This is a genomic window from Microbacterium sp. Bi128 (genome assembly GCF_918698205.1).
Genome location: NZ_CAKKMM010000002.1, coordinates 1 through 50,192, shown reverse-complemented (window position 1 = coordinate 50,192; position 50,192 = coordinate 1). Strand labels below are relative to the sequence as shown.

The 50,192-nt window shown below is 70.3% G+C and carries 46 protein-coding genes; 23 read left to right on the top strand and 23 right to left on the bottom strand.

The genetic code is table 11. The annotated features are described in order from the left end of the window. Nucleotides 1–3: 3 nt before the first annotated feature. The 7 genes from LQV45_RS00560 to LQV45_RS00530 form a co-directional block, all read right to left on the bottom strand. A complete protein-coding gene (locus tag LQV45_RS00560; protein ID WP_230005255.1) occupies nucleotides 4–783 on the bottom strand; it encodes an alpha/beta hydrolase in 780 nt (259 codons plus the stop codon). A 1-nt stretch (nucleotide 784) separates the two neighbouring features. Further along, nucleotides 785–1,936: a mannitol-1-phosphate 5-dehydrogenase gene (locus tag LQV45_RS00555; RefSeq protein ID WP_230005254.1), complete on the bottom strand. Its 1,152-nt coding sequence runs from the start codon at nucleotides 1,934–1,936 to the stop codon at nucleotides 785–787. Then, complete coding sequence (locus tag LQV45_RS00550; RefSeq protein WP_230005253.1) at nucleotides 1,933–2,370, bottom strand: PTS sugar transporter subunit IIA; 438 nt, start codon at nucleotides 2,368–2,370, stop codon at nucleotides 1,933–1,935. Before LQV45_RS00550 ends, LQV45_RS00555 begins: the two co-directional genes overlap by 4 nt. A 103-nt stretch (nucleotides 2,371–2,473) precedes the next feature. After that, nucleotides 2,474–4,132: a PTS mannitol transporter subunit IICB gene (locus LQV45_RS00545; protein ID WP_230005252.1), complete on the bottom strand. Its 1,659-nt coding sequence runs from the start codon at nucleotides 4,130–4,132 to the stop codon at nucleotides 2,474–2,476. 53 nt (nucleotides 4,133–4,185) lie between these two features. Then, nucleotides 4,186–5,868, bottom strand: coding sequence for a phosphoenolpyruvate--protein phosphotransferase (gene ptsP, locus LQV45_RS00540; RefSeq protein WP_230005251.1), 1,683 nt, complete (start codon nucleotides 5,866–5,868; stop codon nucleotides 4,186–4,188). Nucleotides 5,869–5,883: 15 nt separating this feature from the next. Beyond that, the gene (locus tag LQV45_RS00535) at nucleotides 5,884–6,159 is read right to left on the bottom strand and encodes an HPr family phosphocarrier protein (RefSeq protein ID WP_138175154.1); all 276 of its coding nucleotides are present in this window, start codon (nucleotides 6,157–6,159) and stop codon (nucleotides 5,884–5,886) included. Nucleotides 6,160–6,182: 23 nt separating this feature from the next. Continuing rightward, nucleotides 6,183–6,509: a PTS sugar transporter subunit IIB gene (locus LQV45_RS00530; RefSeq protein ID WP_138175153.1), complete on the bottom strand. Its 327-nt coding sequence runs from the start codon at nucleotides 6,507–6,509 to the stop codon at nucleotides 6,183–6,185. A 165-nt stretch (nucleotides 6,510–6,674) separates the two neighbouring features. Here LQV45_RS00530 and LQV45_RS00525 point away from each other — a divergent pair, with 165 nt between their 5' ends. Further along, a complete protein-coding gene (locus LQV45_RS00525; RefSeq protein ID WP_230005250.1) occupies nucleotides 6,675–8,603 on the top strand; it encodes a transcription antiterminator in 1,929 nt (642 codons plus the stop codon). A 231-nt stretch (nucleotides 8,604–8,834) separates the two neighbouring features. Here LQV45_RS00525 and LQV45_RS00520 read toward each other — a convergent pair whose 3' ends face one another. The 3 genes from LQV45_RS00520 to LQV45_RS00510 all read right to left on the bottom strand — a co-directional run bounded on the left by LQV45_RS00520 (nucleotide 8,835) and on the right by LQV45_RS00510 (nucleotide 12,331). Beyond that, nucleotides 8,835–9,680, bottom strand: a complete 846-nt coding sequence (locus LQV45_RS00520; RefSeq protein WP_230005249.1) for a hypothetical protein — start codon at nucleotides 9,678–9,680, stop codon at nucleotides 8,835–8,837. Between the two features lie 150 nt (nucleotides 9,681–9,830). Beyond that, nucleotides 9,831–11,501, bottom strand: a complete 1,671-nt coding sequence (locus tag LQV45_RS00515) for a phospho-sugar mutase (RefSeq protein ID WP_230005248.1) — start codon at nucleotides 11,499–11,501, stop codon at nucleotides 9,831–9,833. Beyond that, nucleotides 11,498–12,331, bottom strand: a complete 834-nt coding sequence (locus LQV45_RS00510) for a purine-nucleoside phosphorylase (protein ID WP_230005247.1) — start codon at nucleotides 12,329–12,331, stop codon at nucleotides 11,498–11,500. The genes LQV45_RS00515 and LQV45_RS00510 overlap by 4 nt, the downstream gene beginning before the upstream one ends. 67 nt (nucleotides 12,332–12,398) lie before the next feature. On the opposite strand from LQV45_RS00510, the gene LQV45_RS00505 reads away from it, so the two are divergent. Beyond that, on the top strand, nucleotides 12,399–13,859 hold the full coding sequence (locus LQV45_RS00505; RefSeq protein ID WP_230005246.1) for an NAD(P)H-quinone dehydrogenase: 1,461 nt from the start codon (nucleotides 12,399–12,401) through the stop codon (nucleotides 13,857–13,859). Between the two features lie 144 nt (nucleotides 13,860–14,003). On the opposite strand, the gene LQV45_RS00500 is transcribed toward LQV45_RS00505, so the two are convergent. Both LQV45_RS00500 and LQV45_RS00495 read right to left on the bottom strand, forming a co-directional pair. Continuing rightward, the gene (locus LQV45_RS00500; protein WP_230005245.1) at nucleotides 14,004–15,770 is read right to left on the bottom strand and encodes a biotin carboxylase N-terminal domain-containing protein; all 1,767 of its coding nucleotides are present in this window, start codon (nucleotides 15,768–15,770) and stop codon (nucleotides 14,004–14,006) included. A gap of 77 nt (nucleotides 15,771–15,847) precedes the next feature. After that, nucleotides 15,848–16,495: a nucleoside triphosphate pyrophosphatase gene (locus tag LQV45_RS00495; RefSeq protein WP_230005244.1), complete on the bottom strand. Its 648-nt coding sequence runs from the start codon at nucleotides 16,493–16,495 to the stop codon at nucleotides 15,848–15,850. A gap of 56 nt (nucleotides 16,496–16,551) precedes the next feature. Here LQV45_RS00495 and LQV45_RS00490 point away from each other — a divergent pair, with 56 nt between their 5' ends. The 4 genes from LQV45_RS00490 (at nucleotide 16,552) to LQV45_RS00475 (ending at nucleotide 20,809) form a co-directional block, all read left to right on the top strand. Then, nucleotides 16,552–17,799: a class I SAM-dependent RNA methyltransferase gene (locus tag LQV45_RS00490; protein WP_230005243.1), complete on the top strand. Its 1,248-nt coding sequence runs from the start codon at nucleotides 16,552–16,554 to the stop codon at nucleotides 17,797–17,799. A 61-nt stretch (nucleotides 17,800–17,860) separates the two neighbouring features. Beyond that, nucleotides 17,861–18,526, top strand: a complete 666-nt coding sequence (locus tag LQV45_RS00485; RefSeq protein ID WP_230005242.1) for a response regulator transcription factor — start codon at nucleotides 17,861–17,863, stop codon at nucleotides 18,524–18,526. Next, nucleotides 18,519–19,775 carry a sensor histidine kinase gene (locus LQV45_RS00480; RefSeq protein ID WP_230005241.1) on the top strand — a complete coding sequence of 419 codons (1,257 nt, stop codon included), beginning with the start codon at nucleotides 18,519–18,521 and terminating at the stop codon, nucleotides 19,773–19,775. The genes LQV45_RS00485 and LQV45_RS00480 overlap by 8 nt, the downstream gene beginning before the upstream one ends. Further along, nucleotides 19,772–20,809 (top strand): hypothetical protein, encoded by a 1,038-nt coding sequence (locus LQV45_RS00475; protein ID WP_230005240.1) that lies wholly within the window; start codon nucleotides 19,772–19,774, stop codon nucleotides 20,807–20,809. The genes LQV45_RS00480 and LQV45_RS00475 overlap by 4 nt, the downstream gene beginning before the upstream one ends. A 229-nt stretch (nucleotides 20,810–21,038) precedes the next feature. Here the strand turns inward: LQV45_RS00475 and LQV45_RS00470 are convergent, their stop codons facing one another. Next, the gene (locus tag LQV45_RS00470) at nucleotides 21,039–21,272 is read right to left on the bottom strand and encodes an acyl-CoA carboxylase epsilon subunit (protein WP_230005239.1); all 234 of its coding nucleotides are present in this window, start codon (nucleotides 21,270–21,272) and stop codon (nucleotides 21,039–21,041) included. Beyond that, entirely contained in the window at nucleotides 21,269–22,891 is a 1,623-nt protein-coding gene (locus LQV45_RS00465) for an acyl-CoA carboxylase subunit beta (protein WP_138175621.1), read from the bottom strand. The genes LQV45_RS00470 and LQV45_RS00465 overlap by 4 nt, the downstream gene beginning before the upstream one ends. A 123-nt stretch (nucleotides 22,892–23,014) precedes the next feature. Between LQV45_RS00465 and LQV45_RS00460 the strand changes: the two genes are divergently transcribed. The 17 genes from LQV45_RS00460 to LQV45_RS00380 all read left to right on the top strand — a co-directional run bounded on the left by LQV45_RS00460 (nucleotide 23,015) and on the right by LQV45_RS00380 (nucleotide 40,546). Continuing rightward, nucleotides 23,015–23,797: a biotin--[acetyl-CoA-carboxylase] ligase gene (locus LQV45_RS00460; protein WP_230005238.1), complete on the top strand. Its 783-nt coding sequence runs from the start codon at nucleotides 23,015–23,017 to the stop codon at nucleotides 23,795–23,797. A gap of 59 nt (nucleotides 23,798–23,856) precedes the next feature. Beyond that, nucleotides 23,857–24,411 carry a PH domain-containing protein gene (locus tag LQV45_RS00455; protein ID WP_230005237.1) on the top strand — a complete coding sequence of 185 codons (555 nt, stop codon included), beginning with the start codon at nucleotides 23,857–23,859 and terminating at the stop codon, nucleotides 24,409–24,411. Nucleotides 24,412–24,476: 65 nt separating this feature from the next. Beyond that, nucleotides 24,477–25,610 carry a 5-(carboxyamino)imidazole ribonucleotide synthase gene (locus LQV45_RS00450; protein ID WP_230005236.1) on the top strand — a complete coding sequence of 378 codons (1,134 nt, stop codon included), beginning with the start codon at nucleotides 24,477–24,479 and terminating at the stop codon, nucleotides 25,608–25,610. A gap of 94 nt (nucleotides 25,611–25,704) precedes the next feature. Continuing rightward, entirely contained in the window at nucleotides 25,705–26,172 is a 468-nt protein-coding gene (gene purE, locus LQV45_RS00445; protein WP_230005257.1) for a 5-(carboxyamino)imidazole ribonucleotide mutase, read from the top strand. Beyond that, nucleotides 26,169–27,635: an LCP family protein gene (locus LQV45_RS00440; protein ID WP_230005235.1), complete on the top strand. Its 1,467-nt coding sequence runs from the start codon at nucleotides 26,169–26,171 to the stop codon at nucleotides 27,633–27,635. The genes purE and LQV45_RS00440 overlap by 4 nt, the downstream gene beginning before the upstream one ends. Further along, nucleotides 27,632–28,735 (top strand): glycosyltransferase, encoded by a 1,104-nt coding sequence (locus LQV45_RS00435; protein ID WP_230005234.1) that lies wholly within the window; start codon nucleotides 27,632–27,634, stop codon nucleotides 28,733–28,735. Before LQV45_RS00440 ends, LQV45_RS00435 begins: the two co-directional genes overlap by 4 nt. 80 nt (nucleotides 28,736–28,815) lie before the next feature. Further along, nucleotides 28,816–29,652 (top strand): ABC transporter permease, encoded by an 837-nt coding sequence (locus LQV45_RS00430; RefSeq protein WP_230005233.1) that lies wholly within the window; start codon nucleotides 28,816–28,818, stop codon nucleotides 29,650–29,652. Next, nucleotides 29,649–30,389 carry an ABC transporter ATP-binding protein gene (locus LQV45_RS00425; protein WP_230005232.1) on the top strand — a complete coding sequence of 247 codons (741 nt, stop codon included), beginning with the start codon at nucleotides 29,649–29,651 and terminating at the stop codon, nucleotides 30,387–30,389. Before LQV45_RS00430 ends, LQV45_RS00425 begins: the two co-directional genes overlap by 4 nt. 27 nt (nucleotides 30,390–30,416) lie before the next feature. Further along, the gene (locus LQV45_RS00420; RefSeq protein WP_230005231.1) at nucleotides 30,417–31,667 is read left to right on the top strand and encodes an acyltransferase; all 1,251 of its coding nucleotides are present in this window, start codon (nucleotides 30,417–30,419) and stop codon (nucleotides 31,665–31,667) included. After that, nucleotides 31,660–32,550: a glycosyltransferase gene (locus LQV45_RS00415; protein ID WP_230005230.1), complete on the top strand. Its 891-nt coding sequence runs from the start codon at nucleotides 31,660–31,662 to the stop codon at nucleotides 32,548–32,550. Before LQV45_RS00420 ends, LQV45_RS00415 begins: the two co-directional genes overlap by 8 nt. Continuing rightward, nucleotides 32,531–33,667, top strand: a complete 1,137-nt coding sequence (locus LQV45_RS00410; protein WP_230005229.1) for a glycosyltransferase family A protein — start codon at nucleotides 32,531–32,533, stop codon at nucleotides 33,665–33,667. Before LQV45_RS00415 ends, LQV45_RS00410 begins: the two co-directional genes overlap by 20 nt. Further along, complete coding sequence (locus tag LQV45_RS00405; RefSeq protein WP_230005228.1) at nucleotides 33,664–34,305, top strand: acetyltransferase; 642 nt, start codon at nucleotides 33,664–33,666, stop codon at nucleotides 34,303–34,305. The genes LQV45_RS00410 and LQV45_RS00405 overlap by 4 nt, the downstream gene beginning before the upstream one ends. A gap of 1 nt (nucleotide 34,306) precedes the next feature. After that, the gene (locus LQV45_RS00400) at nucleotides 34,307–35,440 is read left to right on the top strand and encodes a DegT/DnrJ/EryC1/StrS aminotransferase family protein (protein WP_230005227.1); all 1,134 of its coding nucleotides are present in this window, start codon (nucleotides 34,307–34,309) and stop codon (nucleotides 35,438–35,440) included. After that, on the top strand, nucleotides 35,440–36,390 hold the full coding sequence (locus tag LQV45_RS00395; RefSeq protein WP_230005226.1) for a glycosyltransferase family 2 protein: 951 nt from the start codon (nucleotides 35,440–35,442) through the stop codon (nucleotides 36,388–36,390). Before LQV45_RS00400 ends, LQV45_RS00395 begins: the two co-directional genes overlap by 1 nt. Nucleotides 36,391–36,501: 111 nt before the next feature. Next, nucleotides 36,502–38,610, top strand: a complete 2,109-nt coding sequence (locus LQV45_RS00390; protein ID WP_230005225.1) for a hypothetical protein — start codon at nucleotides 36,502–36,504, stop codon at nucleotides 38,608–38,610. A 60-nt stretch (nucleotides 38,611–38,670) separates the two neighbouring features. Then, nucleotides 38,671–39,606: a glycosyltransferase family A protein gene (locus tag LQV45_RS00385; protein WP_230005224.1), complete on the top strand. Its 936-nt coding sequence runs from the start codon at nucleotides 38,671–38,673 to the stop codon at nucleotides 39,604–39,606. Nucleotides 39,607–39,670: 64 nt separating this feature from the next. Further along, entirely contained in the window at nucleotides 39,671–40,546 is an 876-nt protein-coding gene (locus LQV45_RS00380; RefSeq protein WP_230005223.1) for an NAD(P)-dependent oxidoreductase, read from the top strand. 6 nt (nucleotides 40,547–40,552) lie between these two features. On the opposite strand, the gene LQV45_RS00375 is transcribed toward LQV45_RS00380, so the two are convergent. From LQV45_RS00375 to LQV45_RS00335, 9 genes are all read right to left on the bottom strand, one after another. Further along, the gene (locus LQV45_RS00375; RefSeq protein WP_230005222.1) at nucleotides 40,553–41,050 is read right to left on the bottom strand and encodes a hypothetical protein; all 498 of its coding nucleotides are present in this window, start codon (nucleotides 41,048–41,050) and stop codon (nucleotides 40,553–40,555) included. A gap of 86 nt (nucleotides 41,051–41,136) precedes the next feature. Beyond that, the gene (locus tag LQV45_RS00370) at nucleotides 41,137–42,279 is read right to left on the bottom strand and encodes a dTDP-4-dehydrorhamnose 3,5-epimerase family protein (RefSeq protein WP_374208115.1); all 1,143 of its coding nucleotides are present in this window, start codon (nucleotides 42,277–42,279) and stop codon (nucleotides 41,137–41,139) included. Then, nucleotides 42,276–43,271, bottom strand: a complete 996-nt coding sequence (gene rfbB / locus LQV45_RS00365) for a dTDP-glucose 4,6-dehydratase (protein WP_230005221.1) — start codon at nucleotides 43,269–43,271, stop codon at nucleotides 42,276–42,278. Before rfbB ends, LQV45_RS00370 begins: the two co-directional genes overlap by 4 nt. Further along, the gene (gene rfbA / locus LQV45_RS00360) at nucleotides 43,268–44,140 is read right to left on the bottom strand and encodes a glucose-1-phosphate thymidylyltransferase RfbA (RefSeq protein ID WP_230005220.1); all 873 of its coding nucleotides are present in this window, start codon (nucleotides 44,138–44,140) and stop codon (nucleotides 43,268–43,270) included. Before rfbA ends, rfbB begins: the two co-directional genes overlap by 4 nt. 44 nt (nucleotides 44,141–44,184) lie before the next feature. After that, nucleotides 44,185–46,419: a glycosyltransferase gene (locus tag LQV45_RS00355; RefSeq protein ID WP_230005219.1), complete on the bottom strand. Its 2,235-nt coding sequence runs from the start codon at nucleotides 46,417–46,419 to the stop codon at nucleotides 44,185–44,187. Nucleotides 46,420–46,456: 37 nt separating this feature from the next. Continuing rightward, the gene (locus LQV45_RS00350; RefSeq protein WP_230005218.1) at nucleotides 46,457–47,587 is read right to left on the bottom strand and encodes an NAD(P)-dependent oxidoreductase; all 1,131 of its coding nucleotides are present in this window, start codon (nucleotides 47,585–47,587) and stop codon (nucleotides 46,457–46,459) included. A gap of 229 nt (nucleotides 47,588–47,816) precedes the next feature. After that, nucleotides 47,817–48,761 carry a UDP-glucuronic acid decarboxylase family protein gene (locus tag LQV45_RS00345; protein ID WP_230005217.1) on the bottom strand — a complete coding sequence of 315 codons (945 nt, stop codon included), beginning with the start codon at nucleotides 48,759–48,761 and terminating at the stop codon, nucleotides 47,817–47,819. Between the two features lie 42 nt (nucleotides 48,762–48,803). After that, nucleotides 48,804–49,514 (bottom strand): hypothetical protein, encoded by a 711-nt coding sequence (locus tag LQV45_RS00340; RefSeq protein ID WP_230005216.1) that lies wholly within the window; start codon nucleotides 49,512–49,514, stop codon nucleotides 48,804–48,806. A gap of 180 nt (nucleotides 49,515–49,694) precedes the next feature. Then, the coding region (locus LQV45_RS00335) for a glycosyltransferase (protein WP_230005215.1) at nucleotides 49,695–50,192 on the bottom strand (498 nt) is incomplete at its 5' end.

The window sequence follows — 50,192 nt, the reverse complement described above, 5'->3', positions numbered from 1 at the left end:
GGATTACGGCCGCGGCAGGAACGCGCCGAGCTGCTCGGCGATGATGCGGTCGACCTCGGCGGGGTCGGCGGTCGGGGTGCCGTCGCCGGCCTGCGGGCCGTAGGCGCCGAACGACGCGTGCGAGGCCCCGGGGATCTCGACGAACGCCGTGTCGGCGGGCAGCAGCGTCGCGGCGTCGGCGATCTTCTGCGGGGTCGAGAGGCCGTCCGCCGACCCCGACAGGCTCAGCACCGGGAGTCCGGATGCCGACAGGTCGGTGGCGCAGTACGAGGCGAAGAGCACCAGGGCGTCGGCGTCGCCGGCGAGCTGGCACGCCCGCACGCCGCCGAGCGAGTGCCCGCCCACCGCCCACGCGTCGACGTCGGGAGCGAGATCGGTGAAGGTCGACAGCGGTCGCGGATCGAAGAAGGCCAGGTTCAGCCAGGGGCGAGTGATCACGACCGTGACTCCGTCGTCGACCACCGTGTCGGCGAACGTCGCGACGTAGCCGAGGGCGTCGACCTTTGCGCCCGGGATGAACACGAGGCCCCGCCCGGTGTCGCCGGCGGTGGGGGAGAGCACGATGCCCGCCCCGTCCTCGGCGATCGTCAGCCCGGGGTTGGCGCGTGCCTCGGCCAGCGGATCGGCTTCGGCACCCATCACGCCCACCTGCGTGTAGATCAGGATGCCGGCCACCAGCAGCAGCGCGAGGGCGCCGAGGCCCCCGAGGATCCAGCGCAGGAGACGGAAACGCCGACGGGGCGCACGGGGCGCCCCGTCGGCGGACGGAGTGGTGTCGGTCACCTCAGGAGCGTAACGCCGCCTGTCGTGCCGCGACGATCTCGACGATGCGGGCGGACAGCGGGTGCTCGGGCGCGAGTCCGGTGACCTCGGCGGTGAACGCGTCGGCATCCCGTTCGCGGAGGAGCCGCTGCAGATCCACGGCCTGCGCGTCCTCGGCATCCTCGAACTCCAGGGCGGCGGCCATCGCGGACACGAGCGCGTCCACGGGCAGCCCCCGTTCGATCGCCTCGGCCGCGGGGCCGACGAACCGCTCATGCCGCGAGAGCTTGCGCAACGGCTGGCGGCCGACGCGCCACACGGTGTCCGGCAGCGCGGGGTTGCGGAAGCGTCGCAGGATCGTGGCGCGGTACTGGCCCTGCACCTCGGCGTCGAGCTCGTGCTTCTGCACGAGAAGGGCGCTGGTCTCCTCGAGCGCCGCCTCGACGTTCGCGGCGATCTCCGGGTCGGATAGCGCGTCCGAGATGCGCTCGATCCCGGCGCGGGCGCCGAAGTACGCCGTCGCCGCGTGACCGGTGTTGACGGTGAAGAGCTTGCGCTCGATGTACGGCGTGAGATCGTCGACGAAGTGCGCGCCGGGAATGTGCGGCGGGTCGTCGCCGAACGGTCCGCGCTCGATCGCCCACTCGTAGAACGGCTCGACCGTGACGTCGACACCGCCGACGGCCTGCGCCGGAACGATGCGGTCGACCGCGGTGTTGGCGAACACCGCGCGGGCGTCCAGTGCGTCCCAGGACTCTGCGGCGATGTCGACCACGTGCTCCCGCAACTGGTCGGTGGCGCCGATGGCGTTCTCGCACGCCATGATCTGCAGCGGCGGGAGCGAGGGGTCGCGGAGGGCGAGACCGGCGACGATGTGCGGGGCGACGAACTTCAGGATCGTGGGGCCGACGGCGGTAGTCACCACGTCGGCGGTCGCGATCTCATCGACGAGGGCCTCGGCATCCGTCGAGCTGTCGATGGCGCGGAAGCCGGTCACCGTCTTGTCGGTACCGCCGTCGCCGACCTCGTGGACGGTGTACTCGGATGCCGCGTTGATCGCCGCGACGAGGGCCGCGGAGACGTCGGAGAAGACCAGCTCGTAGCCGCCCTCGTGCAGCAGCAGACCGACGAAGCCGCGACCGATGTTGCCCGCGCCGAAGTGGACGGCCTTCATGCGTTGACGGAACCCGCGAGGGCCTCGAACAGCTCCTCAGCGGAGGAGACGGCCTTCAGGCGCGCGACATCGTCCTCGTCGGAGAAGAGGATGGCGATCTGCGACAGGATCTCGAGGTGCTCGTCGCCCTTCCCGGCGATGCCGATGACGAAGCTCACCGGCTCCCCGCCCCAGTCGACGCCGCCGTCGTAGCGGACCACGGAGAGACCCGAGGTCAGGATCGCCTGCTTGGTCTCGTTGGTGCCGTGGGGGATCGCGAGCTCGTTGCCCATGTAGGTGGACACGGTTTCCTCGCGCTGCTGCATGGCGGCGAAGTACTCACCGGTGACGGATCCGGCGGCTTCGAGCAGGTCGGCCGCCTCCTTCATCGCCTCCTCGCGGGTGGCGCTGCCGGGATGGATACGGACGGATTCGATGCGGAGGACGTCTGACATGGTTCTCGCCTTTCTCGTCGTGCTCTCCAGCCTCGCAGGAAGCGGGCCGGACGGGAAGACGGAGGGGCCGGTGCGCATGCCCCGGCCCCTCCGTGGGAGTGGACTACTTCGCGTCGTGCTGAACGCGGACCATCTCCACGACCTCGTCGTACTTCGGCGAGTTCATGAAGTTGTCCACCGACACGTGGATCGCGTCGGGCGACTGGGCCTTGGCACGGTCGGTCAGCTGGTTCTGCGTGATGATCAGGTCGGCGGTGCCGTCGAGGTTCGCGATCGCCGCGTTGGTGACGGTGACCCCCTCGATGCCGGCCTTCTTGATCTTGTTGCGCAGGACGCTCGCGCCCATCGCGGAGGAGCCCATGCCGGCGTCGCACGCGAACACGATCGCGTTGACCTGCTTGGTCGCCACGGAGCCGCCGAGGCCGCCCAGCGCGCCCTCGACGTCGCGGTCGGCCGACGCGGTCACGTCGCTCGAGCCGCGGTTGCGCAGCGCACCGAGGGTCGAGGACTCCTTGCCCTTGTTGGCCTCGGTCTGGTCGATCGCGGCCGAGAACGCGTCGTCGCCCTCGGCGGCCAGGTCGCGCTTGCGCGAGGCGCGGAGGATGACACCGGCCACCAGGAAGGTCACCGCGGCGGCCACCACGACCGACAGGTACACGACCAGGAGGTTGCCCGGGCCCGCGCCGATCGCGGAAGCGGTCACGGCGATGATGCTGCCGGGAGCGGCCGGGAAGACCAGTCCGCCGCCGAAGAGCATGTTGGTCGTGACGCCCGCGGCGCCACCGGCGATGAGCGCGAGGATCGTCATGGGCTTCGCGAGGGCGTACGGGAAGTAGATCTCGTGGATGCCACCGAAGAACTGGATGATGATCGCGCCCGGGGCCGAGGCCTTCGCCGCGCCGACACCGAAGAAGGTGAAGGCGAGGAGGAGACCGAGACCCGGGCCGGGGTTGGCCTCGATGAGGAAGAGGATCGACTTGCCCGACTCGGCGGCCTGCTCGATACCGAGCGGCGTGAACACGCCGTGGTTGATGGCGTTGTTGAGGAACAGCACCTTGGCCGGCTCGACGATGATCGACAGGAGCGGGAGCAGGTTGTACTGCACGAGCCAGCCGACGATGCCGCCCAGGAACGCGCTGATGCCGAGGAACACGGGACCGAAGGCGAAGAAGCCGACGATCGCGAGGACCATGCCGAGGATGCCGGCGGAGAAGTTGTTCACCAGCATCTCGAAGCCGGGGCGGATCTTGCCGTCCCACAGGCGGTCCATCTGCTTGGTGATCCAGGCCGCGAGCGGGCCCATGATCATCGCGCCGAGGAACATCGGGATGTTCGTGCCGACGATGACACCCATCACGGCGATCGTCGCGACCACGCCACCGCGAGCACCGTAGACCATGCGGCCACCGGTGTTGGCGATGAGCAGGGGCAGCAGGTACGTGATCATGACGCTGACCAGACCCACGTAGCCCTGGTAGGTGCCGTCGGTGCCCTCGGTGAGCGCCGTCATGGCGCCCGGCCAGCCGATCGCGGCGGCATCGCCGCCACCGCCGATGATCTCGGCCACGGGGGACCAGTGCCAACCGGCACCGAAGGGGCTGTTCGCGCCGAAGAACCCGGCGGGGATGAAGAGCATCGTGATGAAGCCCCACGCGATGAACGCCGCGATGTTGGGCATGATCATGCCGGAGAGGAACGTGCCGAATCGCTGGACCGCGACGCGAGCACCTCCCGGCTTCTTGGTTGTCGACGCCGTCGTCATTGCTGTGTCTCCTTGTATTGGGATGCGGCCGGGGCCGCGAGGTGGAGCGCGGCTCAGGCCGCGGGGGTAGCGGAGGCTGCCTGAGCGGCCTCCCGGGCGGAGGCCGCGTCGTCGGCGGCCAGGGCGGCTTCGGCGATGCGAAGAGCATCGTCGAGCGTGTGGGTGAGCAGGGTCGCACGCACGTCGGCGAGGGCCGTGGGGGCCATCGACAGCGTGGTGGCGCCGAGTCCGACGAGCACGACCGCGAGCAGCGGGTCGGCGGCGGCCTCGCCGCAGATGCCGACGGGCTTGCCGTTCGCGCGGCCGGCGGCGCCGACCTCGCGGATCAGGCGCAAGACGGCCGGATGCCACGGGTCCTGGAACGAGGCGACCGAGCCGAGCAGCCGGTCGGCGGCGAGCGTGTACTGCGTCAGGTCGTTGGTGCCGATCGAGGCGAAGTCGGCGATCTGGAGGATGCGGTCGGCCATGAGGGCGGAAGAGGGGACCTCGACCATGACGCCCGTGGTCTTCAGCCCGTAGTCCTTCGCGAGAGCGGTGAAGTACCGGGTCTCCTCGACAGTCGAGACCATCGGCGCCATGACCCACAGGTCGGCGGGACCGGCTGCGGACTTGCGGGTCTCGGCATCCGCCTCGGCGAGGGCCGTGAGCTGCTCGCGCAGGATGTCCTCGCTCGCGCGGAGGGCCCGCAGGCCGCGGAGGCCCAGGGCGGGGTTCTCCTCGTGGGCGTCGTTGAGGAACGGCAGCGGCTTGTCGGCGCCGGCGTCGAGCACGCGCACGACGACCTTCTTGCCGGGGAAGGCGCTGAGGAGCTCGATGTAGGCGGTGCGCTGCTCCTCGACGGTGGGGGCGGAGCTGGAGCTGAGGAAGAGGAACTCGGTGCGGAACAGGCCCACACCTTCGGCGCCGAGCTCGACCGCCTCAGCGGCACCGCCGGGCTTGCCGAGGTTCGCCAGAAGGGGCACCTTCGTCCCGTCGGCGAGCGCGCCGTCGGTGATGGGCGCCGCGGCGGCGGAGGCGCGCGCCGCGGCACGGTTCGCGGCCCGCGCGAGGTCGTCGTCGCTCGGGTCGACCGTGACGACGCCGGCGGCGGCATCCACGATCACCGTCTGGCCGTCGACGAGGTCTTTCGCGCCGGACGCACCGACGATCGCGACGATCGACTTCTCGCGGGCGAGGATCGCGGTGTGCGAGGTGGGCCCGCCCTCGGTGGTGACGAGCGCGAGCACCTTGTCGAGGTCGAGCAGGGCGGTGTCGGCGGGAGCGAGGTCCTTGGCGACGAGCACGAACGGGTGACCGGGGTCGGGGACACCGGGGGCGGCGACGCCGCGCAGGCGCGCGATGACGCGCTGGGCGACGTCATCGAGGTCGGCCGCGCGCTCGCCGAGGTAGCCGCCGAGGGCGAGGAGCTGCTCGCGGAACGAGGCGAAGGCGTCGTGGACGGCGAACTCGCCGGTCTTCCCGGCGGTCAGGCGCGAGTCGACCTCGGCTTCGAGGGTCGGGTCTTCGGCGATCATCGCCTGGGCCTCCAGGACCTCGCGCGCCGCGCCGCCGGCCTGCGCACCGCGCTGCTCGAGCTCGCGGGCCACGGCGCCGACGGCTTCGCGTACGCGCGCCGTCTCCTCCTCGACCGACAGCTCGCTCTTGGTGTCCTTCGGCGCGGGCAGGGGCTCGGCCATGCGCGCGATGGGGCCCTGGGCCACGCCCAGTCCGATTCCGACTCCACGGAGTTCCGTCATAGTCCTGTTGTTCCTTTACTCGGCGTCGTGGTCGGTGGTCAGCAGTTCGGCCAGGCGCTCCAGCGTCGCCTCGGCGTTGTCGCCGTCGGCGGTGAGCGTGACGTAGTCGCCCTGTTCCAGGCCGAGGGCGATGATGCCCAGGATGCTGGCGGCGTTCACGGGCGCGCCGGCGTCCTTGATGAGGCTCACCGGGATGCCGGACTCCTTGGCCGCCTGGGCGAAGAGCTTCGCGGGGCGGGCGTGGAGGCCGTGCGACGAGCCGATGCGGACCGTCCGGGTGATCTGGGGCATGAGTGTTCCTTTCCGGCGGCGGGTCAGATGGTGTCCGCGGACTCCCGCGCGCCCATCGCCTCTTCCACGAGAGCGAGCGTGCGGGTTCCGGTCAGGTCGGTGAAGGCGTCCTCGGGCAGCAAGACGACACGCACCCCCCGTGTCGCGGCATCCTGTCGGATCCGCTCCAGGTCGGGGGCCAAGTGCGGGCCGACGAGAACGATGTCGACCGCGTCGAGGTCGATCGGGAGCGACCTCACGGTCCCCGCCGCAGCGGAGTAGGGGAGGCCGCGATCGTGAGCTGCGTGACGAACACGCTGTGCGACGAACGTGCTGGACGCACCAGCGCCGCACACCACGAGGATCCTCATCGACCCGCCTCCTTCCTCTCGATTGTGAACATCGCGTTCACAGCAGACAACCAGGTTCGTTTCCCACCCCCCGGAACGTGGATGCCGCGCCCCCCGCGCTCGGGGGTGATGCGCGTGGTTGGATGGGGGGAGCGCTGCCATCCGGGCCGGCGCGGAGGACGGATCGTGACGACGAAAGCTCGCCAAGACCGCCTGCTGGCCCTGCTGCTGCGGGACGCGGAGTGGTCCACGGCCGCGTCGCTGGCGGATGCGCTGGGCGTGACCCCGCGCAGCGTGCGCTCCTACGTCACCGCGGTCAACGCCCGCGTGGCCGGCGGGACGGCGATCGAGTCGGGCCCACTGGGCTATCGGGCGGGATCGGACGCGGCGGTCGCCCTGCGCGCGGGCTCGACGGGCGACAGCGGCACGCCGCGCGACCGGCTGCACACGCTCGTGCGGCGCCTGCTCGACTCCGCGGACGGCATCGACGTCTTCGAGACCGCCGACACCCTCCACGTCAGCGCCGCCACCCTCGAAGCCGACCTGGCGCGCGTGCGCGGACTGCTCGGCGGCACCGAGCTGACCCTCGAGCGCTCGGCATCCACCGCCCGCCTGCGCGGGACCGAGGTCGCCCAGCGGCGGCTGCTGTCCAAGCTCGCGCACGACGAAATGGATGCCGGGATGTTCGACCTCGACGCGCTGCGCCGCACGCTCGGCGAGCGGTCGGTCGGCGCGCGGGCGTTCGGGCCCTTCAAAGCCGAGCTCGTCGCCGGGCTCGGGTCGATGGGGTACTTCGTCAACGAGATCGGCATCGGCGACGTCGTCATGCACATCGCCATCGCCGCCGACCGGGTCACGCGCGACCGCGGCCTGGGGGCCGCCGCGGGGGAGCGGTCGGATGCCGTGGACGCCGTCGCCGGCCTGCTGGACCGCCTGACGCTCAAGCACATCGGCGTGCAGCTCGGCGCGGGAGACCTGCGCCACCTCGCCACTCTCGTCCTCACGCGGATCGTGGCCCCCGGCTCTCCCGCGGCCGATGACGTGCGCGCGCGCCTGGACCCGGCGGTCGCGGAGGCCGTGCGCGCGGTCGTCGAGGCCGCGGCATCCCAGTACCTGGTCGATATCGCCCACGCCGACTTCGTCATGCGCCTCGCGCTGCACGTGCAGAACCTTCTGCACCGCTCGCGCGAGCAGGCGTGGTCGCGCAACCCCCTCACGCGCTCGCTCAAGTCGACGTACCCGATGATCTTCGAGGTCGCGGTGTACATCGCCAAGGGGCTCCAGGACGCCCTCGGCATCCCGATCATGGACGACGAGATCGCCTACATCGCGATGCACGTCGGCGGGCGGCTCGAACGCAGCCGCCGCTCCGACCAGCTGCTGACGGCGACGATCGTGTGCCCCGGGTACTACGAGCTGCACGAACTGCTGCGCTCGAGCGTCGACCGGTCGCTCGGGCAGGCGATCGAGGTCGTCGGCGTCGAGACCCGTATCGACCCGGCGTGGGATTCCATCGACACCGACCTCGTGCTCACCACGATCGACCCGCCGCGGCCGGGCGACCGGTTCGTGCGTATCCAGCCGTTCCTCACCGACGCCGACGTCGAGCGCGTGCAGGCCGCGGCGTCGCGCGTCCGGCGGGCCCGCCGCCTCGCGCGGCTGAGCGCCGAGCTCGAGCGCTACTTCTCACCCGACGCTTTCGTGCGGGGCCTCGACGGCGCCGATGGCGAGGCCGGGGTCATCCGTCGCCTCGGCGGGCTGCTGGTCGACGAGGGCGTCATCGATGACGACTACGTCGCGCGGGCCGTCGAGCGCGAGGCGATCTCGTCGACCGCGTTCACCGACGCGCTCGCCGTGCCGCACGCGATGGGCATGACGGCGACCCAGACCCGCATCGCGATCGGCATCGCCGACCCCTCGATCGCCTGGGGCGAGGGACGCGTGCAGGTGGTGGCGCTCGTGGCGTTCTCGGAGGCCGACCGCGAGGCGTTCCAGACGGTGTTCGAGCAGTTCGTCGAGGTCTTCAGCGAGCGCGACAGCGTGCAGCGCATCGTCCGTCGCGCGACGAGCTTCGCCGCGTTCCTCGATGAGCTCGTCGCGGTGATCGACGGCTGAGGTTCCCCACTGCCGGGCTACGCCGGGTTTGGGGCGCGTTCTTCCATTTGGGGCGTGGAATTCCGCGCCCCAAACTGAATTCCGCGCCCCAAGACCCGACGCGCCGGCGGTCATCTCAAGGGAAGCGCGACGTGGAAGGCGGCGAAGCGTCGTGCGAGGGTTGCGGCGTCGACGATGTGTGGCCATCCCCAGCGGATGAGCGCCCGCCCGGTCGTACCGCGGATCCAGTCCTCACGCTGCTTCTCGGCGAGGAGCACCTGCGCGGGAGACCGGCCGGACTGCGCGGCGTGTTCGGTGTACTTCCCTCGCCCGTCGAACTCCCCCCCAGACGCCCGCGTCGTCGAGGCCGAAGTCGAGGTAGTACGAGGAGCCGGAGGGGCTCGGAACGCGCACCTGCAATTGCGGTGGGCGCAAGCCCATCTCGGCAATGCGGATGCGGCTGATGCTCTCGCCCGGCAGTTGGGCGCGTCCGTCTGCGAAGGCGAGGGCCCGCGCGGCCCGCGCACCGCCGTGTGCAGACCGTCGCGAGGTGGCGAGCGCGAGCGCGATCGCAGCTGCCGCCTTGTCCGCGTCATAGGTGCGCGCCGTCGTCGTTGCGAGAGCGCGGAGTGCGCCGTCGAGGGTGCACACCGCCGTCTCGAAGTCGCACGTACGCGCGATGTCCGACATCGTCCTGACCATGCTGGTCACACGAAGCCCGGCGAGGTCGACGACGTCGCCGGGCCCGACGGCACCCCGGTGCCGCACGGTCTGCGCCATGCCGCCGCGGCGACGTTCGTCGAGGATGACATGGACCCGCTGCGCGTCAGGCCGGTACAGCGGAAGTCCGTGCAATGCGGCCGCGGTCTGGTGAGAGAACAGCGGCGGCTCGACGCTCACGAGGGCGAGAGCTCGCGCGCGCAGCACGATCCACTCTTCGGGACGCAGGCGGGCGGTGGCCGTGGCCTCGACGTAGACACCGGCCCGGATGCGGATCAGGGAGCCGTCGCGCACGAGGATGTCGAGGCGGTGGCGGTCGACGTCGCGCTCGCCCAGTTCCGAGCGGCGCAGCAGGGGTGTCGAGAGAACGGCATCCATCCGTTCACTTTGTCCGAGTCCGCGCCTCACCCCCGAACCTCGTCCCCGGCGGTGTGGAGAACTTCTGGTTTGGGGCGCGATCTACCGTTTGGGGCGCGGTAATCCACGCCCCAAACGGAATCACGCGCCCCAAACCCGAGGAGCCCGACCTCAGCGGCGCGCGGCGAGCAGCTCCTCGGCGCCGGTGCGCAGGGCGTCGAGGCGGCGGCGAGCCTTCTTGGCCGACGAGCCGCGCACGTCGAGGTACAGCTTGAGCTTCGGCTCGGTGCCGCTGGGGCGCACGACCAGTCGCGAGCCGTCCTCGAGCCAGATGCGCAGCACGTCGCCGGGGGGCAGCCCGTCGACGCCGTCGAGCAGGTCGTCGATGGTCGTCACGGCGACCTCGCCGACCGCGGCGGGCGGCTGGGCGCGAAGGGATGCCATGATCCCGGCGATCTCGCTCACGTCGGTCACGCGCACCGAGATCTGGTCGCTCGCGAACGCCCCGAACGTGTCGCGGAACTCCTGCAGCAGGTCGGCGACGGTGCGCCCTTCGGCGCGGGCCGCGGTCGCCATGCCCAAGAGGGCCACGGCGGCGGAGATGCCGTCCTTGTCGCGCACGGTCTCGGGGTTGACGAGATAGCCCAGGGCCTCCTCGAAGCCGTAGACGATACCCGGTGCCCGTGAGATCCACTTGAACCCCGTGAGGGTCGCGTGGAAGTCGAGACCGTAGTGCTCGGCGACGGCCTGCAGACCGGGCGACGACACCAGGGAGCACGCGAGCGACCCCCCGCTGCCGGCCGCGGCCGCGGCCCGCGCGGCGCGCCAGCCCAGCAGCAACCCGATCTCGTTGCCGGTGAGGCGGCGCCAGCCGCCGTCAGCCTCGGCATCCGGGATCGCGACGGCGAGGCGGTCCGCATCCGGATCGTTCGCGATGACGAGCTCGGCGTCGGCCGCCCGGGCCGTCTCGAACGCGAGGTCCATCGCCCCCGGCTCCTCGGGGTTCGGGAACGCCACCGTGGGGAAGCGCCCGTCGGGGTGGATCTGCGCCTCGACGACCACCGGGGCCGGATACCCGGCCTCGGCGAGCACGCGCGCGACGGTCTCCCACCCGACGCCGTGCATCGCGGTGTACACCCACCGCAGCCCCTCCGCCCCGGCGGCCGCGGGGGCGACGGCCGCGGTGGCGGCGATGTAGGCCTCGACGACCGACTCGGGCGCGTTCTCGTACCCCACCGAGCGGGGGAGCACGGTGACGTCGCCGGCGTCGGCGACGCGCTGGATGTGCGCGGCGATCTCGGCGTCGGCGGGCGAGACGATCTGCGCGCCGTCGTCGGCGCCGCCGAGATAGACCTTGTAGCCGTTGTCGTCCGGCGGGTTGTGGCTCGCGGTGACCATGACCCCGGCGTCGGCGCCGAGGTGGCGCACGGCGAACGCGAGCACGGGGGTCGGGAGCATCCGCGGCAGCAGGATGGCGCGCAGCCCCGCGCCGGCAAAGATCTCCACGGAGTCGCGGGCGAACACGTCGGAATTGCGTCGCCCGTCGTAGCCGACGACCACCGTGGGGGGTGCGTCCCCGCCGCGCTCGCTCAGATACGCCGCGAAGCCGGCGGCGGCCTGCGCCACGAGCACCCGGTTCATGCGGTTGGGGCCGGCCCCGAGGGTTCCGCGCAGGCCGGCGGTGCCGAACGCCAGGCGGGTCGAGAAACGGTCGGCGAGGTCGGCCTCGGCCTCCACCGACCCCTCGGAGACGCGCTCCAGCAGGGAGGACAGCTCCTCGCGGGTCACGGCATCCGGATCCTGCGCGAGCCAGGCGCGGGCCGCGTCGACGAACGCGCTCACAGCGCGCCGATCACGCGGGCCAGCAGGGCGGAGATCACCGGCTCGGCCTCGCGGCCGGCCTCGAGCACCTCTTCGTGGCTGAGGGGGGTCTTCTGGATGCCGGCGGCCAGGTTCGTGATGAGCGAGAAGCCGAGGATCTCCATGCCCGCCTGCCGCGCGGCGATCGCCTCGAGGGCGGTGGACATGCCGACGATGTGCCCGCCGATGGTCTTGGCCATCTGCACTTCGGCCGGCGTCTCGTAGTGGGGACCGCGGAACTGCGTGTAGACGCCCTCGTCGAGCGTCGGGTCGATCGACCGTGCCAGGTCGCGGAGGCGCTGCGAGTACAGGTCGGTCAGGTCGATGAACGTCGCGCCCTCGAGGGGCGAGTCGGCGGTGAGGTTGATGTGATCGCTGATGAGCACGGGCTGGCCGGGCTTCCACGTCTCGCGGATACCGCCCGCGCCGTTGGTGAGGATCATCGTCGTCGCACCGGTCGCCGCGGCGGTGCGGACGCTGTGGACGACACGTCGCACGCCGTGGCCCTCGTAGTAGTGGGTGCGGGCGCCGATCACGAGGACGTTCTTGCCGCCGGGGGTGCGGACGCTGCGGAGCGTGCCGACGTGCCCCTCGAGGGCGGGCTTCGAGAAGCCGACGACCTCGGTCGCGGGGAACGCCGCGGTCTCTTCGCCGATGAGTTCGGCGGCGCGGCCCCAGCCGCTGCCGAGGGTGACGGCGATGTCGTGACGCTCGACGCCCGAGAGGCGGGCGATGTCGGCGGCCGCGGCGGCGGCGATCTCGAACGGGTCGGCCGCGGGGTCGTCGAGCGGGTGAAGGGTGCTGTGTGCCATGGACCCACTCTAGAAAGCCGCGTCACCCGGTGCCAGGCGCACGGGCCGCGCGTCGCACTAGGGAAGAATGGATGCCATGGTGCAGAGCTTCGAGCGCAAGCAGTCCATCGCGATCGTCGGCGGTGGTCCCGGTGGCTACGAGGCGGCGCTCTCGGCCGCGCAGTTGGGGGCCGATGTCACCCTCGTCGAGCGGGCCGGGGTGGGCGGTTCGGCCGTCATCACCGACGTCGTGCCCTCCAAGACGCTCATCGCGACGGCCGATGCCGCCGTCGCGATCCGCAACGCCAGCGAGCTCGGCGTGCAGCTGTTCGCGAAGGACGACCGGGGTAAGCCCCTCGCCCCCGAGGTCGCGATCAACCTCGCCGCCGTGAACCAGCGTCTGCTCTCGCTCGCGCGTCAGCAGTCCGACGACATGCGCGCGTCGCTGCTGGAGGCGGGGGTCCGCATTATCTCCGGCCACGGGCGCCTCGACGGCCCCGGCGCCGTCGTCGTCTCGACCGAGGCCGGGGGCACGGACTTCGACCGCATCGAGGCGGAGACCCTCGTCGTGTCAGTGGGGGCATCGCCGCGCGAGCTGCCGTCGGCGCAACCCGACGGGGAGCGGATCCTCACCTGGACCCAGCTGTACGACATGAAGTCGGTGCCGTCGCACCTCATCGTCGTCGGCTCGGGCGTCACGGGCGCGGAGTTCGCCTCGGCCTACATGAACCTCGGGGCGAAGGTGACGCTCGTCTCCAGCCGCGACCAGGTCCTTCCGGGCGAGGACCAGGATGCCGCGGCCGTGCTGGAGCGCGTCTTCCAGCGCGGCGGAATGACGCTGCTGTCCAAGGCGCGTGCGGATTCGGTGGTCAACACCGGCGACGGTGTGCTCGTGACCCTCGCCGACGGCCGCACGATCGAGGGCAGCCACTGCCTCATGGCGGTCGGGTCGATTCCGAACACGGCGAGGATCGGACTGGAGCAGGCGGGCGTCCAGATGACCCCGTCGGGGCACATCCGGGTCAACCGCGTCGCGCGCACCTCGGTGCCGAACATCTACGCCGCGGGCGACTGCACGAACTTCTTCCCCCTGGCGTCCGTGGCATCCATGCAGGGCCGACAGGCCGTCTTCCACGCACTCGGCGACGTCGTGATCCCGCTCGAGACGCGTCGCATCACCGCGAACATCTTCACCGCCCCCGAGATCGCGACGGTCGGCTTCAGCGAGCAGGACGTCGTCGAGGGCAAGATCGCGGGTGTCGTGAAGAAGCTCCCGCTCTCGTCCAACCCGCGGGCGAAGATGCAGGGCATCACCGACGGCTTCGTGAAGCTGATTGCGCGGCAGGGCAGCGGCACCGTCATGGGCGGCGTCATCGTCGCGCCCCGCGCGTCGGAGCTCATCTACCCGATCGCGATCGCCGTCGAGCGCCGTCTCACCGTCGATCAGGTCGCCCGCGTGTTCGCGGTGTACCCGTCGCTGACCTCGAGCATCACCGACGCCGCGCGCGCGATGCACATCGTCGACCGCGACGATCCAGGCGAGGACTGAGTCGCCCCGGATGCCGGGCCCCTGGCATCCGTCCCCCGCCCGGCTGCTGTGTCCTCACAGCGATAAACGCTTCCGGTACCGAGAAACGCTCTCTACGCGCGTGTCTCACTACAAGAAGCGTTTATCGCTCGTAGCGACGCGCCCTCAGCTGATGAGCAGCAGCGAGTGGCCCGCCGCGACCGTCGTGCCGGGGCTCGCGTCGATCCCGGTGACGGTGCCGTCCTTGTGGGCCTGGAGGGGCTGCTCCATCTTCATCGCCTCGAGCACGACGACGAGGTCACCCTTGACGACCTGCTGTCCCTCTTCGACGGCGACCTTGACGACGGTGGCCTGCATCGGCGACTTCACGGCGTCACCGGTGGCCCCGGCCGTCGGGGACGCGGCGTGGGACCGGCGCGAGGGCGGCGCGACCGCGGGACGGCCGGGCTTCGCGGCAGGCGCGGAGATGCGGTCGGGCAGGCTCACCTCGAGGCGCTTGCCAGCGACCTCGACCACGACGGTGTGCCGGCCGGCGGCGTCGGCGGGGGCCTCGAGCTCGCCGTCCCACGCGGGGATGTCGTTGACGAACTCGGTCTCGATCCACCGGGTGTACACACCGAAGTGGCCGTCCTCGGCGGTGAAGGCGGGGTCGCGCACGACCTTGCGGTGGAACGGCAGGACGGTGGGGAGCCCGGCGACCTCGAACTCGTCGAGGGCGCGGCGTGCACGCTCGAGAGCTTCGGCACGGTCGCGGCCCGTCACGATGATCTTCGCCAGGAGCGAGTCGAACGCGCCCGAGACGCTGTCGCCGGCGGTGACGCCGGAGTCCAGGCGCAGGCCGGGACCCCCGAAGGTCTTGAAGACGTGGATGGGCCCGGGCTGCGGGAGGAAGCCGCGGCCGGGGTCTTCGCCGTTGATGCGGAACTCGATCGAGTGGCCCACCGGCGCGGGGTCGTCGTAGCCCAGCTCCTCGCCCTCGGCGATGCGGAACTGCTCGCGGACGAGGTCGATGCCGGTGACCTCTTCCGAGACCGGGTGCTCGACCTGGAGGCGCGTGTTGACCTCGAGGAACGAGATCGTGCCGTCGGCGCCGATGAGGAATTCGCACGTGCCGGCCCCGACGTAGCCGACCTCGCGGAGGATCGCCTTGGATGCCGAGTACAGCACGGCGTTCTGCTCGTCGGTGAGGAACGGCGCGGGCGCCTCTTCCACGAGCTTCTGGTGACGGCGCTGCAGCGAGCAGTCGCGCGTGGAGACGACGACGACGTTGCCGGCGGCATCCGCGAGGCACTGGGTCTCGACGTGACGCGGCTTGTCGAGGTACTTCTCGACGAAGCACTCGCCGCGGCCGAAGGCGGCGACGGCCTCGCGCGTGGCCGACTCGAACATCTCGGCGACCTCGTCGAGCTCGCGGGCGACCTTCAGTCCACGTCCGCCGCCGCCGTACGCGGCCTTGATGGCGATGGGGAGTCCGACCTGCTCGGCGAAGGCGATGACCTCGTCGGCTCCGGCGACGGGGCCGGGGGTGCCCGGGGCGAGCGGTGCACCGACCTTCTCGGCGACGTGACGCGCGGTGACCTTGTCGCCGAGGGCCTCGATGGCCGCGGGTGCGGGGCCGATCCAGATCAGGCCGGCGTCGATGACGGCGCGGGCGAAGTCGGCGTTCTCGGCGAGGAAGCCGTAGCCGGGGTGCACGGCGTCGGCGCCGGAGCGGCGGGCGATCGAGAGGATCTTCTCGATCGACAGGTAGGTGTCGGCGCTGGTGGCGCCATCGAGCGCGTAGGCCTCGTCGGCGAGGCGGGTGTGCAGGGCATCCCGGTCCTGGTCGGCGTAGACGGCGACGGAGGCCTTACCCGAATCGCGTGCGGCGCGGATGACACGGACGGCGATCTCGCCGCGGTTGGCGACGAGAACCTTGGCGATCTTCGGCATCCTCCCAGCCTATCGAGGCCCCGTGCCGCTCTTTTGACCCTCCTCGACAAGAAACGCCGAAAAACGTGTGGGGTAGTCTACGAACGGTTCCACAGTTCGGTCCACGAGCCGCCGAGCTCGCGCACCAATCGGCGCACCGTGGACAGCGACATCCCGACCACCGTCGACGGGTCGCCCTCGACGCGGTCGATGAAGGCCCCGCCGAGGCTGTCGACCGTGAACGCGCCGGCCACGTGCAGCGGTTCGCCACTGGCGACGTACGCCGCGATCTCGTCGTCGTCGACGTCGGACGCGAAGCTGACGGACGCCTCGGCGACGGCGAACGCCTCGCGGGGCTCCGCGCCGGGGACGAGGCGGAACACGCTGTGGCCCGAGTGCAGGATGCCGGTGCGCCCGCGCATCTCCCGCCACCGGGCGGTCGCCGCCTCAGGCGTATAGGGCTTTCCGAGGATCTCGTCGCCGAGCGCGAACATCGAATCGCCCCCGATGACGAACCCGTCGAAGTCGGGGTCCTCCGCGTGCAGCCGGTGCGCGACGTCGGCGGCCTTGCGTCGCGCGAGGAGGAGCACGTGCTCGGGGGCGGGGAGCCGACGCCCCTCCGCCGCCTCGACCTCGGCGATCACCGCTTCCTCGTCGACCTGCGGGGCGCGGGCCTCCGGCTCGATGCCAGCCTGCCGCAGAAGCATCATCCGGGCGGGGGAAGTGGATGCCAAGCACACGCGCATGCGTCCACGCTACCGACGCACAGCCCCACGGGAGCCGCGTGTGACAGGCTCGGGGGATGCACAACGGCGACCTCATCGATCTCGACATCACCGGCGTCGCCCACGGCGGCATCTTCGTCGGGCGGCACGAGGGTCGCGTCGTCTTCGTGCCCGACACGCTGCCCGGGGAGCGCGTGCGCGTCCGGCTCACCGACACCCGCAAGAAGGCGTTCTGGCGTGCCGAGGCGCTGGAGGTGCTCGAGGCGGCCCCCGAGCGTCGCCCGCACGTGTGGGCGTCCGCGTCGATCGACCGCGCCCCTGAGGAGCGTGCGGGAGGCGCCGAGTTCGGCCACATCGCCCTCGCCCACCAGCGCGCGCTCAAGGAACGTGTGATCCGGGAGTCCCTCGAGCGCGTCGGTCGCCTCGAGCTGCCGGTCGAGGTGCGCGCGGCCGGCGCCGACGAGACCCCCGACGGCACGGGCTGGCGCACGCGCGTGAGCCTGCACGTCGACGAGGCCGGTCGCGTCGGCCCCTTCGCACCGCGCTCGCACCGGGTCGTGGAGACCCCCGACCTGCCGCTGGCCACGGCCGCCGTCGCGCGTGCCGCGGCGGAGCTGCGCGGAGGCGCCGTCGGCCGCATCGACCTCGTCCAGCCCGCCGACGGGCGCGTGCGCGTCCTGCCGCGTCCGGACGGCACGCGCGACGCCGCTCCGGCCGAGGTCGTCGAGGAACGCGTCGGCGATCGCGTCTTCCGGGTGGACGCGGGCGGCTTCTGGCAGGTGCACCGGTTGGCGGCCGCCGCGCTCACGGATGCCGTGACCGAACGGGTGCGCGCGACCGTGGGCGACCTGGACCCGGATGCCACCCACCTCGACCTCTACGGAGGGGTGGGGCTCTTCGCCGCGGCGTTGGCCGACATGGGCGGCGTCGCGACGCGCGTGATCAGCGTCGAGAGCGATGCGCGCGCGACCGAGCACGCGGGAGAGAACCTCGCCGAGTGGGTCGGCGCTCGCGCCGAGACGGCCCGGGTGGATCGCTACGTCGGCGCGCTGGTCGCCGACGCCTCGGAGCGGGAGCGGGAGCGTCTCTCGCGCGGCGTCGTGGGCCTGGACCCGCCGCGGGCGGGCGCCGGGCGGGACGTCGTCGAGGGCCTCGCCGCGCTGGGGCCGAGCGCGGTGGTCTACGTCGCGTGCGATCCGGTGGCTCTCGCCCGTGACCTGGCCATCTTCGCCGAGCACGGCTACCGGGCCGATGGGGGGATCCGGGGTCTGGATCTGTTCCCGAACTCCCACCATGTGGAGGCCGTGGTCGCGCTGCGGCGGTGACCCGCCGATCGGCGCATGTGGAGTCCCGCTATCCGAGGGGCCGCGCCGATACGATGAGGAGATGACGCGCGTCGCCCTCATCGATGACCACGAATCGGTCCGTCTCGGCCTCGAGGCCGCGCTCGCGCGCACCGAGTCGTTCGAAGTGGTCTCCTCGGGCGCGAACGTGGCCGCCTATCTCGAGTGGCGTCGCTCCGCGGGCGAGGCCCCGGCGGACGTCGTCGTGCTCGATCTCACCCTGGGCGACGGCACCACGGTGTCCGAGAACGTCGACCGGGTCGTGCGCGACGGGTCCAGCGTCATCATCCACAGCGTCGCCGACCGCCCGGCCGCGGTGCGCGAGGCGCTCGCCGCCGGCGCGGCCGGGATCGTGAGCAAGTCCTCGCCCACGCACGAGGTGCTCGCGGCGATCGGCACGGTGGCGCGGGGCGAGCTGCTCGACAACGTCGAGTGGGCCAGCGCCGTCGAGGGCGATCGCGAGTTCGCGGATGCGCAGTTGTCCGCGCGCGAGCGGGAAGTGCTCCGCCTGTACGCCGCGGGCCTGCCCCTCAAGGCCGTCGCCGAGCGTCTGGGAGTGGCGTACTCCACCGCGAAAGAGAACATCACGCGCGTCCGCGTGAAGTACGTCGAGGTCGGTCGCCCCGCCCCGACGAAGGTCGATCTGCTGCGGCGGGCGATGGAAGACGGCATCCTCCATGACGCTCCCGAGACGCCAGGCGATGCCTGACGTCGATCGCTCCGTCCTCGACGAGGCATGGGGGAGGATCCCGCACACGCGAGAGACCAGCGACGACCCCGGGTCGTTCACGCAGAAGCGCATCGAGCGGGTCATCACGCTGCTGGTCGGGCCGGCCTGTCTGGTCCTCGGGGTGCAGGCGTTCGTCGCCGCCTTCGGCCCGAGCGACGAAGCCGAGGGGTGGCACCTCCCCCTCGTGGTCGGCGTCTTCGTCCCCCTCCTGGCCATGGTGGTCGCATGCGGCGTGGGGCGATTCGCGCGGCTGTTCTCGGGATTGTTCGCCGTGGTGTTCGTGATCGCGCTCGCGCTGTGGCCCGTCGCCACGGCCGGGGGTCAGCCGCCCTCGCCGACCCAGAACCCGTGGATCTTCTACCTCATCAACGTGGCCACCGTGGCCACCGTGGTGGCCTTCCCGCTAGCCCTGCAGGTGGCGTGGACGGTCGCCGCCCCCTTGCTCTTCGGCGTGGTCCGGCTGCTCCAGGCCGGCGGGCGCCCCGAATTCCTTCTGCCCGTGGCTCTGGACGTCTCGTTCGCCCTGATCCTGGGGAGTGTCCTCGTGACGTTGACGTGGATGTACCGCTCGATCGCGGCGAACGTCGACGAGACCCGGGCGCGCGCCGTGGCGAGCTACGCCTCGGCCGCGGCGACCGCGGCGACCGAACACGAACGCGTCGCGGTCGCGGCCCTCATGCACGACAGCGTCCTCGGTGCCCTCTTGGCGGCGGAACGCGCGTCGACCCCGCGCGAGCGAACACTGGCGGTCAGCATGGCCCGAGAGGCACTCACCCGCCTCGCCAACGCCGAGAAGGACGCCCTCGAGGGCAGCGACGAGCCGATGGATGCCACGGCCCTCGCCCAGGACATCGAGACGTCGGCGCGCGACTTCGGGGTGGAACTCGTCGTGCAGCGGCGCGTGCAGGAGGGCACCCCGCGCGTTCCGGGTCGCGTCGCCCGCGCGCTCGTCCTGGCGGCGATGCAGGCCGTGGCCAACGCCGTCCAGCATGCCGAAGCGCGCGCGCTGTCGGTCGATGTCGTCGGCCACGCCGAGCCCGGGGGCGTGACCATCCGCGTGCGAGACGCCGGTCGCGGCTTCGACGTCAATGCGATCCCGGCCGATCGGCTCGGCATCCGCGGATCGATCATCGCCCGCGTCACCGCGGTCGGCGGCCGGTCCGCGGTGGATTCCACGCCCGCGGGGACGACGGTGACGCTCGAGTGGGAGAGCGGGGATCGCTGGTGACCGTCCGCTCGATCCTCTCGGGCATCGCCCTGGCGTTCACCGCGTACCTCGCTGCCCGGAGCCTGCTCTGGACGCTTCCGGACACGGTCGATCGGGGCTGGCTGCTGGTCGCCGCGCTGGTCATCTACCTGCCGATCACCTGGGTGTGGATCCTGCTGCCGACGAGGCAGCGCGCCGCCGTCGACGGCGGCCTCCCCGGCCCGCGCATCGTCCCGCCGCGGTGGGCCGCCGCCCTCGCGCTGCTCGCCGCGGTCGTCGTGCCCAATGCGGCCTTCGCCGCGGTCAGCGAGGCCGGCCGCGCCCAGCCCTTCGTCACGTGGGTGATCGGGGGTATCGGCGCGTTGATGACGGTGGTCATGGTCCGCCGCCGCCCGGCGGTGGCCTGGGTGGGCACGGGTCTCATGGCCCTCTCGGCGGCGGTCTGGCTCGGTCCCCTCGCGGCGTTGAGTCTCGGACTCGTCGGGTCGCTCGTGTGGGTCGCCGCGGCGCAGCTGATCTCCTACGCTCTGGACCGGGTCGCCCACGATGCCGAGCAGCTCTCGGAGCTTCAGCAGGCGGCCTCGGCGTGGCAGGCGTCGCAGAGCGGTCGCCAGCGCGAGCGGCGCCTGCACGTCCAACGGGCCCTGCACGTGGCCGGCCCCGTGCTCGGCCGCACGATCGAGACCGGGGGCAACCTGCGCCCGAGCGAGAAGAACTCGGCCCGGCTGGCGGAGCAGAGCCTGCGCGACGAGCTGCGCAGCCCCCGCCTTCTCGATGACGGCGTGCGCGCGCAGATCGATGCCGCCCGTCGTCGCGGCACGATCGTCATGCTCTTCGACGAGGGAGGGCTGGAAGGGCTGCCCGCTCCCGCGCTCGCCGAGATCCGCAGCGAACTCGCCGGGATCGTCGGCGAAGCCTCCTCCGAGCGGCTCATCATCCGCACCTCGCCCCATCACGAGGTGGCGGTCACGGTGGTGGGCCGCACGGCATCCGAGGGGGCCGGCGCCGACGAGGACGCTGTCGACCTGTGGCGCGAGATCCGTCGGCCCAGCTGACGAGCACCGCTCACCGCCGGTCCGGCAGACGGCGCTCTTTCGCGGAGAAAAAGTGAGGGGTGAGGGGCGGCGAATCGCCTGCCCCTCACCCATGCGAACGGCTACCCGAAAACCGTCCGCGTGGCCGGAACCGGCTCGATGGAGCGGCCCGACCGAACGCGTGATGCGTTCCAGCTCCTCCAGTATCCGTGAGCGTTTCGGCTCCGTCTGTAGGTATTTCGGGGGACAGTCAGCCCGTGAAGCCGTGCCAGCCCGCGTCGCGGTTCAGCGGGGAGCGCAGGCCCCGCGCCGAGAGCTCCCAGCGCGAGCGGGGCGCGTCCTCGGGGGCCGTGGCATCCGCGGTTTCGCGTGCGAAGGCCTCGCTCACGACGACGACGGCCGCGGCCAGCTCTTCGGGCGTCGGTGCGCCGCGGACGACCCGGGCGACGGTCGCCGGCGAATCCTCGGGTGCCGTGTCGCTCACAGCGGTATGTTCCCGTGCTTCTTGGCGGGCAGGCTCGCGCGCTTGTTGCGCAGTGCCCGCAGGGCTTTCGCGATCGAGACGCGCGTCTGCGCCGGCTCGATGATGCCGTCGAGCTCCCCGCGTTCGGCCGCCAGGAACGGCGAGGCGACGTTGTAGGTGTACTCGTTGGCCAGGCGCGTGCGGACGGCGGCGACGTCCTCGCCCGCCTCCTCGGCGCGCTTGATCTCGCCGCGATAGAGGATGTTCACCGCGCCCTGACCGCCCATGACGGCGATCTCGGCGGTGGGCCACGCGAGGTTGATGTCGGCGCCGAGCTGCTTGGAGCCCATGACGATGTACGCGCCGCCGTAGGCCTTGCGGAGGATCACGGTGACCAGCGGCACGGTGGCCTCGGCGTAGGCGTAGAGCAGCTTCGCGCCGCGGCGGATGACGCCGGTCCACTCCTGGTCGGTGCCCGGGAGGTAGCCGGGCACGTCGACGAGGGTCACGATGGGCACCGAGAACGCGTCGCAGAAGCGGACGAAACGGCTCGCCTTCTCGCCCGCGTCGATGTTGAGCGTGCCGGCCATCTGCGAGGGCTGGTTGGCGATGATGCCGACGGTGCGCCCCTCGATGCGCCCGAACCCGATGACGATGTTCGGGGCGAACAGCGGCTGCACCTCGAGGAAGTCGGCACCGTCGACGATGCCCTCGATGACGGTGTGGATGTCGTACGGCTGGTTGGGGGAGTCGGGGATGACGGTGTTCAGTGCGCGATCGGCATCCGTCGTCTCGAACTCGAACGGCGTCTCGTAGACGGGCAGCTCGGAGAGGTTGTTGTCGGGGAGGAACCCGATGAGCGTGCGGGCGTAGTCGATGGCGTCGTCTTCGTCGTCGGCGAGGTAGTGCGCGACGCCGGAGCGAGTGTTGTGCGTGTGGGCGCCGCCGAGCTCTTCCATCCCGACGTCTTCGCCGGTGACGGTCTTGATCACGTCGGGGCCGGTGACGAACATCTGGCTGGTCTTGTCGACCATGATCACGAAGTCGGTCAGGGCGGGGGAGTAGACCGCGCCACCGGCGGCCGGGCCCATGATGATCGACAGCTGCGGGATCACGCCCGATGCCGCCGTGTTCAGGCGGAAGATCTCGCCGTACTTGCCCAGGGCGACCACGCCCTCCTGGATGCGCGCGCCGCCCGAATCCAGGATGCCGATGATCGGGATGCCGCTGCGCAGGGCCAGCTGCATGACCTTGATGATCTTGTCGCCGGCGACCTCGCCGAGCGACCCGCCGAAGGTGGAGAAGTCTTGCGCGTAGACCGCGACCGTGCGCCCGTGGATCGTGCCCGTGCCGGTGACGACCGAGTCGCCGTAGGGGCGGGACTTGTCCATGCCGAAGGCGGCCGTGCGGTGCCGGACGTACTCGTCGAGCTCGACGAACGAGCCGGGGTCGACCAGCATCTCGATGCGCTCGCGGGCGGTGAGCTTGCCCTTGGCGTGCTGCTTGGTGCGCGCGGCGGCTTCGGCGTCGACGACCGCCTCCTGGAACCTCGTGCGCAGGTCGGCGATCTTGCCGGCGGTCGTGAAGAGATCGGGCTGGTCGGTCACGCTTTCCACCCTAGCGACCGCGTCGGTGCCCATGTTGGAGGGTGCGCACAAGCCCCCGCCCGAGACGCTGTGGCATCCATCCATCGCCGGGAGGGGCACTACCGGGGAGAAGGCAAGTGGATGCCATCGCCCCCGGGTGTTGCCTAGGGTGTGGACATGCCGATCCCCGCTGCCGGATACCCGCTCACCGCCGCGCTCAGCCCGCGCGTCCAGATCGTGGAGACCACCGACTCCACCAACGCCGACGTCGTGGCCGCCGTGGCCGCCGACCCGGCCGGCTGGCCTCCCCTGTCGCTCCTTGTCACCGACGACCAGCGTGCCGGGCGCGGCCGGCTCGATCGCACGTGGACCGCGCCGGCGGGTACCGCGCTCGCCGTCTCCGTCGTCGTCGACGCCGGCCGCGTGCCGATGGAGATGCGCGGCTGGATCCCCTTGGCGGCCGGAGCGGCCATGGCCCGCGCGGTCGAGAGCAGGCTCTCCGGCCACGGCTCGAAGGCCGAGCTCAAGTGGCCGAACGACGTACTCGTGGACGGGGGCAAGATCTGCGGCATCCTCGCGGAGGCGGTTCCCGGGTCCCTCGACACCGTCGTCGTCGGCGCGGGAGTGAACACCCGCATGACGCGCGCCGATCTGCCCGTTTCCACGGCCACCTCCTTCGCCGCGATCGGGATCGACGTCGACGACGACGCACTCCTCGCCGACTACGTGAAGGCCCTCGCAGAGTTCCTCGCCACCCTGTCGAGCGGCGATGTCGCGCGCGTGCACCGCGACATCGAGAAGCTCTGCGCGACCGTCGGACGCGAAGTGTCGGTCTCCCTCCCCGACGGGACAACCCTGCACGGGCGCGCGGAGCGACTCGACGCCGAGGGGCGGCTGGTCGTGGAGTCCGGCACGATCCAGACCGTGGTCGCCGCGGGCGACGTCGTCCACGTGCGCTGACCCGCCCGCCACCCGCGTGTGCGGGCGGCGTCGCGGGTCCCGTCCCCCAGAATGAAACCGTGACCCAGCCGACCAGCTACGGAGGCCGCCCGCGGACGCCGGCCCCGGGTTCGGTGGCGCCCGAACGGCGCATCGCGCGGTTGCGCGGGCATTCCCGGCGGCTGTTCTGGTCGGCGCTCGTCCTCATCGCCGTCGCGGGCGCGACAACGTACTTCTACGACAACCTTCCCGCTCCTTTCGAGAACTGGATGCTCCTGACGGCCGCGGGCGCGCTGGTCCTGCTGCTGGTGATCGTGCCGTACTTCGTCTGGTTGTCGCGGTCCTGGACGATCACGACGCGTCGGGTGATCGAACGCTCCGGGTTCTTCGGATCGAGCAGTCGCGAGATCTCGCACGTCCGGGGGTACGCGATCCAGATGCGCCGCGGCATCCTGCAGCGCATGTGGGGAGCCGGGACGCTGACTCTTTCCAACGGTGTCGAGCCCCCCATGCGGCTGAAGAACGTCCCGCACGCCGCCCTCGTGCACGAGACGCTGGTCGACCAGGTCGAGGTGAACCAGATCCTCGCCCACCGGGACTCGCAGTCGAACGGTTCGGGCGCGATCGACGGCTGACCCCGGGCACCCGGTGTGCAACCCCGCTGTGCGACGGCCACAATGGACGGGACGGAAGGAGCGGCATGACGCTGCGAGTCGGAGTGGTCGGTGGCGGACAGCTGGCGCGGATGATGATCGCGCCCGCCGAAGAACTCGGGATCGACATCCGGGTCCTCGCCGAGAGCGAGGGCATGTCCGCGAGCCTGGCCGCCACCGCCGTCGGTGACTACCGCGACGCCGAGACGGTGCTGCGCTTCGCGCGCGACGTCGACGTCCTCACCTTCGACCACGAGCACGTTCCGCAAGACGTCCTGGCCGCCCTCGTCGAGGCCGGCGTCGCCGTGCACCCCGGCCCCGCACCCCTCGCCGTCGCGCAGGACAAGCTCGTGATGCGGACGCGCATGGCCGAGCTCGGGATGCCGCAGCCCGACTGGGCGGCGGTCTCCGACGCCGCGGAGCTGCAGGAGTTCCTCGACGCGCACGGCGGCCGCGCGGTCGTGAAGACCCCCCGCGGCGGCTACGACGGCAAGGGCGTGCGGGTCGTGTCCGTAGCCACCGAGGCCGACGACTGGTTCGCCGCGCTCGCCGAGGACGCCCACGGTGGTGCGCTGCTGGCGGAGGAGCTCGTCGACTTCACGCGCGAGCTCGCGCAGCAGGTCGCCCGACGCCCGTCCGGCGAGGTGCGGACGTACCCCCTCGTGGCCACCACCCAGCGCGACGGCGTGTGCGCCGAGGTCATCGCCCCGGCCCCCCGTGCGGGCGGCCGCCTCGAGCGTGCAGCCGCCGAGATCGGCGTCGTGGTGGCCGAAGGGCTCGGCGTGACGGGGATGCTCGCGGTGGAGCTGTTCGAGACCTCCGACGAGCGCATCCTCATCAACGAGCTCGCCATGCGCCCGCACAACAGCGGTCACTGGACGCAGGACGGCGCGGTGACGAGTCAGTTCGAGCAGCACGTGCGCGCCGTCCTCGACCTGCCGCTCGGATCGACCGCCGCGCTGGCCCCGTGGACGGTCATGATCAACATCCTCGGCGGACCGGCCGAGGGCGGGCTCACCGAGCGGTTCGCCCCGGCGATGGCGGCTCACCCGTCGGCGAAGATCCACACCTACGGCAAGGATCCGCGCCCCGGCCGCAAGGTGGGGCACGTCAACGTCGCCGGCGACGACCTCGACGATGCCGTCTACGAGGCGCGGGCGGCGGCGGCATTCTTCGACTGAGCGCGCCGTTGCGCGATCTTCCAGCGACCCGCCCTAGCCTGGACCGGTGACCCGGCCACTGCATTCCTCCGAGACGCCGGTGGTCGGCGTCGTCATGGGCTCCGACTCCGACTGGCGCGTGATGAGCGACGCCTCTCAGGTGCTCACCGAGTTCGGCATCCCGCACGAGGTCGAGGTCGTCTCGGCGCATCGCACGCCCGACAAGCTGATCCGTTACGGCCGCGAGGCCCGTGCGCGGGGGCTGCGCGCGATTATCGCGGGTGCGGGCGGGGCGGCCCACCTCCCGGGCATGCTGGCCTCGGTCACCGCACTGCCGGTCATCGGCGTGCCGGTGCAGCTGGCGACGCTCGACGGACTCGACTCGCTGCTCAGCATCGTGCAGATGCCGGCCGGGATCCCCGTGGCCACGGTGTCCATTAACGGCGCCAAGAACGCCGGTCTTCTGGCCGCGCGTGTCCTCGGTGCCGCCGATCCCGCGCTGGGCGACCGGGTCGAGGCCTACGCCGCCGACCTCGAAGCCCAGGTGGAGGAGAAGAACCGCCGCCTGAAGGACTCGTTGTGACGCTGTCGGCGCCGCCGCGGCCGCGGACGCGCGAGCCGCTCGTGGAGTCGCGGCCGATGCGCAACCCGGATGTCTCGTCGCGGGAGGTCATGACGCGACGTGGCTGGTGGCTCGTCGTTCTCAACGTCCTCGTGCCGGGATCGGCGCAGATCCTCGCGGGCAACCGCCGCCTCGGTCGGTTCGGACTGGCCTGCACCGTGTTCCTGTGGACGATCCTGGTCCTCGCAGCCCTCGGTGCGCTGCTGTGGCCGAGCGGGCTGTTCGCCCTGGCCACGGGATCGTTCATCCCCGATTTCCTGTCGTGGTTCCGGTGGGTACCGCTCACCGTCGTGCAGGTCGTGCTCATCGGGTATGTCGTGCTGTGGATCGTCCTGACGATCGACACGCTGCGGCTCGTGCGGCTCGTCCGCACCGGCCCCCTCGCGCGGTTCGCCATCGCCTTCGTCTCGGTGGGCCTGCTGGTACTCACCGGCTCGGGCGCGGCCTGGGCCGCGCAGGCCGCGGGCACCACTCGCGACGGGTTCGCGCAGATCTTCGCCGAATCGGCTCCCGTCGTCCCGCCGTCCGACGGCTATTACAACATCCTGCTCCTGGGCGCCGACTCCGGCGAGGGCCGCGACTCGATGCGATTCGACTCCATCTCGGTCGTCTCGATCAACGCCTCCACCGGTGCGGTGACCATCACCGGCATCCCGCGCGACATGCCGCACTTCCCCTTCGCCCCGGGGCCGATGCAGGACGAATACCCCGACGGCCACACCGGCTACGCGAACGCCACGTGCGGGTGGGGCAGCGGCATCAATCAGTTGCGCACCGAGGTCGAGGTCTGCAAGGACGGCAATGCCCTGTACCCCGACGCGGTCGCGAACGGCTCCGAACCGGGGATCGAAGCCACGAAGGACGCCGCCGAAGGCATCCTCGGCATCAAGATCCCGTACTACGTCCTGATCGACATGAAGGGCTTCGCCGACGTCGTCGACGCGCTCGGCGGAGTCGACATCACCGTGGACGAGCGACTCCCCAAGGGCGGCCCCGCGTACGACGGCCAGCCGGTGGACGACTGGGCGTTCGGGTGGATCGAGCCGGGCGCGCAGCGCATGGACGGCGACACCGCCCAGTGGTACGCCCGCTCGCGGTACACCACGAGCGACTTCGATCGCATGCGGCGTCAGCGGCAGCTGCAGGAGGCGATCCTCGCGCAGTTCACTCCGCAGAACGTGCTCCAGCACTTCACGGAGGTGTGGAAGGCCGGGACGAACGTCGTCGAGACCGACCTGCCGCAGGGTCTCATCGCCCCGACCCTCGTGGACCTTGCATTGAAGGCGAAGGGCCAGCCGGTCACGACGATCGAGCTCACCCCCGAAGGCGGCGTCGACGAGTTCGACCCCGATTACGCCCAGGTCCAGCAGATCGTGCGCGACAAGCTCCACCCACCCACCGAGACGGAGGCACCCGCGCCGTGACCGTCACCCTCCGCGTCGTGCTGGATCAGCTCGTCACCCCCACCTCCCGTGACCTCGCCGAGGCCTCCGCGTCGCTCACTCAAGCGCTCGTCGACACCGCCCCGCGCGGCTGCGACGTGGCCGCGATCGTGCCGTCTCCGGGCCTGCGCGACGACGTCGGGGTGACGGGCCTGTCATCCGAGACGCGGCTGTCGATGCGGCGGCGCGAGCTCGCGGCATCCTGGCAGCTCGGGGTGGCCCCGGGAATCGGCCGCGGCCTGATCCACTCCCCGACGCCGCTCGCCCCGCTCGTGCGTCACGATCGCGTCAACGAGACGCACCAGATCGTCGTGACGCTGTGGGACCTGCGCGCGTGGGAGACTCCCGACGAACTGCCCCGGGCCGAGGTCCTGGCCGCACGTGCCCTCCTCTCTCGCGTGGGCAAGCACGCCGACGCCGTCGTCGTTCCCTCGCACGCGATGGCCGAGCGCCTGGCCGAGGTGGCCAAGGCCAAGCTCGTCGCCAAGGTGCGGGTCATCGGCGGCGCGCCCGTCCGCGGTTTCCGCGTGCCCTCGGATGCCGTGGGGCGGCTGCGCGCGCTCGACCTGCCGTCGTCGTTCCTCGCCGTCGCCGGCGGTGCCGTCGCCTCCGACGGCCTCTCCGCCGCGTTCGCGGGCGTCACCGCGGCCGGATGGGAGGGCGACGTCGTCGTCATCGACGTGCCCGAGGGGGAGGAGCCGGCCGTGGCCGATCTCGCCTCCGGCGCGGGGATCTCCGAGTCCCGCGTGCACGCCCGCGGATCGCTCGACCGGTGGGACCGCGCGGCGGTCCTCTCGCACGCCGCGGTGTTCGTCGCCCCGAGCAGCCGCACGGACTGGCCCTGGCGCGCCGTGGACGCCCTCGCCCTCGGCGTGCCCCTCGTCGCCGCCGACACCGCCGTGCACCGCGAAGTGCTCGCCGATGCGGCGGTCTACGCCGGCGCCGACGACCTCGGCGAGGCGATCGCCCGCGCCCTCGGGGAGGACGCGGAGCGTCTGCGCGTCCTCGCCGGCGACCGGGCCAAGGGTTTCGCGTGGGAGGCCTCCGCCGACCGCGTGTGGGCGCTGCACGCGGAGCTGTGAGCGGGTCTCAGGCCGATCGCTCAGGAGCGTGTGCGGTAGATTTATCGCTTGTTGTGTTCGGCTGATTGACGCGAGGTTTCATGGGCTATCTGAGAGAGCTTCTCTCGGCGCGAGAGCTGTTGGCCAACCTCGCACTGCGGGAGATCCGCGGCAAATACAAGCGCACCGTGCTCGGACAATTGTGGTCGCTGGCGAATCCGCTGGCGCTCATGCTCATCTACACCGCGGTGTTCTCCCTCATCCTGCGGGTCAAGCCCGACCCGGGTGATCCCAGCGGTCTCGACGTGTTCGCCCTGTGGCTGCTGGCCGGTCTGCTCCCGTGGCTGTTCTTCTCGAACGCCGTCTCGGTCGGGATGGGATCGCTCGTCGACAACGCGAGCCTGATCCAGAAGGTGTACTTCCCGCGCATCGTCCTGCCGCTGTCGATCGTGCTGTCGATCGCATACACCTGGCTCATCGAGACGCTCGTCCTCGTGGTCATCCTGAGCATCTTCGGGGCGATCGTGTGGCCATGGATCCCGCTCGTGCTGGCCGCGATGGCGCTGCTGATCCTGTTCTCCGCGGGACTCGCACTGATGCTCTCGGTGGCGAACGTCTACTTCCGCGACACGCAGTACCTTCTCAGCCTGGTCATGCAGTTCTGGCTCTACCTGACGCCCATCATCTACCCCGTGTCGTACGTCGAGAACCTGTCCGCCTCGACCGGGCCGCTGTTCGGGACCTCCGTCACGGTGCTCGATCTCTATCGGCTCAATCCGATGGACCGTTTCGTGGAGATCTTCCGGACCCTGCTCTACGACAACACCTTCCCGGACCCGGGCGACTGGTCGGCCGCGGCGATCTGGGCCCTGGTATCCCTCGTGGTCGGGCTGTGGCTCTTCCGGCGAAGCGAACGACGATTGGCGGAGGTCCTGTGAGCACTGGTCAGGTCGAGATCGAGGGCGTCGGCAAGAAGTTCCGGCTCTACAAGGAGCGGAACCAGAGCCTGAAGTCGGCTGTGATGCGGGGCCGCATCTCGGTGCACAAGGACTTCTGGGCGGTACGCGACGTCAGCTTCACGGTGCCGGCGGGTTCCACCTTCGGTCTCATCGGAGGCAACGGATCCGGCAAATCGACGCTCCTCAAGTGCCTCGCGCGCATCCTGGTGCCCGACGAGGGCAGCATCCGCCCCGAGGGCAAGGTCGCAGCGCTGCTCGAGGTCGGATCCGGTTTCCACCCGGAGCTGACCGGCCGTGAGAACGTCTTCCTCAACGGCTCGATCCTGGGGATGTCCCAGCGCGACATCAAGGCCAAGTTCGACGAGATCGTGGACTTCTCGGGGGTATCGGACTTCATCGATCAGCCGGTGAAGAACTACTCCTCCGGGATGTACGTCCGTCTCGGTTTCGCCGTGGCGATCAACGTCGATCCCGATATCCTCGTGGTCGACGAGGTCCTGGCGGTCGGTGATGTCGAGTTCCAGGAGAAATGCGCGGAGAAGTTCGCCGAGTTCAAGCGCAACGGGAAGACGGTCATCCTCGTGAGCCACGCCATGGGTGCGGTGAAAGAGATGTGCGATAACGTCGCGTGGATGAAGGACGGCTCCCTCGTGGAGACGGGTTCCGCAGACGTCGTGATCGAGAAGTACCTCGCATCGCTGCACCATGACGGTTGACGACGCGCTTCGCGAAGGGGCGACAGCATGGTTTCCGTGAGCTCGACCGGCAGGGTCCCGGCGTCGAACCTCCTGCGCGGTTCCGGCGTCTCGCTCGGCGAGGCACTCAACGGGCATCGCAATTCCCTCGGAATCCTTCGCCTGATCCTGGCGTCCCTCGTCATCGTCGATCATGCTTTCCCCCTCGGCGGCTTCGGTGAGGATCCGTTCTGGCGTTATACCAACGGCCAGACCTCGCTGGGCGGGCTCGCCGTCGGGGGATTCTTCGCCGTCAGCGGCTACCTGATCGTGAAGAGCGGTGTCGCCACCGATATCGTGCAGTTCCTCTGGCGACGCGCGATCCGCATCTTCCCCGCCTTCTGGGGTGTCCTCGTCTTCGCGGCGTTCGTGGTGGGCCCCGCGGTCTGGTGGGGAACGGGCCGCGACCTCGGACAGTACTTCACCCTCGGCCCGGGCGGCCCCGTCTCGTACCTGACCTCGAACTGGACGCTCACGATCGGGTCGTACGGCATCCACGACATCTTCGTCGACACCCCCTACGGGCAGACCGTGCAGGCGAGCGTGTTCAACGGTTCGCTGTGGACGCTCGCCTACGAGTGGGGCTGCTACCTCATGATCGCCGTCCTCGCGGTCTCGGCGGTTCTGGCGCGCGCTCGAGTCCTGGTCCCCGTCCTGACGGGAGCTCTGCTGCTCGCCCACATCGCGTCGGTCCTGGCCCCGGAACGCGTGGGCGCCGTCGTGCCGCTGCTCGCCGATCCTCAGGTGATCTTCCTCGGGTCGGCGTTCCTCGTGGGGGCGACGCTGGGGATCTACTCGGAGCGCATCCCCTACGACGACCGCCTCGGGATCCTGTCCGCCGTCGTCCTGGTGGTGACGATGTTCACGGGCGGGTTCGCCGTGCTGGGAATCCCGGCCGGGGGATACCTGGTGCTCTACCTCGCCGCACGTCTTCCTCGGTCCTTCCAGTGGATCGGAGCCAAGAACGACTACTCCTACGGCGTCTACGTCTACGGGTTCCTGGTGCAGCAGTGCCTCGCGCAGGTGGAGGCGTATCGGTGGGGGTACGTGCTCTTCACCCTCGCTGCGTTCCCGGTGACCTTCGCCCTGGCGTGGCTCAGCTGGCATCTGATCGAGAAGCGCGCTCTCGCGCTCAAGTCCTGGGGCCCCGGGAGAGGCATCGCCTACTGGCGATCGTGGTGGGCGTCCCGATCACGTCGAGCCGCCTCGCCGAAGCCGACGGCCGCGGCCGAAACCGACAAAGGAACCCTGTATGGCTAGACGAGTGACGGTTCAATCGGTGCTGTACGCGAACTCGCCGCGGGATGTGCGCCGGGCCGCCGAAGCGGCCTTCAACACCCTGGAGCGCGCGACCGCCGCCGGCGTCATCGACGGGTGGGACTACCGGCTCGGCGACTGCGCGCCGACCCCGACGTTGTCGGACGACACGGTCGCCGCCATCTCCGCGGATGCCGAGGCCGCCGGCGGCCGAAGCGACGTGGAGTACTTCGGGGCCAACCTCGGTTCGGCGGCCGGGCACAACAGGCTCGCGGCGAAATCCACCGCCGACGTCCTGCTCTTCCTCAACCCCGACGCGCAGATGGCCCCGGACACGGTGGAACTGCTCGTACGGGCGTTGCGACCGGATGTCGGTGTCGTCGAGGCGCGGCAGGTCCCGCTCGACCACCCGAAGGAGTACGCCCCCACCACCGGTGACACCAGCTGGGCTTCCACGGCGTGCGCGGTCACACCGCGCGAGCTCTTCGAGCGCGTCGGGGGCTTCGACGCAGCGACGTTCTTCCTCTACGGCGATGACGTGGACTACTCGTGGCGCGTGCGTCTGGAAGGCCTGCGCGTGCTCTTCGAGCCTGCGGCGGCGGTGTTCCACGACAAGCGTCTTCTCATCGATTCCGGGTGGCCGGTGAGTCCTGCCGAGCAGTACTACTCCGCCGAGGCCTCGCTCTTGATCGCCCACAAGTACTCCAACCCCGAGCGGGTCGAGCATCTTCTGTCCCTCTTCGAATCGAGCGATGCAGAATTCCTCCAGCGTGCCTGGCGCGCGTTCGAGGCGCGTCGAGCCGCGGGGGAGCTGCCCGAGCCGATCGATCCGCAACACACCGTGGCCAGATTCATCGGAGATCACTATGCCCAGCACCGCTTCTGATCCGGCGGCGCGCATCGAGCGCCTCCCCGCGTCGCGCGTGGACTCCCTGTCCGCGCTGTTCCACCACATCGAGGATCAGCCCGGCAGCAGTCGCGGTGCCCACCGCATCGCCGACCTCGTGGGTGTCGAGCTGGCCCAGGCGGCGGCGTCGCGGACGTACTTCCTGACGGTGGTCTTGCGGACCCAGGGTCATCGATCCGAGACCCTCCGAGACTCGTTGCTGTGCCTCGCCGGGCAGAGCTCCGACGACTTCGAGGTCTTGGTGATGTGTCATCACACCGATGAGGACGAGCAGCGGACGGTGGAAGAGCTCGTCGCGGCGCAGCCGCGCAGCTTCCGGGAACGCATCCGCGTCGTGCGCGTCTCCGGCGGTCGTCGCGCCCGGCCGTTGAACGAGGCCGTCGAGCTCTCGCGCGGGCGCTACCTCTCCTTCTTCGACGACGACGATCTCGTGTTCGGCCACTGGGTCGAGACTTTCGCCCGCGTGGCCGAGCGCGAGCCGGGCAAACTCATCCGGTCGGTCGTCTCCTCCCAGAGGGCGCGCCACGAGACGTGGTCGGGCGGTCGGGACGGATTCCGTCACGTCTCCTGGCCCCGCGCCGAGTATCCGGCGCGGTTCGACCAGTTCGCCCACCTGCGGATGAACTTCTCACCCTTCATGGGGTGGGCCTTCCCGTGCCAGCTCTTCACCGTCGCGGGGCTGCGATTCGACGAAGAGCTGTACGTCTGCGAGGACTGGGACATGATCCTGCGCGGTTCGCTCCTGCTGGGTGTCGCCGACGCCGGAGAGATGACAGCGATCTACCGTCGCTGGGAGGGGCGATCGTCCTCGTACACGGTGCACGACCAGACCCAGTGGCAGGCTTCGCAGTTGCGGGTGACGGCGAAGCTCGACGAGCACATCGTGCTCGGACGCGCCGGAACCGTTGCGGAGATCATCTCGCTGTTGGACGATCGCGACGAACTGCACCGTGTCCGCGGGCATCTGGACGCCATCCTGCGCAGCCGCGGCTTCCGGTACGCCGCCCCGATCCGGTTCGCCATGCGCGTCGCGGACTTCGGAAGACGCAAGACGCAGGGCATTCGAGCGAAAGTCTCGAAGCGAACCTCGCCGTGACTCAGGATTCGCCGTTCGGCATCCTCGGTGCGGGGGGCCAAGCCCGGGAGGTCGCCGACTTCGCGGAGCGTCCCGTGGCGTTCTTCGCGGTGGACGATCGCTTCGTCGCGGACGCCACTCTCGAGGGTGTGGAGGGCGCGGTCGTCGCGCTCCCCGGTTCCGAGGAACAGCGGATCGTACCCGTGGTCGCCGCAATCGGCGCCCCCGGAGCGCGTCGGGGTATCGTTTCCCGATGGTCCGGCTCCGATTTCGCCCGCGTGATCTCGCCGGCCGCGTACCTCGCCCGAGATGTGCAGCTGGGAGCCGGTGTGATGATCGCCCCGACCGCCGTGCTGATGGCAGGGGTCGTCGTGGGTGACCACGTGCTCGTGAACGCCGGTGCGTCCGTCGGACACGACTCCGTGCTGCGGGACTACGCGACCCTGTCGCCGGGAGTGCGCGTCGCCGGCCGATGCGACATCGGCTCCGGTGCCTTCATCGGCATCGGAGCGATGATCCTGCAGGGCGTCCGCGTGGGCGACGGAGCCGTCATCGGTGCCGGAGCCGTCGTTCGCCGCGATGTCGGACCGCTCGAAGTCCACGTGGGAGTGCCCGCTCGTCGCCTGCGCACAGAGGGGAAGTGGCTCGATGTCGTTTGACGTGCCTTTCATCCGCCCCGTGTTCCCGCCCGCCGATGTCATCGCCCACGATGTGACCGACATCGTCGGATCGAACTGGTACACCAACTTCGGCCCGAAGGAACGGCTGTTCGCCGAGCGCATCGCGGGCGCGGTCGGTGAGCAGATGCACGCCGCCACGTTCTGCAACGCCACCGTCGCTCTCGTCGCGGCGCTGTCCGTGGTCCTGGGCGACCCACCGACCTCCGCCGTCGGCGGGCGTCAGCACGTCATCGTGCCCTCGTTCACGTTCGCGGCCGGCGCGCACGCCATCCAGGCGGTCGGCCGAGAGCCCCTGTTCATCGATATCGACCCGGACAGCCTCCAGCCCTCGCTCCATGCCGCGGCGGACGTGCTGACGACGCGGCGTTCCGAGGTCGACGGCATCCTGCTCTGCAACTCCTTCGGTATCGGCAACGCCGAGGTGGCGGCCTGGGAGGCCCTCGCGCGCGCACACGACCTGCCCGTCGTCATCGATTCCGCCGCAGGTTACGGCAGTCGTTACCCCGACTCGACGGCGGTCGGCACGCGGGGGACGTGTGAAGTCTTCTCCTTCCACGCCACCAAACCCTTCGCCATCGGCGAAGGCGGCGCGATCCTCTCCCGCGACCCCGATCTCATCGAGCGTGCGCGTTCCTTCTCCAATTTCGGCTTCGCCGCGGGCGGTGCGGTCCGCTGGGGTCTGAACGGCAAACTGCAGGAGATCAACGCCGCGATCGGCCTCCGCCAGCTCGAGCGATTCGACGAGGCCCTGACTGCGCGTCGCGCGCTGCTGGCCCGATATGCGGACGTGTTCTCGGCGTTGCCCGGTGCACACACCGTCGTCCACTCCGACATCTCTTCTGTGTGCTTCGCCACCGTGGTGCTGCCCGACGAGACGGTGCGCGACGACATTCTCGAGCAAGCGCGTGCCGCCGGTATCGAGGCACGCGTGTATTACGCGCCGCCCGTCCATCTGCAGCCGCGTTTCCGTGACGTCTCCCGCCACGGCTCGCTCGCGGTCACCGAGGACATCAGTCGTCGAACGATCGCCCTTCCCGTCTTCGAAGGGCTTCCGACCCACGTGTTCGAGACCTTCGAGACCATCATCGACCGAATCATGGCAAGGAGCAGCTGATGCCCGATCCCGCCGCCGAAGACCACTCCACCCCCTCCGAGGGGAGCCTTGCCGAGATCGCGGCCCGCCTCGCGCGTCTCGAGACCCTTGTCGGCGACATGTCGGCCGTCCAGCTCGGATTTCGCGACGAGACCCGGGGATGGTGGCGCGAGACCGACGCTCTCGTGCGTCACCTCGAGTTGCGGTCGCAGGCCCAGATCGAGGCGGCTCGCCGAGAGCGCGACGACATCGCGGGTCTGCGGGCCTCCCTGGCCGCGTTCCGCGCTCAGCCGGGGTACGACGCCTTGTGGGACGACGCCGAGCCGCTCGTGACGGTGCGGATCGCGTCCTACAACCGCACACGCGAGCTCGTCGAAGTGGCCCTGGCTTCCGTGATGCAGCAGACCTACCAACGATTCGAGGTCGTCGTCGTCAACGACGGACCGAACCCCCGCACCCGCGAGGCACTCGAGAAGCTGGGCGATCCGCGCGTGCGGTATTTCGAGCTGCCCGAGCGCGGGGCATACCCTGCGCATCCCCACCTGCGGTGGCTGGTGGCGGGATCTCCGGCCATGAACGAGGCGGCACGTCGGGCAGAGGGTGCGTGGATCGCACCGCTCGACGACGACGACGAGTTCGCCGCCGATCACATCGAACGCCTGCTCCAGCTCGCCCGGACCGAGCGCGCGGAGCTGGCCTACGGCGCTCTCATCCAGCGCGACCGGACCGAGGGAGTCGACCGGGTGATCTTCAGCGACCCACCCGCGGCGGGAGCCTTCAGTTTCCAATCGACCCTGTACCTGGCGGGGATGCGGTTCTTCGAGTACGACACGGAGAGCTGGCGCGTCGACGAACCGGGGGACTGGAACCTGGCGAGGCGGATGGTGGCCGCCGGTGTGCGGATGAGTGCGACGGACGAGATCCATGCCTTCATGAACATGGTTCGCTTCGATCAGCGCGACGATGCCTGAGGAATGTCCCGTCCTCTCGGCGGTCCGTCGCGCTTCCACGCGACGAGCATGACAGTCTAGCCGGACGGCGTGCGGGTTCGGCGGACGCCTGGTGCTCAGGAAGGCCCCCACATGCGCACATCGTCGCTGATGCGTCGCGGACCACTCGCCCTCGCCGCGATCGTGGCGCTCGTCCTCGGAATCGGTCTGCCCGTGGCCGGCGTCGGCACCGCCCAGCCCGCCGTCGCGGCGGACGCGTCGCGTTTCGATCCGGGTCTGCTGATCACGGATGAGAACTTCTACGACGGCGCCGCGATGTCGACGGACGACGTGCAGAAGTTCCTCGATGACAACAACCGGTGCGGCCAGCGCAGCAACTGTCTCGCCGCGCTCCGGGGGAACACGCCCTCGATGGCGGCATCCCGGTACTGCCAGGCCCTCGACGGGCGGTCGCAGGAGTCGGCCGCGAGCATGATCGCGCGCGTCGGTGCCGCGTGCAGCATCAGCCAGCGGACGCTCCTGGTCATGCTCCAGAAGGAGCAGGGCCTCATCACCTCGTCGAACCCCTCGCAGTACGCGCTCGACCACGCGCTGGGGCAGTCGTGCCCCGATACGGCTCCGTGCGATCCGGCTTTCGCCGGTTTCTTCACCCAGCTGTACTACGGTGCCCGCCAGTTCCAGATCTACCGCGTCACCGCCACGACGGGCGGATGGAACTACCGTGCGGGCCGCGTCAACAACATCGGCTACCACCCGGACCCGCGCCGCAACTGCGGCACGAAGGCCGTGTTCATCCAGAACCAGGCCACGGCCGGTCTGTACATCTACACGCCGTACACCCCGAACGACGCGGCGATGCGCAACCTGTACGGCGAGGGTGATCAGTGCTCGGCGTATGGCAACCGCAATTTCTGGCGGATGTGGACCGACTGGTTCGGCGACCCCACGAAGAACACGAAATCCCCGGTCGGTGTACTGACGGAGATGACGGCCACCGAGGACGGGCTGCTGCTCGCCGGATGGGCCGTCGACGGCGACGCGCTCACCTCCCCGGTGCAGATCCGCGTGGACGTCGGGGGCGTGGCCTCCTACCTCACCGCGGATCAGCCGTATCAAGCGGTCGCCGACAACTTCCCCGGCGCGGGGGCCGCGCATGGTTTCCGCGGAGTCGTCGCGGGTCCGCCGGGCACCACGCAGAACGTCTGCGTGACGATGGTCAACCAAGGCACCGGTTCCGATCAGTCCCTCGGATGTCGGGCTGTGGATCTGCCCGCCCGTGTGTCACCGCGGGGCGAGCTGAAGGACCTGTGGACCACGACGGCCGGCATCCACTTCTGGGGCTGGGCCATCGACCCCGATGCGGTGAAGACGACCGTGGACCTGCACATCCTCGTCGACAAGACCTGGTACGTGGTCAAGGCCGACCAGAAGTACGCTCTCGGGCCGGAGCTCGTCGCGGGCGCCAACTACCAGCACGGGTTCGGTGCCGTGTTGCCGATCCCGGCCGGTCCGCACACGATCTGTCTGACGATGATCAACAAGAACGCGGGCACCAACGTCGCATTCGGATGCCGTGACGTCACGGTGCCCTCGGTCGCCGACGTGTCGCCTCAGGGCGAGCTGCAGACCGTCTCGTCCGACGGGCGGGTGCTGAACGTGTCGGGGTGGGTCGTCGATCCCGACGCCGCGTCCTCGGCCGTCCCGGTGATCGTCCAGGTCGACTCGCAGTGGTACCGCTGGTCCGCCGATGCGGAGAACCGTTCGTCGTTGACGAAGTTCCCCACGGCCGGCTCCTCGCACGGATACGCGGGCACCGTCCCGATCAAGCCGGGCTCGCACTGGATCTGCGTCTACTACCTCAACGCGAACGACGGCGCCGACCCGGCCGCCGCCTGTCGGCAGTTCTCGGTGCCCCAGCCGAAGGACCAGTCCCCGGTGACGCGGATGATGGGCGCCTGGCCGTCCCAGAACGGAGTGACGCTGTGGGGGTACGCCTTCGACCCCGACGCCCTGGAAGGGTCGACGGACGTCATCGTGCAGCTGGATTCGCAGTGGTACAGGTGGACCGCCGATCGTTCCTACGCGCCGCTGACCGACACCTACCCGGATGCCGGCACCGAGCGCGGCTACGTGGGAGAGATCCCCACCACGCCGGGACTGCACTGGTTGTGCACGTACGCCGTCAATCGCAATGCCGGCTCGGACACGAAGCCCGCCTGTCAGCAGATCCGGACGCCGTGACGCGGCCCGCTCGAGGTACCTCGGCGAGCCGTCCGACGCCGGTCCTTTAAGCTGAGTCCCGTGCCTGTGCGTGTGTCGGTCGTCGTCCGGACGCGGAACCGACCGGAATTCGTGCGTCGCGCGCTGGCGGACATCGCTGCCCAGCATTTCGACGATTACGAAGTCATCGTCGTGGACGACGGCGACACCACCGACCTGGTCGAGCGCATCGTCCGGGAGTCCGACATCGCTCGGATACGCGTCATTCGGACCGAGGAGCCCCGCGGCCGCTGTCGAGCGGCCAATGCCGGCATCCGGGCGGCGGAAGGCGAGTTCGTCGTCCTGCACGACGACGATGACCGCTGGCACCCCGACTTCCTCGCGAGGACGGTGGAGCGCCTCGACGTCGACACCGAGGCCGCCGGAGTGATGACCAGCACGGCGATCGTCTACGAACGGCGAGACGGCGTGCGCTGGCGCGAGGTCGACCGGGTCCCGTTCTGGGACGGGATGCAGCGGATCTCCCTGTCGCAACTGCTCGAGATCAATCGCGCCGTTCCGATCTCCTTCCTCTACCGGCGCCGCCTGCACGACGAGCTCGGCGGCTACGACGAGTCGCTCGACGCGGTCGAGGACTGGGAGTTCTATCTGCGGGTCCTGCCGCGACACCCCATCGCGTTCCTGGCCGGTGAACCCCTCGCCTACTGGGTGCAGCGCCCGGATGCCACGGATGCCGAGGCGAACAGCACGGTGGGACTGGCGCACGAGCACGAACGTGACGACCTCGTCGTGCGCGACCGCGAGCTCGCTGCCTGGGTTCGCGGCAACGGCCTCGGGCTTCCGCTGTACCTCGCACAGCTCGAACGCCAGATCGTGGATCGCCTGTCCGAGCGGATGCAGCAGACGGTGCGCGACGAGGTACGGCGCATCGTGGGCGAGGAACTCGACGCGCGCGCGCCCATCGGTCGTCGCTGGCGTCGATGGCGATCGGGTGGTCGACGAAACGATCGCTCGTGACCGGTTGCCGTCGATTCTTCCGTTCTGGAAGGGATCAGCGACGGCTCCTGACGGAGAGGGACTGATGGTGAGTGCAACGCCCGGGCTCGGAGCGATCGTCGTGACGGGTGCGGGGGGTTACGTCGGACGACACGTCGTGACGGCTCTCCTGGACCGCGGACAGGACGTACGCGCGATCGTGCGCCGGCCCACCGCGGACATCGACCCGCGCGCGCACGTGGTGGTCGCCGACGTCCTCGATCCGGACACCGACATCGGCGAGGTGCTCGGTGGGTCCGTGTCGCGGGTGGTGCACCTGGCCTGGCAGGACGGCTTCCGGCACAACGCCGAGAGTCACATGCGGCTGCTGTCGTCGCACGTGCGTTTCCTCGAGTCCGTCGCGGAGAGGGTCGAACGTGTCGTGGCGCTCGGCACCATGCACGAGGTCGGTTATTGGGAGGGGGCGATCACCGCCGAGACGCCGACCTCGCCACGATCTCAATACGGCATCGCCAAGGACGCCCTGCGCCGTTCGCTCCTGCTGTCGTCGGAGAGCTGGCAGCGTGCGGAACTGAGTTGGGTGCGCTGCTTCTACATCTATGGAGACGACCGCCGGAACAGCTCGATCTTCACTCGACTGCTCGAGGCCGTCGACGAGGGACGCACGAGCCTCCCGTTCACCACCGGAGCCAACAAGTACGACTTCATCGCGGTCCAGGATCTGGCCGCGCAGATCGCCGCCGTGACGGTGACCCCCGGGGCGACCGGAGTGATCAACTGTTGCAGTGGCGAACCGGTGTCCCTGGCGGATCAGGTCGAGGCCTTCATCCGGGACAACGCGCTGCCGATCCGGCTGGAGTACGGCGCATTCCCGGACCGTCCCTACGATTCCCCGGCCGTGTGGGGGGATTCGTCGCGCATCGACGTCATCCTGCAGCAGGAACGCTCCGACGCGCCCTGACGCGGGCTACCCGCGGCCCGCCTCGATATCCGCGAGGCGCGACGTCCAGGACTCGTCGAGGGCACCGTCGACACGTGTGCGCAGCTCGAGTTGGAAATCGTCGGAGGTGCCCGAGAGGGTGCACAGGAACATCACGTCGGAGCCGTCGTCGGTCACGCCCGGGACGGCGATCGCCCACTGATCCTGGCCCCGCTCCTGCCGTTGCGCCCGGCCCAGATCCGTTCGGGCCGGGGCGGCTCCGGATTCGAGAGCGCCGGTGACGCAGACGTCCGCGAGAGCGCGAACGGGAAAGGGATCGACGGGAGCCACGGGCGTCGGGGATGTCGACGCGCTGGGCGACGCGCCGGGGGACGCGGCGGAGGGCGAAGAGCTCGGATCGGCACTCGGCACGGGGGTGGAGGACGTCGCCGATGGGCTCGGTCCCGCGGCGGGCTCGGGCAGACATCCGGTCAGCGCGAGAACGAGACCGGTGCAACAGAGCAGAAGGGCGAGAGGACGGCGCACCCGTCGATGATAGGTCTCCGTCCGCCGGACGCTCGTCAGGCGCTCCTGGAGGTGCTCAGCTACGTGCCGAGCCCGAGTCGGGCTGGTCAGGTACCGGAGGTCTGTCGATCGACCTCGTCCGCGGAGACCGGATCGTTCCCAGAGGCGACGTGATACGTGCCGAATGCGACGCGCTCGTCGAGAAGTCGACGGATGGCTCGTGCGAGATCGACCGCCGTCCCGTCGGTCCGCACGAGGTAATGACGGGGGAGGATGGAGACCACGGCCTCTGCGGCGGCCCGCGTCTGATCGGGCGTCGCGAGGGCGCCGACGGCTCCAGCCTCGGTGCCGGTCGCGTCGATGAGGTCATTCGTCGACATCTGGACGAGGGTGATGCGGTGGGCCAGGGCCACGCGGGCCAGGGACGCCGCGGCGGTGACGTTCAGGGACCACGCCTGCGCACGGGCCTGGCGGGTTTCGGCGGCGTCGACCCGCCCGTGTGCCGCCGCGTCGATGATCGTGGCGTAGTCCCGCCACCGGCGGGCGGTCGATAGGTCGGGGGAGGTGGCGTCGAGATCGCTCCGCGTCGCGTACTCGATCCACGGGTGCTCGCCGTACTCCGCACGGAGGGCGCGACCCAGCCGGCCGTCCGCCCCTGTGACGAGGATCTTCTTCGGCGGCATGGGGACCACATCCGACAACCGGGGGTGGTTCTTGTCCTTCGCGCTGATCTCGACGTCGTCGAGGGGGATCGGCCACGCGATGGCGGCCGTCTCATCGGCGAGGTTGAGGAAGGTGTAGGTGGCATCCGGGGACCAGTGGTCGTTGACCAGATAGGTGTACGCGGTATCGGTCTCGAGCGTCTGGTACGAGTTGCCGACGCCACGCGGGACGAAGATGGCGGTCGAGGCGTCGAGCTCGGCGGTGAAAACGGCGCCGAAGGTCTCGCCCTCGCGCAGGTCTACCCACGCCCCGAAGATGCGGCCGGTCGCGACGGAGACGTACTTGTCCCAGGGCTCGGCGTGGATCCCGCGTGTGGTGCCGACCTGGTCGTTGAACGACACGTTGTTCTGCACCGGCCCGAAGTCGGGCAGATCGATGCCCGCCGCCGTCATCTTCTCGCGCTGCCAGTTCTCCTTGAACCACCCGCGGGAATCGCCGTGCACGGGCAGGTCGACCACGACGAGTCCGGGGATCGGGGTACGGCGGACGGAGAGCGGCTTCCCGAAGGCGATCGTCACGGCGTTCATTGCCCCTTGCTGGCGTAGAACGCCTCGACGCCGTCCTTCGCGGGGGCCCACCAGGCCTCGTTCTCGCGGTACCAGTCGATCGTGGCGGCCAGTCCGGATTCGAAGTCGCCGAAGGTCGGGGTCCAGCCGAGTTCGGTACGGAGCTTCGTGGAGTCGATGGCGTAGCGCAGGTCGTGTCCCGGCCGATCGGTGACGAGGTCGTACGCGTCGGTCGGTTGACCGCTGAGTGCGAGGATCAGCTCGACGACGCTCTTGTTGTCCTTCTCGCCGTCGGCGCCGATGAGGTAGGTCTCGCCGATGGCGCCTTTGTCGAGGATCGTCAGCACGGCGGACGAGTGATCGTCGGCGTGGATCCAGTCGCGGACGTTCTCGCCGGTTCCGTAGAGCTTCGGGCGGATGCCGCGCAGCACGTTCGTGATCTGGCGGGGGATGAACTTCTCCACGTGCTGGTACGGCCCGTAGTTGTTCGAGCAGTTGCTGATCGTCGCGCGCACGCCGAAGGAGCGCACCCAGGCCCGGACGAGGAGGTCGGACCCGGCCTTGGTCGAGGAATACGGCGACGAGGGGTTGTACGGCGTGCTCTCGGTGAATCGCGCGGGATCGTCCAGCTCGAGATCGCCGTACACCTCGTCGGTGGAGATGTGGTGGAAGCGCTTCTCGTGACGACGCGCCGCTTCCAGCAACGTGTAGGTACCGATGATGTTGGTGTCGAGGAAAGGTCGAGGATCGTGCAGCGAGTTGTCGTTGTGCGACTCCGCCGCGTAGTGCACGACCGCGTCGGTCTCGGCCACGAGCGGGTCCACGACCGACGCGTCGGCGATGTCGCCGACCACGAGCCGGACCCGATCCGCGGGCAGACCCGCGAGCGAGGCCCGGTTTCCGGCATAGGTGAGCTTGTCGAGCACCGTCACCGTGTGGTCGGTGTGGGTGACGACGTGGTGCACGAAATTCGAGCCGATGAAGCCTGCACCACCGGTGACGAGAAGTCTCATCGGCGTCCCCTTTCCAGCAGTACGCGCAGATAGCCTCCGTAGCCGGATTTCATCAAACGATTCGCCCTCTCCTCGAGATCATCGTCCGTGAGGAAGCCCTGACGCCAGGCGACCTCCTCGGGAACCCCGATGCGCAGACCTGTCCGCCGTTCGATGGTGCGGACGTAGTCGGCGGCATCGGTCATCTGGTCGAAGGTCCCGGTGTCCAGCCAGGCCGTGCCGCGGGGGAGGACCTCGACGCGCAGGCGGTCGGCCTCGAGGTACGCGCGGTTGATGTCGGTGATCTCGTATTCGCCGCGTGCCGACGGTCGCAGTCCCCGGGCCATCGCGACGACGTCATTGTCGTAGAAGTACAGCCCCGGGACGGCGTAGTTGCTGCGGGGGGCCGACGGCTTCTCCTCGAGCGAGACGGCGCGGCCGTCGTCGTCGAACTCGACCACGCCGTAGGCCGAGGGCTCGGCGACCCAGTACGCGAACACGGCGGCTCCGTCGATGTCGGCGAACCGCTTGAGCTGGGTGCCGAGGCCCGGGCCGTAGAGGAGGTTGTCGCCGAGCACGAGTGCGACCTTGTCGTCGCCGATGAAGTCGGCGCCGATCGTGAACGCCTGCGCGAGGCCATCCGGTGAAGGTTGCCGGGCGAACGTCAAGCTCACCCCGAACTGCGAACCGTCACCGAGGAGGCGCTCGAAGAAGGGCGCATCGTGCGGGGTCGTGATGACGAGGATGTCCCGGATGCCGGCCAGCATCAGTGTCGACAGGGGGTAGTAGATCATCGGCTTGTCGTACACCGGGATGAGCTGCTTGGAGACACCGAGGGTGATCGGATGCAGACGCGTGCCCGAACCGCCGGCGAGAATGATGCCCTTCACGTCTCTCATCGTGTCATACGGTGATTCGATCGTTGATCGACCACCTATGCCAGGGAGCGGACCACGTCGTCGAGAAGCGTGCGCGCGCGGGCGTCGAACGAGTCGCGCTCGCGAATGGTCTGCGAGATCTCCGCCAGGCGCTGCGGTGCCGGAAAGACGGTGTCCAGGTCGGAGGTCAGCAGGGTCATCAGTTCGTCGGTGTCGCGGTAGGTCAGCACGGCGCCGTCGAAGGTCTCGTCGATCCCCTCGACGTCGTCGCTGATCACGCGGCCTCCGGCGGCGACGACGTCGTACGGACGGTTGGCGATGAATCCCGCGCGCTGCATCGACGGCCAGTGATCGTTCAGGACGACGGCGGCGCTCTCGTACAGCGGCGGCAGGTCCTCGTTCCGCACGCCCGTCCCCGCGATCGCGGAGGCGGGGATCCAGCCTCGCCAGTCCGGCCCGAAGACGCGGACATCGATCCCGGCACGCACCGGCTCGACGACCGACGGCCGATAGATGCCCCTCGCGGTTCCCACGAAGACGATGTCGTCGGTGCGCTCGAGACCGGACGGATGGAAGCGGTGCACATCCGTGCACTGGAGCAGCGGTGCGATGGATCGTCCGAACCGTGCGGTCGCCCGAGCCGCCCACGGTGTCGAAGCCGCGTACACGAGATCGAAGCCGTCGAGCGCGGAGAGGGTGATCTGATCGGGGTGGCTGATGATCCACAGGACCGAGAGACCCGAGGGATTCGGATCGATCGGCTCCGGCCCCCGGAGCGCGATCGTGACGTCGTCCAGATGGCGGGTCGGACGATGCCGCGCCGGATAGGCGTCGACGACAGCCTCCTGGCCGAGGCGGCGCAGGGCATCGGCGAGGGCGCGGGCGAAGTGGACGTCACCCCACCACTCGCCGCGTGGTCCGACGGGAGCGGCGGTCCGCAGCGCCCAACGAAGGACCGGGACGACGGTCCCGTCGGGCAGCGTCACCTCTCGGCTGCGGCGTCGGAGCCGCGGCGCAGGGCCCGCGGCCGTCGGCTCCCAGCCCGCGGCGTCCAGCAGCGCATGCCCGGCGTCGAGACCGGGGGGCAGTGCGGAGGGCCGCGCGTGCGACCGGACCCGTGCGGTGAGGTCGGTGCGCAGGACCACCGGAATGCCCGCCCGACGCGCGGCCTGCGAGACGAACGCGGCGGGGTCGGGTCCGCCGTCGTCGGCGGCGAAGGCGAGATCGCGCGGGGCGGCGAACGTCGCGCCCGCGAGCGCGGGCGGCTGCACGGTCGGCGCGCCGGGGAGAGCCGACGCGTCCTCCGCCGGATGGCCCGCCAGCAATCGTCCGCCGGCATCGGCGCCCGCCGCGGCGATCGTGCCGTCGCCCTCGAGCCAGAGCGGTCCGGCGACCGCCCCGTCGCGAGCGGCGGCGGCGAGGCGCTCGAGCGTCTCCGCGGTGACGTCGTCGTTCGGGCCGCGACGGACCACCGTGACCGCATCGAGCTCCGCCCCGAGTGCGCGCAGATCGTCGTCTGTGCTCGCCGCGCTCGAACGGATGGCCTGGACGCCGTCCGCCGCGGTGGCCAGCATCACGGCCTGCACCCAGTCCTCGATGCGGCCTCCCGATTGCACCACCGTGACGCCCGCCCGGGGGTCACGCGCGAGGTGCCGGGCGAGCGAGAGGGATTCGTCGAAATCCCATTCGTCCGCGTCGAGGACGATGACGTACTCCACGGCGCGGGTCTCGGGCTGCGGTGCTCTCCCCACGGCGCCGGGACGATCGTGGCGCGCGTCGGCCACGGCGTCCAGGACGCGGGAGTGGACGAGGTCCCACGCGGGACCGGGCGTACGGGCGTCGGCGCCGACCGGGATCGAGTCGGCGGAGCGCCGACGCCACACGGCCCCGAGAGCTCCTCCTCGTTCCTCGGCGCGGTCCGGATGCCGTTCGAGGTACGCCGCCGCATCCCACACGGGGCTGATGGACAGGCCGCGGGGATCCGCGATCAGGTACGCGTACAGGGCGGGCACGCGGTGGGCGTCGGGGAGGTGGTCGCCGACCGCGGTGTCGACGAAAAGGGGATTCAGGCGCAGCCCCTGGCGGTATCCGCGCCAGACATAGCGGACGACGGCGCCCACGACTCCGACACGACGGCCGAGCTGGGCGCTGACGTACTCGGCATCCACGATTCGCGCGCCGAGGATCACCCGCGCCCACCAGACGCGGTCGAGCAGACGGACTGCCCTCCCCATCACACGGTGCGCGCGTGCGCGGCTGATCAGGACCCGCACGTCCGGTCGGCGCGTCATGCGCGGACCCGCCGACGCGAAGGGAGACGCAGGGCGCTCACTTGAGCAGTTTCCGGGCAGCCAGCTCTTCGAGGGAGCGTCGGTAGGACCCGGTCTCGATCGGTTCGCTGCGCACCCACTCGACGAACCGCTCCACCCCTTCGGCGAACGACACCGCGGGACGGAAACCGAGCGTCCTTTCCAGGTGAGTCGTGTCCGCGACGTTGTGTCGGATGTCTCCGAGGCGGTACGAGCCCGTGATCCGGGTGGGAACGCGCTCCCCGAAGCAGCGGAAGAGGGTCTCGACGACCTCGGACACGGATGTCGCCGACCCCGAGCCGACGTTGAAGACCTCACCGGCGGCGTCGGGGTGGGACACGGCGAGGGCGGTGGCTTCGACGACGTCGTCGATGTACACGAAGTCGCGACTCTCCTCGCCGTCTTCGAAGATGTCGATGTCCTGTCCCTGCCGGATGAGGGTGGAGAAGATCGACAGGATGCCGGTGTACGGGTTCTTCAGGGACTGGCCCGGTCCGTACACGTTCTGATAGCGGAGCCCGACGGCCTCGACGCCGATGGCGGGGGCCACCGTCATCACGAGCGACTCCTGCATCTGCTTCGTGATGCCGTAGACGGAGGAGGGGTGGAGGGCCGCGTCCTCCGCGGTCGGGACCATCTGCAAGGCCTCCCCGTCGTCGCCGCGGACGGCGAAGTCGCCCGCCGCCAGAGCCGCGTCGGAGCGGTGCGGCGGGTAGACGGTGCGGCCGGCGGTCGTGCGGTACGCGCCCTCGCCGTAGATGGATCGCGACGAGGCGACGACGACGCGGCGGACGGTGTGCGACTCGTTGGTCAACAGGTCCATCAGCTTCGCGGTGCCGCCGATGTTCACCTCGACATATCGATCGATCTCGTACATCGACTGACCCGTGCCGGTCTCGGCGGCGAGGTGCACCACCACGTCGACGTCGAGGAGGGCGGTGCGGAGGTCGTCGACGGACGTCACCGACCCACGCTGCACCTCGGCGATGTCTCGGACGGATGCGAGCAGAGTCGACGTCGTCTCGGGATCCTCGCCGTGCACCTGGGCGATGAGAGCGTCGAGCACTCGGACGCGGTGTCCGTCGGCGACGAGCCGCCGGGCCAGTCGGCTGCCGATGAAACCGGCGCCCCCCGTGATCAGGACGTGCATGACGTCACTCCGCCCGGTGCGGGGATCGACGCCGGGATGCGGGAAGCGCGACCGTACCGCCCGCGACGCGGGGACGCAGAGCGGAACCGGTGACAGGCGGGATGGCTTTCACCGTCTTATCGTGTCACACCCGGAACGCGCCTCCCGGGGACGGAGACGCCGGCGGCCGCGGGTGATCTGAGGCCGCGGTCGTGGCGCAGATCCGGGAGCTGCCGCGCGGGCGGCAGGCTCAGGCCGTGGCCAGAACCCCACGGAAGTACTCGATCGTGCGCTCCAGGCCCGGGCGCAGCGCCACCGTCGGCTCCCACCCGAGCTCGCGGCGGGCGAGATCGATGTTGGGCTGGCGCTGCTTGGGGTCGTCCTGGGGGAGCGGGCGGTGCTCGATGGTGGACGAGCTGCCCGTGATCTCGAGGACGGCGTTGGCCAGCTCGAGCATCGTGAACTCGCCCGGGTTTCCGACGTTGATGGGGCCGGTCACCTCGTGGCCCGTGTTCATGAGGCGCACCATGCCGTCGACGAGGTCGTCGACGAAGCAGAAGGAGCGCGTCTGGGATCCGTCACCGTAGATGGTGATCGGCTCGCCGCGGAGCGCCTGCACGATGAAGTTCGACACCACGCGTCCGTCGTTGGGGTGCATGCGTGGGCCGTACGTGTTGAAGATGCGGATGACCTTGATCGCCAGGTCATGCTGACGGCGGTAGTCGAAGAACAGCGTCTCGGCGGCGCGCTTGCCCTCGTCGTAGCAGGACCGGGTGCCGATGGGGTTGACGTTGCCCCAGTAGTCCTCGGTCTGCGGGTGCACGGCGGGGTCGCCGTAGACCTCGGAGGTCGAGGCCTGCAGGATCGGCACGCGCAAGCGCTTGGCCAGGCCGAGCATGTTGATCGCGCCCATGACGCTCGTCTTCGTGGTCTGCACCGGGTCGTGCTGGTAGTGCACGGGGGAGGCGGGACAGGCGAGGTTGTAGATCTGGTCGACCTCGACGTACAGCGGGAACGTCACGTCGTGGCGCATCAACTCGAAGCGCGGGTTTGCGAAGAGGTGCTCGACGTTGCGGCGCGACCCGGTGAAGAAGTTGTCGACGCAGATGACCTCGTGGCCCTCGGCGAGCAGACGCTCGGAAAGATGGGACCCGATGAAGCCGGCACCGCCGGTGATCAGAACTCTCGAAGACACTTCCGTAGCCTACCAGCGGCGTCCCGACCGCCCCGCGGAGGATCAGCGCGTCGCGGACACCATGCGCGCCTGGCCGAGCGTGCGTCCGAGGGTGCCCTCCAGTCGGCCGAGGAACATCGGCCAGCCGTCGGCGAGGGTGATCGGCTTCGGGTTCCGCACGCCGTACAGCAAGCCCGCGCCCGTGAAGGCCGCGCGCCACCACAGCGGGTACCCGTGAACGGCGAACGCCCGACCGGTCCCGCGCCCGTAGGCGCGCAGCTTGCGTCGGCGTTCGGCATCCGACAGTCCGAAGCCGGTGGAGATACCGTCGACGTGGACATCGGCGGGCAGCCACCGGAACTCTTGCAACAGCCGGGGCTCGTGACGCATCGCGCGCAGCAGCAGGTCAGTGCCCTCGGCCACCTGCCAGGGCGTCGCAGACCCGGGACCGAGGTCTTCGTCGAAGCCGCCCACGGCGTCGAACAGCGAGCGGCGCATGAGGATGCCCATCTCGATCACGGCCCACACGTTGTACTTGTCGAGGGGCGTGCCGGGGGTGGGAAGAGTCGTCTTCGGGCCGCGTTCGTCCCACGACGTGAAACCGCCGGCGAGGAACGCGGAGTCGTCGACGGCCACGTGCAGGGCGTCGACGGTGCCGGACGGATAGGTGGTGTTGTCGTTGGGGAACGTCACGACGGCCTCGCCCGCCGGGAGGGCGGCCACACCGGTGTTGCGGCCGAGGGAGGCGCCGCGCCCCGACGTCGTCGCGGTCACCGGGACTCCGCGCCCGGCGAACTCGGCCGCGAGGGCGGCGACGTCCTCCTGGGCGCCTTGCGCGACGAGAACGACGTGGTCGCCGTCGCGGAGCTGACTCTCGAGCGAGGTCAGGAGGTCGTCACGACGAAGCCGATGTTCACCCCTCGATTGTGCCCCGCCGACCCCGGCGACGGGGAATCAGCCCACGCGGGCGTCGATCAGGGCGCTCCACCGCTCCGCGGCCCGGCGCCACGTGAAGTCCTCGGCGTTGGCAAGGCTCCGGCGCGACAGGTCGGCGCGCAGCGACGGGTCGCGGGCGATCTCGGCGAACAAGGCCGCGAGGGCTGCGGCATCCGTCGCCGGGAAGTACCGGGCGGAATCACCGAGGATCTCACGGTTGATCGGGATGTCGGATGCCAGGACCGGGATGCCGAGCCGCTGGGCTTCGAGGGGCGGGAGACCGAACCCCTCGTGCAGCGAGGGCCAGACGAAGGCCGCCGCGCGCGAGAACGCCTCCGCGAGCTCGGCATCGCTCACGCGGCCGAGCCAGTGGATGCGGCCGGGGGCGATCCCCTTCGCGGCGGCGTGAGGCTCGAGCGCGGGATCGAGGTCGCCGACGTAGGCCACCTCGATGCCGGAATCGGCGGGGAGGAGGGCGAGGGCGTCGATCGCGGCGCGGGCTTTCTTTGCGGCTCC

Coding starts and splice junctions, on each gene's coding strand:
- LQV45_RS00555 (WP_230005254.1), bottom strand. CDS start 1,936: ATGAAGGCCGTCCACTTCGGCGCGGGCAACATCGGTCGCGGCTTCGTC.
- LQV45_RS00550 (WP_230005253.1), bottom strand. CDS start 2,370: ATGTCAGACGTCCTCCGCATCGAATCCGTCCGTATCCATCCCGGCAGC.
- LQV45_RS00545 (WP_230005252.1), bottom strand. CDS start 4,132: ATGACGACGGCGTCGACAACCAAGAAGCCGGGAGGTGCTCGCGTCGCG.
- ptsP (WP_230005251.1), bottom strand. CDS start 5,868: ATGACGGAACTCCGTGGAGTCGGAATCGGACTGGGCGTGGCCCAGGGC.
- LQV45_RS00535 (WP_138175154.1), bottom strand. CDS start 6,159: ATGCCCCAGATCACCCGGACGGTCCGCATCGGCTCGTCGCACGGCCTC.
- LQV45_RS00530 (WP_138175153.1), bottom strand. CDS start 6,509: ATGAGGATCCTCGTGGTGTGCGGCGCTGGTGCGTCCAGCACGTTCGTC.
- LQV45_RS00520 (WP_230005249.1), bottom strand. CDS start 9,680: ATGGATGCCGTTCTCTCGACACCCCTGCTGCGCCGCTCGGAACTGGGC.
- LQV45_RS00510 (WP_230005247.1), bottom strand. CDS start 12,331: ATGGCACACAGCACCCTTCACCCGCTCGACGACCCCGCGGCCGACCCG.
- LQV45_RS00505 (WP_230005246.1), top strand. CDS start 12,399: ATGGATGCCATGGTGCAGAGCTTCGAGCGCAAGCAGTCCATCGCGATC.
- LQV45_RS00500 (WP_230005245.1), bottom strand. CDS start 15,770: ATGCCGAAGATCGCCAAGGTTCTCGTCGCCAACCGCGGCGAGATCGCC.
- LQV45_RS00495 (WP_230005244.1), bottom strand. CDS start 16,495: ATGCGCGTGTGCTTGGCATCCACTTCCCCCGCCCGGATGATGCTTCTG.
- LQV45_RS00490 (WP_230005243.1), top strand. CDS start 16,552: ATGCACAACGGCGACCTCATCGATCTCGACATCACCGGCGTCGCCCAC.
- LQV45_RS00485 (WP_230005242.1), top strand. CDS start 17,861: ATGACGCGCGTCGCCCTCATCGATGACCACGAATCGGTCCGTCTCGGC.
- LQV45_RS00480 (WP_230005241.1), top strand. CDS start 18,519: ATGCCTGACGTCGATCGCTCCGTCCTCGACGAGGCATGGGGGAGGATC.
- LQV45_RS00465 (WP_138175621.1), bottom strand. CDS start 22,891: ATGGGCACCGACGCGGTCGCTAGGGTGGAAAGCGTGACCGACCAGCCC.
- LQV45_RS00460 (WP_230005238.1), top strand. CDS start 23,015: ATGCCGATCCCCGCTGCCGGATACCCGCTCACCGCCGCGCTCAGCCCG.
- LQV45_RS00450 (WP_230005236.1), top strand. CDS start 24,477: ATGACGCTGCGAGTCGGAGTGGTCGGTGGCGGACAGCTGGCGCGGATG.
- purE (WP_230005257.1), top strand. CDS start 25,705: ATGGGCTCCGACTCCGACTGGCGCGTGATGAGCGACGCCTCTCAGGTG.
- LQV45_RS00430 (WP_230005233.1), top strand. CDS start 28,816: ATGGGCTATCTGAGAGAGCTTCTCTCGGCGCGAGAGCTGTTGGCCAAC.
- LQV45_RS00420 (WP_230005231.1), top strand. CDS start 30,417: ATGGTTTCCGTGAGCTCGACCGGCAGGGTCCCGGCGTCGAACCTCCTG.
- LQV45_RS00415 (WP_230005230.1), top strand. CDS start 31,660: ATGGCTAGACGAGTGACGGTTCAATCGGTGCTGTACGCGAACTCGCCG.
- LQV45_RS00410 (WP_230005229.1), top strand. CDS start 32,531: ATGCCCAGCACCGCTTCTGATCCGGCGGCGCGCATCGAGCGCCTCCCC.
- LQV45_RS00395 (WP_230005226.1), top strand. CDS start 35,440: ATGCCCGATCCCGCCGCCGAAGACCACTCCACCCCCTCCGAGGGGAGC.
- LQV45_RS00390 (WP_230005225.1), top strand. CDS start 36,502: ATGCGCACATCGTCGCTGATGCGTCGCGGACCACTCGCCCTCGCCGCG.
- LQV45_RS00380 (WP_230005223.1), top strand. CDS start 39,671: ATGGTGAGTGCAACGCCCGGGCTCGGAGCGATCGTCGTGACGGGTGCG.
- LQV45_RS00370 (WP_374208115.1), bottom strand. CDS start 42,279: ATGAACGCCGTGACGATCGCCTTCGGGAAGCCGCTCTCCGTCCGCCGT.
- rfbB (WP_230005221.1), bottom strand. CDS start 43,271: ATGAGACTTCTCGTCACCGGTGGTGCAGGCTTCATCGGCTCGAATTTC.
- LQV45_RS00355 (WP_230005219.1), bottom strand. CDS start 46,419: ATGACGCGCCGACCGGACGTGCGGGTCCTGATCAGCCGCGCACGCGCG.
- LQV45_RS00350 (WP_230005218.1), bottom strand. CDS start 47,587: ATGCACGTCCTGATCACGGGGGGCGCCGGTTTCATCGGCAGCCGACTG.